General features: G+C 44.0%; 60 protein-coding genes, 9 tRNA genes and 1 other RNA gene. 38 read left to right on the top strand and 32 right to left on the bottom strand.

Going from position 1 to position 52,932, the window contains the following annotated elements; genetic code table 11:
* Positions 1 to 88: integrase core domain-containing protein (locus DN730_RS18240; RefSeq protein WP_147290581.1), on the top strand; the 88-nt coding region annotated here is incomplete at its 5' end.
* A 277-nt stretch (positions 89 to 365) separates the two neighbouring features.
* Here DN730_RS18240 and DN730_RS18235 read toward each other — a convergent pair.
* From DN730_RS18235 to DN730_RS18215, 6 genes are all read right to left on the bottom strand, one after another.
* Entirely contained in the window at positions 366 to 593 is a 228-nt protein-coding gene (locus DN730_RS18235; protein WP_115469560.1) for a major coat protein, read from the bottom strand.
* A gap of 106 nt (positions 594 to 699) precedes the next feature.
* Positions 700 to 798: a tail virion protein G7P-2 gene (locus DN730_RS19490; protein ID WP_425452789.1), complete on the bottom strand. Its 99-nt coding sequence runs from the start codon at positions 796 to 798 to the stop codon at positions 700 to 702.
* Between the two features lie 3 nt (positions 799 to 801).
* Entirely contained in the window at positions 802 to 1,086 is a 285-nt protein-coding gene (locus DN730_RS18230) for a single-stranded DNA-binding protein (protein ID WP_115469559.1), read from the bottom strand.
* A 40-nt stretch (positions 1,087 to 1,126) separates the two neighbouring features.
* Positions 1,127 to 3,013, bottom strand: a complete 1,887-nt coding sequence (locus DN730_RS18225; RefSeq protein ID WP_115469558.1) for a replication endonuclease — start codon at positions 3,011 to 3,013, stop codon at positions 1,127 to 1,129.
* Positions 3,014 to 3,114: 101 nt separating this feature from the next.
* Positions 3,115 to 3,303 (bottom strand): helix-turn-helix domain-containing protein, encoded by a 189-nt coding sequence (locus tag DN730_RS18220; protein ID WP_115469557.1) that lies wholly within the window; start codon positions 3,301 to 3,303, stop codon positions 3,115 to 3,117.
* Positions 3,278 to 3,538 carry a hypothetical protein gene (locus DN730_RS18215; protein ID WP_115469556.1) on the bottom strand — a complete coding sequence of 87 codons (261 nt, stop codon included), beginning with the start codon at positions 3,536 to 3,538 and terminating at the stop codon, positions 3,278 to 3,280. Before DN730_RS18215 ends, DN730_RS18220 begins: the two co-directional genes overlap by 26 nt.
* Before the next feature lie 215 nt (positions 3,539 to 3,753).
* Between DN730_RS18215 and DN730_RS18210 the strand changes: the two genes are divergently transcribed.
* Positions 3,754 to 4,794, top strand: coding sequence for a phage integrase (locus DN730_RS18210; RefSeq protein WP_245958012.1), 1,041 nt, complete (start codon positions 3,754 to 3,756; stop codon positions 4,792 to 4,794).
* Positions 4,795 to 5,112: 318 nt separating this feature from the next.
* Here the strand turns inward: DN730_RS18210 and DN730_RS18205 are convergent, their stop codons facing one another.
* The 4 genes from DN730_RS18205 to smpB all read right to left on the bottom strand — a co-directional run bounded on the left by DN730_RS18205 (position 5,113) and on the right by smpB (position 7,268).
* Positions 5,113 to 5,532 (bottom strand): hypothetical protein, encoded by a 420-nt coding sequence (locus tag DN730_RS18205; RefSeq protein ID WP_115469555.1) that lies wholly within the window; start codon positions 5,530 to 5,532, stop codon positions 5,113 to 5,115.
* A 10-nt stretch (positions 5,533 to 5,542) separates the two neighbouring features.
* Positions 5,543 to 6,142 carry a DUF6036 family nucleotidyltransferase gene (locus DN730_RS18200; protein ID WP_115469554.1) on the bottom strand — a complete coding sequence of 200 codons (600 nt, stop codon included), beginning with the start codon at positions 6,140 to 6,142 and terminating at the stop codon, positions 5,543 to 5,545.
* 219 nt (positions 6,143 to 6,361) lie between these two features.
* Positions 6,362 to 6,724, bottom strand: a transfer-messenger RNA (tmRNA) gene (gene ssrA, locus DN730_RS18195).
* 64 nt (positions 6,725 to 6,788) lie between these two features.
* Positions 6,789 to 7,268 carry an SsrA-binding protein SmpB gene (gene smpB, locus DN730_RS18190; protein WP_115469553.1) on the bottom strand — a complete coding sequence of 160 codons (480 nt, stop codon included), beginning with the start codon at positions 7,266 to 7,268 and terminating at the stop codon, positions 6,789 to 6,791.
* A gap of 160 nt (positions 7,269 to 7,428) precedes the next feature.
* Here smpB and DN730_RS18185 point away from each other — a divergent pair, with 160 nt between their 5' ends.
* The 3 genes from DN730_RS18185 to DN730_RS18175 are packed head-to-tail and all read left to right on the top strand — an operon-like array spanning position 7,429 to position 9,497.
* Entirely contained in the window at positions 7,429 to 8,784 is a 1,356-nt protein-coding gene (locus tag DN730_RS18185; protein WP_115469552.1) for a sodium-dependent transporter, read from the top strand.
* 1 nt (position 8,785) lies between these two features.
* The gene (locus tag DN730_RS18180; RefSeq protein ID WP_115469551.1) at positions 8,786 to 9,214 is read left to right on the top strand and encodes a type II toxin-antitoxin system RatA family toxin; all 429 of its coding nucleotides are present in this window, start codon (positions 8,786 to 8,788) and stop codon (positions 9,212 to 9,214) included.
* Complete coding sequence (locus DN730_RS18175) at positions 9,207 to 9,497, top strand: RnfH family protein (protein WP_115469550.1); 291 nt, start codon at positions 9,207 to 9,209, stop codon at positions 9,495 to 9,497. Before DN730_RS18180 ends, DN730_RS18175 begins: the two co-directional genes overlap by 8 nt.
* A gap of 4 nt (positions 9,498 to 9,501) precedes the next feature.
* Here the strand turns inward: DN730_RS18175 and DN730_RS18170 are convergent, their stop codons facing one another.
* Positions 9,502 to 9,822 carry an outer membrane protein assembly factor BamE gene (locus tag DN730_RS18170; RefSeq protein ID WP_115469549.1) on the bottom strand — a complete coding sequence of 107 codons (321 nt, stop codon included), beginning with the start codon at positions 9,820 to 9,822 and terminating at the stop codon, positions 9,502 to 9,504.
* Positions 9,823 to 9,891: 69 nt separating this feature from the next.
* Here DN730_RS18170 and fur point away from each other — a divergent pair, with 69 nt between their 5' ends.
* A complete protein-coding gene (gene fur / locus DN730_RS18165; protein ID WP_115469548.1) occupies positions 9,892 to 10,302 on the top strand; it encodes a ferric iron uptake transcriptional regulator in 411 nt (136 codons plus the stop codon).
* 11 nt (positions 10,303 to 10,313) lie between these two features.
* Here the strand turns inward: fur and recN are convergent, their stop codons facing one another.
* On the bottom strand, positions 10,314 to 11,984 hold the full coding sequence (gene recN / locus DN730_RS18160) for a DNA repair protein RecN (protein WP_115469547.1): 1,671 nt from the start codon (positions 11,982 to 11,984) through the stop codon (positions 10,314 to 10,316).
* A 273-nt stretch (positions 11,985 to 12,257) separates the two neighbouring features.
* On the opposite strand from recN, the gene grpE reads away from it, so the two are divergent.
* From grpE to dnaJ, 3 genes are all read left to right on the top strand, one after another.
* Positions 12,258 to 12,827: a nucleotide exchange factor GrpE gene (gene grpE / locus DN730_RS18155; RefSeq protein WP_115469546.1), complete on the top strand. Its 570-nt coding sequence runs from the start codon at positions 12,258 to 12,260 to the stop codon at positions 12,825 to 12,827.
* Between the two features lie 100 nt (positions 12,828 to 12,927).
* Entirely contained in the window at positions 12,928 to 14,844 is a 1,917-nt protein-coding gene (gene dnaK, locus DN730_RS18150) for a molecular chaperone DnaK (RefSeq protein ID WP_115469545.1), read from the top strand.
* Positions 14,845 to 14,959: 115 nt separating this feature from the next.
* A complete protein-coding gene (dnaJ, locus tag DN730_RS18145; protein ID WP_115469544.1) occupies positions 14,960 to 16,090 on the top strand; it encodes a molecular chaperone DnaJ in 1,131 nt (376 codons plus the stop codon).
* 38 nt (positions 16,091 to 16,128) lie between these two features.
* Here the strand turns inward: dnaJ and DN730_RS18140 are convergent, their stop codons facing one another.
* Positions 16,129 to 16,740, bottom strand: coding sequence for a uridine kinase family protein (locus DN730_RS18140; protein WP_115469543.1), 612 nt, complete (start codon positions 16,738 to 16,740; stop codon positions 16,129 to 16,131).
* Between the two features lie 120 nt (positions 16,741 to 16,860).
* Between DN730_RS18140 and DN730_RS18135 the strand changes: the two genes are divergently transcribed.
* The 3 genes from DN730_RS18135 to DN730_RS18125 all read left to right on the top strand — a co-directional run bounded on the left by DN730_RS18135 (position 16,861) and on the right by DN730_RS18125 (position 19,417).
* Entirely contained in the window at positions 16,861 to 17,436 is a 576-nt protein-coding gene (locus tag DN730_RS18135) for a VOC family protein (RefSeq protein WP_115469542.1), read from the top strand.
* A 10-nt stretch (positions 17,437 to 17,446) separates the two neighbouring features.
* Complete coding sequence (locus DN730_RS18130; protein ID WP_342768199.1) at positions 17,447 to 17,782, top strand: DUF3392 domain-containing protein; 336 nt, start codon at positions 17,447 to 17,449, stop codon at positions 17,780 to 17,782.
* Between the two features lie 264 nt (positions 17,783 to 18,046).
* Entirely contained in the window at positions 18,047 to 19,417 is a 1,371-nt protein-coding gene (locus DN730_RS18125; RefSeq protein ID WP_115469541.1) for a glyceraldehyde-3-phosphate dehydrogenase, read from the top strand.
* 75 nt (positions 19,418 to 19,492) lie between these two features.
* Here DN730_RS18125 and DN730_RS18120 read toward each other — a convergent pair whose 3' ends face one another.
* A complete protein-coding gene (locus tag DN730_RS18120; protein WP_115469540.1) occupies positions 19,493 to 20,263 on the bottom strand; it encodes a TSUP family transporter in 771 nt (256 codons plus the stop codon).
* 187 nt (positions 20,264 to 20,450) lie between these two features.
* Between DN730_RS18120 and DN730_RS18115 the strand changes: the two genes are divergently transcribed.
* A complete protein-coding gene (locus DN730_RS18115) occupies positions 20,451 to 20,735 on the top strand; it encodes a hypothetical protein (RefSeq protein WP_115469539.1) in 285 nt (94 codons plus the stop codon).
* Positions 20,736 to 20,804: 69 nt separating this feature from the next.
* Here the strand turns inward: DN730_RS18115 and DN730_RS18110 are convergent, their stop codons facing one another.
* From DN730_RS18110 to DN730_RS18100, 3 genes are all read right to left on the bottom strand, one after another.
* Positions 20,805 to 21,326, bottom strand: coding sequence for a DUF501 domain-containing protein (locus DN730_RS18110; protein WP_115469538.1), 522 nt, complete (start codon positions 21,324 to 21,326; stop codon positions 20,805 to 20,807).
* Between the two features lie 6 nt (positions 21,327 to 21,332).
* The gene (locus DN730_RS18105; protein ID WP_115469537.1) at positions 21,333 to 21,743 is read right to left on the bottom strand and encodes a PilZ domain-containing protein; all 411 of its coding nucleotides are present in this window, start codon (positions 21,741 to 21,743) and stop codon (positions 21,333 to 21,335) included.
* Between the two features lie 260 nt (positions 21,744 to 22,003).
* Positions 22,004 to 23,416, bottom strand: coding sequence for an aminotransferase-like domain-containing protein (locus DN730_RS18100; protein ID WP_115469536.1), 1,413 nt, complete (start codon positions 23,414 to 23,416; stop codon positions 22,004 to 22,006).
* A 154-nt stretch (positions 23,417 to 23,570) separates the two neighbouring features.
* Here DN730_RS18100 and DN730_RS18095 point away from each other — a divergent pair, with 154 nt between their 5' ends.
* From DN730_RS18095 to ppnN, 3 genes are all read left to right on the top strand, one after another.
* Positions 23,571 to 25,547, top strand: coding sequence for a methyl-accepting chemotaxis protein (locus tag DN730_RS18095; protein ID WP_115469535.1), 1,977 nt, complete (start codon positions 23,571 to 23,573; stop codon positions 25,545 to 25,547).
* A gap of 76 nt (positions 25,548 to 25,623) precedes the next feature.
* A complete protein-coding gene (locus DN730_RS18090) occupies positions 25,624 to 26,103 on the top strand; it encodes a peroxiredoxin (protein WP_115469534.1) in 480 nt (159 codons plus the stop codon).
* Positions 26,104 to 26,234: 131 nt separating this feature from the next.
* Positions 26,235 to 27,608, top strand: coding sequence for a nucleotide 5'-monophosphate nucleosidase PpnN (ppnN, locus tag DN730_RS18085; RefSeq protein WP_211313903.1), 1,374 nt, complete (start codon positions 26,235 to 26,237; stop codon positions 27,606 to 27,608).
* A 66-nt stretch (positions 27,609 to 27,674) separates the two neighbouring features.
* On the opposite strand, the gene DN730_RS18080 is transcribed toward ppnN, so the two are convergent.
* From DN730_RS18080 to DN730_RS18065, 4 genes are all read right to left on the bottom strand, one after another.
* Entirely contained in the window at positions 27,675 to 28,760 is a 1,086-nt protein-coding gene (locus DN730_RS18080) for a zinc-binding metallopeptidase family protein (protein WP_115469533.1), read from the bottom strand.
* 56 nt (positions 28,761 to 28,816) lie between these two features.
* The gene (gene nudC, locus DN730_RS18075; RefSeq protein ID WP_115469532.1) at positions 28,817 to 29,620 is read right to left on the bottom strand and encodes an NAD(+) diphosphatase; all 804 of its coding nucleotides are present in this window, start codon (positions 29,618 to 29,620) and stop codon (positions 28,817 to 28,819) included.
* Between the two features lie 76 nt (positions 29,621 to 29,696).
* Positions 29,697 to 30,725, bottom strand: a complete 1,029-nt coding sequence (tdh, locus tag DN730_RS18070; RefSeq protein ID WP_115469531.1) for an L-threonine 3-dehydrogenase — start codon at positions 30,723 to 30,725, stop codon at positions 29,697 to 29,699.
* Positions 30,722 to 31,933 carry a glycine C-acetyltransferase gene (locus tag DN730_RS18065; RefSeq protein ID WP_115469530.1) on the bottom strand — a complete coding sequence of 404 codons (1,212 nt, stop codon included), beginning with the start codon at positions 31,931 to 31,933 and terminating at the stop codon, positions 30,722 to 30,724. The genes tdh and DN730_RS18065 overlap by 4 nt, the downstream gene beginning before the upstream one ends.
* Positions 31,934 to 32,090: 157 nt before the next feature.
* Between DN730_RS18065 and DN730_RS18060 the strand changes: the two genes are divergently transcribed.
* The 9 genes from DN730_RS18060 to DN730_RS18020 all read left to right on the top strand — a co-directional run bounded on the left by DN730_RS18060 (position 32,091) and on the right by DN730_RS18020 (position 33,990).
* A complete protein-coding gene (locus DN730_RS18060; RefSeq protein ID WP_115469529.1) occupies positions 32,091 to 33,152 on the top strand; it encodes a polysaccharide deacetylase family protein in 1,062 nt (353 codons plus the stop codon).
* Between the two features lie 62 nt (positions 33,153 to 33,214).
* Positions 33,215 to 33,305: transfer RNA gene (locus DN730_RS18055), tRNA-Ser, on the top strand.
* Positions 33,306 to 33,346: 41 nt separating this feature from the next.
* Positions 33,347 to 33,422 (top strand) — tRNA-Asn (locus DN730_RS18050).
* A gap of 1 nt (position 33,423) precedes the next feature.
* Positions 33,424 to 33,500, top strand: a tRNA-Pro gene (locus DN730_RS18045).
* Positions 33,501 to 33,522: 22 nt separating this feature from the next.
* Positions 33,523 to 33,598 (top strand) — tRNA-His (locus DN730_RS18040).
* 13 nt (positions 33,599 to 33,611) lie between these two features.
* Positions 33,612 to 33,687 (top strand) — tRNA-Lys (locus DN730_RS18035).
* Positions 33,688 to 33,730: 43 nt separating this feature from the next.
* Positions 33,731 to 33,806, top strand: a tRNA-Asn gene (locus tag DN730_RS18030).
* 1 nt (position 33,807) lies between these two features.
* A tRNA-Pro gene (locus DN730_RS18025) sits at positions 33,808 to 33,884 on the top strand.
* Between the two features lie 30 nt (positions 33,885 to 33,914).
* Positions 33,915 to 33,990, top strand: a tRNA-Lys gene (locus tag DN730_RS18020).
* A 270-nt stretch (positions 33,991 to 34,260) separates the two neighbouring features.
* On the opposite strand, the gene DN730_RS18015 is transcribed toward DN730_RS18020, so the two are convergent.
* The 7 genes from DN730_RS18015 to DN730_RS17985 form a co-directional block, all read right to left on the bottom strand.
* Positions 34,261 to 34,344 (bottom strand) — tRNA-Tyr (locus DN730_RS18015).
* Positions 34,345 to 34,395: 51 nt separating this feature from the next.
* The gene (locus DN730_RS18010) at positions 34,396 to 35,349 is read right to left on the bottom strand and encodes a ProQ/FINO family protein (RefSeq protein ID WP_115469528.1); all 954 of its coding nucleotides are present in this window, start codon (positions 35,347 to 35,349) and stop codon (positions 34,396 to 34,398) included.
* A gap of 180 nt (positions 35,350 to 35,529) precedes the next feature.
* Positions 35,530 to 36,000: a hypothetical protein gene (locus DN730_RS18005; protein ID WP_115469527.1), complete on the bottom strand. Its 471-nt coding sequence runs from the start codon at positions 35,998 to 36,000 to the stop codon at positions 35,530 to 35,532.
* 5 nt (positions 36,001 to 36,005) lie between these two features.
* The gene (locus DN730_RS18000) at positions 36,006 to 36,227 is read right to left on the bottom strand and encodes a cell division protein ZapB (protein WP_115469526.1); all 222 of its coding nucleotides are present in this window, start codon (positions 36,225 to 36,227) and stop codon (positions 36,006 to 36,008) included.
* 53 nt (positions 36,228 to 36,280) lie between these two features.
* Entirely contained in the window at positions 36,281 to 37,477 is a 1,197-nt protein-coding gene (locus DN730_RS17995; RefSeq protein ID WP_115469525.1) for a flagellar assembly protein FlgT, read from the bottom strand.
* A complete protein-coding gene (locus DN730_RS17990) occupies positions 37,477 to 38,094 on the bottom strand; it encodes an LPP20 family lipoprotein (protein ID WP_115469524.1) in 618 nt (205 codons plus the stop codon). Before DN730_RS17990 ends, DN730_RS17995 begins: the two co-directional genes overlap by 1 nt.
* 64 nt (positions 38,095 to 38,158) lie before the next feature.
* The gene (locus tag DN730_RS17985) at positions 38,159 to 38,338 is read right to left on the bottom strand and encodes a hypothetical protein (RefSeq protein ID WP_115469523.1); all 180 of its coding nucleotides are present in this window, start codon (positions 38,336 to 38,338) and stop codon (positions 38,159 to 38,161) included.
* 206 nt (positions 38,339 to 38,544) lie between these two features.
* On the opposite strand from DN730_RS17985, the gene DN730_RS17980 reads away from it, so the two are divergent.
* From DN730_RS17980 to DN730_RS17945, 8 genes are all read left to right on the top strand, one after another.
* Positions 38,545 to 39,528, top strand: a complete 984-nt coding sequence (locus tag DN730_RS17980) for a hypothetical protein (protein WP_115469522.1) — start codon at positions 38,545 to 38,547, stop codon at positions 39,526 to 39,528.
* A 79-nt stretch (positions 39,529 to 39,607) separates the two neighbouring features.
* Positions 39,608 to 40,273, top strand: a complete 666-nt coding sequence (locus DN730_RS17975; protein ID WP_115469521.1) for an alpha/beta hydrolase — start codon at positions 39,608 to 39,610, stop codon at positions 40,271 to 40,273.
* A gap of 11 nt (positions 40,274 to 40,284) precedes the next feature.
* On the top strand, positions 40,285 to 41,115 hold the full coding sequence (locus DN730_RS17970) for an inositol monophosphatase family protein (RefSeq protein WP_115469520.1): 831 nt from the start codon (positions 40,285 to 40,287) through the stop codon (positions 41,113 to 41,115).
* Between the two features lie 113 nt (positions 41,116 to 41,228).
* On the top strand, positions 41,229 to 41,690 hold the full coding sequence (locus DN730_RS17965) for a DUF2489 domain-containing protein (protein WP_115469519.1): 462 nt from the start codon (positions 41,229 to 41,231) through the stop codon (positions 41,688 to 41,690).
* Positions 41,690 to 42,061, top strand: coding sequence for a hypothetical protein (locus DN730_RS17960; protein ID WP_115469518.1), 372 nt, complete (start codon positions 41,690 to 41,692; stop codon positions 42,059 to 42,061). Before DN730_RS17965 ends, DN730_RS17960 begins: the two co-directional genes overlap by 1 nt.
* Positions 42,062 to 42,082: 21 nt before the next feature.
* Positions 42,083 to 42,910 (top strand): mechanosensitive ion channel family protein, encoded by an 828-nt coding sequence (locus tag DN730_RS17955; protein ID WP_115469517.1) that lies wholly within the window; start codon positions 42,083 to 42,085, stop codon positions 42,908 to 42,910.
* A gap of 91 nt (positions 42,911 to 43,001) precedes the next feature.
* Complete coding sequence (locus tag DN730_RS17950; RefSeq protein WP_115469516.1) at positions 43,002 to 43,199, top strand: transcription elongation factor GreB; 198 nt, start codon at positions 43,002 to 43,004, stop codon at positions 43,197 to 43,199.
* An 83-nt stretch (positions 43,200 to 43,282) separates the two neighbouring features.
* Positions 43,283 to 44,476: a hypothetical protein gene (locus DN730_RS17945; protein WP_115469515.1), complete on the top strand. Its 1,194-nt coding sequence runs from the start codon at positions 43,283 to 43,285 to the stop codon at positions 44,474 to 44,476.
* On the opposite strand, the gene gmtX is transcribed toward DN730_RS17945, so the two are convergent.
* From gmtX to DN730_RS17930, 3 genes are read right to left on the bottom strand one after another with little or no spacing between them, the layout of a single operon-like run.
* Complete coding sequence (gene gmtX / locus DN730_RS17940) at positions 44,473 to 45,075, bottom strand: gamma-mobile-trio protein GmtX (protein ID WP_115469514.1); 603 nt, start codon at positions 45,073 to 45,075, stop codon at positions 44,473 to 44,475. The two genes, DN730_RS17945 and gmtX, sit on opposite strands and share 4 nt — an antisense overlap.
* 9 nt (positions 45,076 to 45,084) lie before the next feature.
* Complete coding sequence (gmtZ, locus tag DN730_RS17935) at positions 45,085 to 47,802, bottom strand: gamma-mobile-trio integrase GmtZ (protein WP_115469513.1); 2,718 nt, start codon at positions 47,800 to 47,802, stop codon at positions 45,085 to 45,087.
* 15 nt (positions 47,803 to 47,817) lie between these two features.
* Positions 47,818 to 48,129, bottom strand: coding sequence for a helix-turn-helix domain-containing protein (locus DN730_RS17930; protein ID WP_115469512.1), 312 nt, complete (start codon positions 48,127 to 48,129; stop codon positions 47,818 to 47,820).
* Between the two features lie 97 nt (positions 48,130 to 48,226).
* Between DN730_RS17930 and DN730_RS17925 the strand changes: the two genes are divergently transcribed.
* From DN730_RS17925 to DN730_RS17905, 5 genes are all read left to right on the top strand, one after another.
* Complete coding sequence (locus DN730_RS17925) at positions 48,227 to 48,742, top strand: hypothetical protein (protein ID WP_147290595.1); 516 nt, start codon at positions 48,227 to 48,229, stop codon at positions 48,740 to 48,742.
* Positions 48,743 to 48,762: 20 nt separating this feature from the next.
* Positions 48,763 to 50,136, top strand: a complete 1,374-nt coding sequence (locus tag DN730_RS17920; RefSeq protein WP_158541237.1) for a DEAD/DEAH box helicase — start codon at positions 48,763 to 48,765, stop codon at positions 50,134 to 50,136.
* Between the two features lie 36 nt (positions 50,137 to 50,172).
* On the top strand, positions 50,173 to 50,646 hold the full coding sequence (gene greB, locus DN730_RS17915; protein ID WP_115469509.1) for a transcription elongation factor GreB: 474 nt from the start codon (positions 50,173 to 50,175) through the stop codon (positions 50,644 to 50,646).
* Between the two features lie 186 nt (positions 50,647 to 50,832).
* Positions 50,833 to 52,356, top strand: coding sequence for a type I restriction-modification system subunit M (locus tag DN730_RS17910; protein ID WP_115469508.1), 1,524 nt, complete (start codon positions 50,833 to 50,835; stop codon positions 52,354 to 52,356).
* The gene (locus DN730_RS17905; RefSeq protein WP_115469507.1) at positions 52,346 to 52,810 is read left to right on the top strand and encodes a restriction endonuclease subunit S; all 465 of its coding nucleotides are present in this window, start codon (positions 52,346 to 52,348) and stop codon (positions 52,808 to 52,810) included. The genes DN730_RS17910 and DN730_RS17905 overlap by 11 nt, the downstream gene beginning before the upstream one ends.
* A gap of 34 nt (positions 52,811 to 52,844) precedes the next feature.
* Here the strand turns inward: DN730_RS17905 and DN730_RS17900 are convergent.
* Positions 52,845 to 52,932, bottom strand: an 88-nt coding sequence (locus DN730_RS17900) for an integrase core domain-containing protein (RefSeq protein ID WP_147290581.1), incomplete at its 5' end; no start/stop codon positions are given.

Raw genomic sequence — 52,932 nt, 5'->3', positions numbered from 1 at the left:
AGACTATGCAACAGAATGGCTGTGGTTTTACAATCATGAAAGGCCACATACTGCCAACGGAGGTAAGCCACCTCTAATGGCTGCATAACCTCTACTTTTAAGCTGTATTAAAAAGGGGAGGATTACCGAGCCAATCACATTATTACAGAATTGAGTAGCAACAGAGTCAGGGGAGTTTCCAATTATTTGACTCTTTCCTTCCCAATAATGACCATCAGCTAAAGCAAATAATGGAAATAAGAGCGAGATTGGAAATAGCAGTTTGAGCGACATCTTAATAGTAGTCATATCTTTGCCGATAAAGAGAGTAAAAAATAAGGGAAGGCAATAGCCTTCCCTAGACTTTAATGACGCAAGTAATTGAACTAGGTTGCCTTATTCGAAAACTTCTTAAATAGCTTAATGCCGATACCTGCAACTGTAATTGTTGCTACAACAGGCCAAGCCCAAGCGATCATATCTGTTGCAAAGGTGTTAACTGAGTCAACAGCCGCCTGCGCATCAGCAGGTAATGCCGCGCGAGCAGTCGTAACAGATGTGAGCAACACGGCAGTGGTTGCTGTTACTTTTGTTGCTAAATTATTCATTTTCATGATGTTGATACCTCAACTAGTTTTTTGAAATATAAGATGATTGAACCAAACGCCCAACCTAGGACGTAGGCAGTGATGAGGGACGAAATGACAAATTCAGTGTCTGTCATCGTTGTCCCCCTTTAATTGCACCCAAACCAAATGAAATTAGTAATGAAGCGCAAAAACCGAGTAGCCATAAACTGTCATACTGTTGAGAGTCCATAGCTTAAGAACCTGTTTTACCCAGAGAGATGTTTTTAGCAGTAGGGATTAAAGGTAGGTCGAATGGATTAAGTTCCAAGTTCTTAAAGCGACCCACACGAAAAGCAGATAGATCAAGCTCGTACTCACCAACAGGCTTCGCATCTGTCGGAGCCTGTAAAGGAATTTCTATTTGCTGAGGATATGCACCGCCTAGATGTGCGTATGCTTCTTGGTAATACCGCAGACCGCTCTTTGTATTGCGGCTTTGCGGTAAGTTATGACCTTCAATGATTGAGATTTTCAACATTTGTTTCTCCTAAACATCGGTTGTGATTCAGTGCGTAGAGTTATTGATACAAGTCCAAGGCAACAGACTTCGTCTGTTGCAAAGCGCTCTTTGCCGCGCGGGCATGACCCCACCCCTCAGAAAACGAGTTTTCATCGAAGTGCGGTCCTATATGTTGGTCATCATGTTTTGGGCGTGTATTTTGGAAATGAATTTCATCGAGAATATCAACAACACCATCCATGATTTTCTGACTGGCTTCAGTTAAGCGAGGAGTAACTTTGATATCCCAGAAATGGATTCGAGATAAAATCGTGATGCCAGCATGAATAACACCAATAACGGTGTCTTTAGCTTCATCACCATATTTAGAAGTGCTTACTGTCTCGATTTCACCTGTATCGCGGTTTAGCCTTTGACGAGCCCCGTAAGCTAGTTTTGTTTCCATGTCTTTACGTGAGATAAATGGGCCACCCATAAGATTGACAAATTCAGCCCAGTCACCGTCTCTAGCTGCCTGACGGATAGCTTCTAATTGTGGGTCTTGTTGTTTATCTAAGCGTCGAAATTCTCTGTAAGCTTGCACACTATATACCCCTATTATTTGGAACTGACGGATACCACAGTCTCTTGCCCACGCTTCGATACTTTGGGCGCTTTCTATTGAGTTGGTGCCATGCCACTCATTTTCATGCCCTGTATTTTGTGTGTTGTTTAAACCAATGCCTGTGGTGGATTTTGATATGTATTTAACGAGGTAGCCCATGGCTGATTCGCCCTGAAGCACTTTGAAATCAATTCGGTTCTTTAATGCACCTTTCTCATTCGCAAACTGTTTTAAGGCGTATTCGCGGAAAATATCTTTGGCTAGATCAATATGCTTTGGATGAAGGTAAAGCGCTAAATGCCAATGCGGTGTTCCATCATGGTGAGGCTCTACGGTTCTCATTCCGAATTTATGAATGTTGTTTCGAGCAAGTTTTGCGGTAATAAGCTCATATTGATGGGCTAAATATTGATTAACTTGCTTGGGTGTTGAGCCATCAAAGTTAGGGTTAGGAACCGCTTTAATTGGTTGCTTTTTGTTGCCATGGTGTTTGTAAAGGAGTTGCATACGATGCATACAACTAGGGGCTGTTAGAGTAACAAACAGACACTGATAGCCGATTTGTTCCGCTAAGGACGCATAGCCTTTACCAATGGTTACAAGCTCAACAAATCGGATGTAGGGATTTGATGGATTCTTTGCCGATATTTCAGCCAAAGAAAAAGTTTCTCCCAACTCATTTTCAAGCATAGTACGGGACAAGATATCTTCAGTTTTTGCTTTGCGATTCTTGTGTCGTTTTATACTGACTCTTGAAGAGTATGGAGAGAAAAACTTATGGGTTTGTTGTAGTTCGCGCGTAAGTGCTTGGATATCAGAACGGCATAAAGCGCTTAGCTTACGTTTCCATAGACTCGAATCTTTAAAACGGTTTAGAAGAGCAGGAATGTTATCTACTCGGGCAACTAAGCTTGAGAAATCTAAGTTGTATTGAGATCCAAGCTCCAAGCAAAGTGCGAGGGCCTTATATGGGCCGTTTACATTAATGTAAGTGGTACTGATTCGAGCTAACTTATTAGACAAATCAAAAATATCATCGTCTGAAGACGTGATGTTGAAACCGTTAGACTCGAGGCGCTTTTCAAGTTCCAGCAAGCGGCGGTTAGCGTGAACGTAGGAAGAGGTTTTAGCAACGTAGTCATATTCGGCTCTGAAGGCACCAGCAAGGTCTCGGGCTTTGACGAAAATAGATTCTCGGAATGACTCACATTGAGCTGTACCAAGATTGTTTAAGTCTGAGTTTTCCTTGATCTTATTATCGGATGATTCAAATAATGGTGCTTGCGCGCAAAGTGTAGCAATATTTGAACATTGCAATACACTCTCAGAATGATCTAACATTACCGAGTTCCCTAATTTCCTATGGTGAACAAATCGGATAGCGGTATTGCCGTACTACTATCCAACAGAAGCCATACTCAGTTGCCGCTGGTATGGCTTTTTTATTGCTGCTGGCTTAATGCCTCTTTTTCGATTAACGCAACGTTAACCATTCTTCGTCTACCTATTTTCATCGTTGGAAGCTTGCCTCTACTGATCAAGGCTCTGATCGTATCAATCGTTAAACCTGAAACATCCGAGAACTTCTCAATCGTAACAATTGGACTATGTAGCTGATTGTTTGGTGTCATGTTCTGATTCCGCTAATGCGATTGTAATTTGATCAAAGGCATTCTCTAGGTTTTGAACAGCCTTCATAACATTTTCATCACCGTGCATGAATTCACCCATTTGTCCCCATAGTAGAGACACAACAAAAATGGACTCTGCATAGTCGATACGTCCTCGACGTACGGCTTTTTTCAAAAAGCCTAAAGCAAGTCGATACTCAGATCGATCTTCAGGGGCTATCAAAATTTCATTCATAACTTAATCCAGTTCATTTTTCATCTCTCCTTTTTATTCTTAATCATCGAACTTTCATTAGTCAATAGCTTATTGTATAAAATTCACGTTAGCGTCATTTGCTGTATTTTTACCCGCAAATATTGCGGACTTCTAAGGAGATGGTGTTTTTTAGTGTTTTTTGGTGTTTGTGCTTTTTGAGTATGGAAATCAGTGGTGTTTATTAGTGTTTTTTGATGTTTTTTGGTGTTTCTAAGGGCTTAAATTTAAAGATGACGATAAAGAAAGACGGCAACTCTTGGCTGGTAGATGTGTATCCGTGGGGAAGAAAGGGGCGGAGGATTAGAAAAAAATTTAATTCTAAGGGTGAGGCTACTCGTTTTGAAAGGCATATTTTAGGAACTGCATCAGGTGAGCAACCTTGGAATGAGTCTCCACCAGACAACAGGGAGCTGTCAGAGCTGATCAATATTTGGTTTTTAATGGCTGGTCAGTACCTGAAGGATGGTGAGAGGCGCAAGGTGAAAATGCTGGCAATTGCGGATAGGCTGGGCAACCCGATTGCTAGAATTATGACTGAAAGAGAGTTTGCTTTGATGAGGGCGAAGCGAACCGCTGAAGGCATTTCGGCAAAGACGCTTAACAATGAGTTGGCGTATATCAAAGCGATGTTTAATGTGCTCAAAAAGCAAAAGGAGATTACTTTTGATAACCCGCTTAATGATCTAGATCCGTTGAAGATTGGAGAGCGTGAGCTTTCATATCTAACTCATGAGCAAATAGACATTTTGCTTGATGCTTTCAAAAGCAGTGAAAATGAACACGTTGAGCTGATAACGCTCATTTGCCTTAGTACTGGGGCAAGATGGGGGGAAGCGGAAGGACTTACACGTAGTCGAGTTCATAACAACAAAGTAACTTTTACGGATACGAAAAGCGGTAAGAATAGGTCTATACCTATCTCTGATTGGCTTTTTGAACGACTCATAAAGCATTCAAATAAGACGAAATCACCTGAGCTGTTTACTTTTTCTCTTAGTGCATTTCGCAGGGCTCTAGCAAGAAGCGGGATCGAACTGCCGAAAGGGCAGGCGGCTCATGTTCTAAGGCATACATTCGCGAGTCACTTTGTTATGAATGGCGGTAATATACTCACGTTACAACGGATTCTTGGACACAGTGATATACGTATGACAATGCGCTATTCACATTTAGCTCCAGATCATTTGAAAGATGCTGTCTTTTTGAATCCTCTCAATGATAGGAAAATAAGTTAGATATCAGTAGGCTGGGGGCTCTATACATATCTTCATGAATAAGCTAATACTTAATTATATCTAATCAAGCCCAGTTGGGTTGCAAGGCAGACCTCTCAAACTGCATTGCGCATGAAACCGCTCTTAGTAGTGGTTTTTTGTGCCTAAGAAAACTAATTAAATTTACACCCACACTAAAGTAGTATCCAAAAGCTTAAACCTTAAAGATATTTTGGAGAGAATTTCAATTTAGAGAACGTGATGAATTAGATAAGGTAAAATAAAAGCCGCTCACGACTCTGGTGGCGGCTTTCGTGGTTTAAGCAGGGTTAGACAGTACTATAGTGCAGATGCTGTGTGGTCGTAGTGACGAGTCTGATAAGGAAGTAGTTCCTGTACTAAGCTATTTAAACTTGTGTCTAGACCCCATTTACGAGCTAGTCTATCTCGCGTACGTTTTGCCATCACTTGCTGTACTGAAGCGTGCGTTGTTCGAACTTGATCGGCTGTAGCGCTATTTTCTAGCAGTTCAATTGCTTTTGATAACTCTTCCTTTTTATCAAGAGGAACGCAGTTAAAGCGGCGCAAGTTGTCAAGAACATAACCGGCTTCACGATATGAGCGAGGTGAAAGATTTTCCAGCGAAGGTACAAAGCCTTCATGCCATACGGCAAGAGCAACATCTTTTAAGTCATCAAAGCACTTACCGTCTAAAGAAGAGGTTACGAGTTTTTCAAAAGATTGCTGATGGCGACACATTTCATGAATCCTAAATTTGTTCATTTTCTAAGCAACTTATAGCACTTTCAATATGTGATTTCAAGGTATCTGCAGTTGCACTGTAATCTAAAGCTTCATATGCGACAGCTTTAAATTCATCAATAGAAAAGCGTTTGGCTTTATACATACTTACAATGTCATCGTAGTCCTGTTGCCCGTATCTGGCAAGCTTCGAGACAGCAACGTCTACAGCGCTAAGTAAGTAAACATCAACAACATTGTTGCTTTGAAGAAGTATGGCGTTTTCTTGATAGTCAGGGTGTAAGCTTGGAAAGCTTGTATTAAAATTTTTATCTAAGACTAGCATTGTCTCGCCAAGATTCGGATCATTGTAGGGTATTGGAGGAAGCTCTAATAGTACTTGATTCGTATTGATAAGTTTACTCGCTTCAAGCTCTGCGTCCACATCGTTGCTGCCTCTTGCATTCGTATAAATATGAACAGCGCAGCCTCCAAGTACATAAGCCTTAATTGAGTGTGGAGTGAGTTCAGGAACCTGTTCTAGAGCTATCTCTGCTACTTCATTAAATAGTTCAAGCAATGCTTGAGCTAAAGGGGTATCGGTATGGATATTTAAGTTATTTGTCATAGCTTTGGTCAATCACCTTAAAGTATTAGCATATATTAACCTTAGTTATCTGGTTTATATAATTAAAGGTGAATTCATAAAGGGAAATGCAGATATCGTACTAGATGCTGGATAAGAGAAAGCCGCTACAGGGTAGCGGCTTTTTTATTCTAGGTAGACATTTTGTGGTCATGTCTACCTTGTTTGACTTAAAAACTTCTTTTAAATCAAGCGCTTGATTGGTGGAGATGGGGGGAGTCGAACCCCCGTCCGCCAGTCCTCTGCCATCGGCTCTACATGTTTAGTCACTTCTATTTTTTGACCAGTTACCGCCCGAAGGACAGGGTATAACCGGCGAGCCTGATTAGTCTTAGATCCTTATCCCCAGGCAGGGCATCGGATAGCATCTCGTAATTTATGATACTGCGGAATCCTGGGCTACAAGCAACCTAGGGGCAGCACACTAGCAGGTTATTAAGCTGCTAGAGCGTAGTTTTCGTCGTTTGCGACTATATAATTGATACATGTGGATTTACGAGATCACGTATCACTCTCGACATGCACCTCAGGTTTTGTAACCGGCGTCGAAACCATGTCATCCCCGAAGTTGTGGCCATTCTAACGAAACAATCTCCGTTATGCCAGCGGCCAAGCTGGTTTGCACTGTTTATATGCGATGTTTCATTAGGCGTTCTTTATCGCGGGCCCAATCGCGCTCTTTAGCGGTATCGCGTTTGTCGTGGTCTTTCTTACCTGTCACGAGGGCGACTTCGCATTTGATTTTGTTGCCTTTCCAGTACAGCGCCATGGCTGCACAGGTCTTGCCTTTTTGTTCGGTGATTTGAATGATGCGATCAATTTCTCGACGATGCATCAATAGCTTACGCTGGCGTAGCGGCTCGCACACAACGTGGGTAGAGGCGCTAAGTAGCGGCGTAATACGAGCTCCGATCAAATAGGCTTCGTTTTGGTGGATGATCACGTAGCTATCGACAAGCTGGGCTTTGCCTTCACGAAGACTTTTCACTTCCCAACCTGCAAGCTGGAGACCTGCTTCAAACTTTTGGTCAATGAAGTATTCATGGCGAGCGCGTTTGTTGAGTGCAATCGTGCCTGAACTGGGTGATTTTTTCTTTGCTTTACTCATAGTCAAAAATTATACGGTCGATAGTCGGAAAAACCTATGCTTTTCTTGAGGTATGGGCCCTAATGTAAGAAAATTTAGCGCTTTATGTGTTAGCGGTGCAGTCAGTGAAGGCTGCAGTCTTTTCAAATCATTTGCCACGTTATTGATAGAGCTTAAATGTATGCCCGAGAGTCGCTGTTTACAAGGTATCTGGTCAAGTCCTTGGATATTTATTTTTGCTGCTGCAGGGTCTGCGGTAGGTTTAGGTAATATCTGGAAGTTTCCGTATATTTTGGGAGAAAACGGCGCAGCGTTTCTCCTTATTTATTGCATATGTCTACTGGTCGTTGGGTTACCGATGATGGTGGCAGAAGTGGCGTTAGGTCGTACGGTGCGTTCGAACCCCGTCGATACGGTGAACGATCTATCTGAGCGCCACCTTATTCACAGAGGATGGGTAGCCGTGCCATTCATTGCGGGGACTACGGGGCTTCTGATTCTGACATTTTACAGTGTCATTGCAGGGTGGACGTTGGCGTATGCGCAGCGTGCTGCGACAGGTGCGATGAGTCATATTGATATGGCTCAGTCGCAAGCGCTGTTTGACGACTTTTTAAACTCTCCTGTCGAAATGATTCTTTGGCACACGTTGTTCATTGGCCTGGTCGTTTTATCAGTGGGGCAAGCGGTCACGCGAGGTTTGTCTAAACTGGTACGCATTCTATTACCTGCCTTGGTGGTGACGTTGATTGGGTTGGCCATGTACTCACTGTGGATTGGTGATGCCGGCCAATCATTACGTTTTATGGTGCGTTGGGACTGGAGTGAGTTGAACTTTGGTGTGGCCTTGTCTGCAATTGGGCATGCATTGTTCAGTTTAGGTATTGGTTTGGGGGCGATGTTTTCTTATGGCGCTTACATGAGTAAGCGCATGTCGATTGCAAAGGCGTGTAGCATCGTTGTTGGGCTAGATGTGTTGGTGTCGATTTTGGCCGCATTGGCTATTTTCCCTCTGACGTTTAAGTTTGGGTTAGATGTCGCATCGGGGCCTGGGCTGCCTTTTATTTCATTGCCTCTAATTTTTAGTTTGTTACCTGGTGGGCAGCTACTTGGTTTGGCGTTTTTCGCGCTGCTGGTTGTGGCCGCTTTAACGTCCGCCATTGCAATGATGGAGTTGTTTGTTGCGTGGTTACATGAGCGCTTTTATATCGGCCGGTTGAAAGCCGCATTTTTGTTAGGCGTCGGTGTTTGGGCTGTCGGAATTTTGGTGGTACTGTCGTTTGCTGATTGGGACGCAAAGTTAGTGTTCGGCTATAACCTGTTTGAGTTGATCGATAAACTTACGTCTTTGGTTTTGCTCCCCGTTGCAGCCATCAGTTTGTCTATTTTGGTGGCTTGGGTGGTGCCAGAGAAGATGTTGATAAATGAAATGATAGTTAAGAACGCTAAGCATTTTCGTTGGTGGTACACTACGCTAAAATACGTAAGCATTCCTGTAGCGATCTTTATAACGCTGGCAGGATGGATAGGAGTTTAGTTTGAGTCATATTAAAAGGTTTGCTCATGTAAATTACAGTCAGCGTCAAATGTATGACTTGGTGAACGATTTCGAGCAATACCCTCATTTTTTACCAGGCTGTCTGAGTGCGCGTACGCTGTCTCAAAATGACAAAGAGATTGTAGCCACTTTGGAGGTTGGAAAAGGCCCTGTTCGCCAATCGTTCACGACCCGTAATATTTTGACTGAACCAAGTAAAGTTGAAATGAGTTTGGTGGAAGGGCCGTTCAAGCGTTTACATGGCGTTTGGACGTTTGAAGCCTTGTCCGAGACGACTTGTAGGATCGAGCTGAGCATTGATTTCGAGTTAAAAGGCGTATTGAAATATGCGTTTGGTGGGGTATTCGGTCAAGTCGCCAATGCAATGGTTGAATCCTTTAGCGAAAGAGCGAAGGTTGTATATGAATAAGATCCGGGTAGAGGTGGCCTATGCGCTACCTGACAAACAGAAAATTGTCGCGCTAGATGTAGAAGAGGGGTGTACTGTAATGGACGCTGTTCGTCGATCTAATATCGATGCATTTTTCCCTGATTTAGATTTATCGTCGCCTAAATTGGGTATCTTCGGTAAAGCGGTGCGTAAACCTGAGGAGCAGGTGCTACGAGCGGGTGAGCGTGTTGAAATATATCGTGAGTTGAAGATTGACCCGAAACAGGCTCGGGCCAATCGCGCGGCAAAAACAGCTAAATAGACGATTACTCTTTGTTTTCAATGGACTGCAGTGTGCCATTGTCAAAGGTCAGTGCAAGGTGTTTAACTTCGCTGAGTTTACTGTTCTCTTTAGTGTACAAACTGTAGAAAAGGTAGTGCCATTCGTCAGGGTTGAAAGTATCTAATACCATTGGCGCCCCCAATACGTAAGTGACTTGTGATTCGGTCATGCCCGTTTGGAGTTGGTCTACTTGCTCTGTTGTAATGACGTTGCCTTGCTCAACCGCTGGTTTGTATGGCGACGGAAGTAGGCTGCAGGCGCTGAGAGTAAAAAGTGCTGACAGCAGGAGAATCGTTTTCTTCATTGGTTACATCCTATGTTGGTTATGCCAATGATAAAGTAATTATTAACAAGATCGAATAGAGAATGACTCATGAGCAGTGAAAATCAAGAACTAAAGAAAGCAGGACTGAAAGTCACACTTCCACGTGTGAAAATCTTACAGATCCTTGAAAATGCTGGCGATCATCACATGAGTGCGGATGATGTCTATCGTACGTTGTTGGATCAAGGTGAAGATGTAGGTCTTGCGACGGTCTATCGCGTACTGACTCAGTTTGAAAGTGCGGGTTTGGTTGCTCGTCACCATTTCGAAGCTGGGACAGCAGTATTTGAATTAGCAAAAGGTGATCATCATGACCACATGATTTGCCTTGAAACGGGCAAAGTTGTGGAGTTTGTTGATCCAATCATCGAGCGCCGTCAGCATGAAATTGCGGAAGAGCACGGCTACGAGATTGAAGACCACAACTTAATCTTATATGTTCGCCCAAAGAAGGGCTAACGCGCTTCAGACTATTGAAGCTGGACATTACCGAGCATCTCTTGTGCATGAGCCAGAGTTTGTTCGGTAAGTTCCAATCCCCCAAGTAATCGCGCAATTTCTTGTGTGCGATATTGCTCCAGCAAAGGCTCCACTCTTGAACTCGTCGAGTTACCTTCCACGCTTTTACTGACTCGCAGGTGCTGATGTCCTTGTGCTGCGACTTGCGCTAAATGAGTTACACAGAAGACTTGACCGCGCCCTCCAACAGATCGAAGCATGCGCCCAACGACTTCTGCAATACCACCGCTGATACCTACGTCCACTTCATCAAATACCAGTGTCGGGATGGTGGATGTGTTTGCCGTAACGACTTGAATGGCTAGGCTGATGCGTGACAATTCGCCGCCGGAGGCTACTTTACGCAAAGGCTGTGCAGGCTGTCCTGGGTTGGAGGCAATCATGTACTCGATTTCTTCGAAGCCGTTCGACGAGATTTGTTCTAGTGGCTCACAATGGATAAGAAAGCGGGCATGTGGCATACCAAGGCCATGTATTTGTTCTTCGACGTGTCGGGCAAGCTCTTCCTTGGCTTGCATTCGCTTCTCAGTAAGTAGAGTGGCGCTAGTGGTAAGTTGTTGATAAGCGTTTTCTTCCTTTAATTTGAGGGTTTCTAAACTCTCTTCACCACCAGAAAGTTGCTCTAACTCTGCTTCGACTTCTTCGCGTAAACGCATCAAACCTTCAGGCAGGAGTTTATGTTTGCGAGCTGTATCGTAGATCGCTTCTAATCGGCTTTCTATTTCTTGTAGGCGTTCTGGATCTTGTTCCAGAGTGTCTTGATAATGAGTGAGACTTGAGGAGGCTTCTTCTGCTTGAATAAGTGCTTGGTTCATCATCTCAAGTGCATCTTCAAGCTCTTTGGTGCTAGGGTCTATACTACTTGCTTGCTGGATGGCCTGATGTAATAGAGAGCAAACGTTGCCCTCGTCACTTTCGCGTAATATTGCGCTGGCGTTATAAGCTTTGTATTGAGCGTCCGCAATATTAGATAAAAACGCTTGCTCTTGTTCGAGTGACTCAATTTCGCCGTCTTTTAAATCCAATTGCGACAGCTCTTCAGCCTGATAAGACAGCAACTGAACTCGCGATTCAATTTCAGCGGACCGATTTTGTTTGGCATGTAGCTCTTCTCGGAGCTTTTTCCACGCGCTGTATTCTTCATGTACTTGACTAGCCAGTTCAGTAAGTTGACCGTATTCGTCAAGTTGTTGGCGCTGGGCGCTGCGCTTGAGTAGTGATTGATGCTCGTGCTGTCCATGTATGTCAACCAAGAAGCTGCCGACTTCCTTTAAATCAGTGAGCGTGCAAGGGCGACCGTTAAGATACGCTTTTGAGCGCCCTTCTTTGGTAATGACTCTACGCAGAATGCAGGAATGTTCGTTTTCTAAGTCACGCTCTTCGAGCCAAGCTTGGACATGTGGATAAGTGCTGATGTCAAACGTCGCGCTGATATCTGCCTTCTTTTCGCCGTGGCGTACCACGCCTGCATCGGTGCGGCCACCAAGACACAGTGATAATGCATCTACCATGATGGATTTACCGGCACCTGTTTCGCCCGAGATGGCGGTCATGCCTTTTTTCAGTTCAAGGTCTAGCGTGTCTACAATGGCAAAGTTTTTGATAGCGATACTGGTTAGCATGGCATGCTCCTGATACGGCAAAATAGATATGGTTATTTATACAGTAGTTGGTTGTTTTTTGACAAGTGTAAATGATAGGGCGTGTTTAATTATTTAACGTATCTAATCCAAATCTTGTCTGAGTAAACGGCGGCTAGCGGGATGTAATTAGTGGAATTCTTAAATTTGTCGATGAATCACACATTTTCTGTGTGAGTAGGTGTTGAAAGGTTCAAAGCTGTCCCCATATAGCCCACACAGACAGTGATTACTTCCTGTTATTTGGAGAAAAAAATGAGTGATCAGCCGAACAAAGCTAACCAAGAAGTCGAGCAGGATGAACTGCTAAACGAAGCGGAAGCCGCTACGGCCGAAGAAGGTCTAGAGGAAGTTCAAGAGGCAGAAGCTTCTGATGAACTAACCAAAGCGCTTGAAGATGTTGCGATGTATCGTGAAGCGGCATTAAGAGCACAAGCAGACGCGCAAAATGTTCGCCGTCGTGCTGAGCTTGATGTGGAGAAAGCGCACAAGTTTGCATTAGAGAAGTTCGCTAAGTCGGTTATTACCGTAGCGGACAATCTAGAACGGGCATTGTCTTCTACAGAAGAAGGTTCTGAAACCGATCCAATGCGAGAAGGTGTGGAGCTTACTTATAAAGATTTAATGGAAACGTTAGCACGATTTGAAGTCGTGGCAGTGGATCCAGCAGGCGAACCGTTTAACCCTGAATTACATCAGGCGATGACGATGGTGCCTAACCCAAACATGGAACCCAACACTGTAATGGATGTGGTTCAGAAGGGTTATACATTGAATGGCCGCTTGTTGCGCCCAGCGATGGTAGTGGTTTCAAGTGCCGCTTAAAAAACTGTCATTTTTTTGACAGTCGGACCTTGAAATAAAAATCACTGTACCCAAATACAGAATTATCGAAACGAACAACGAATTTTACTGGAGATAAACCATGGGCAAAATCATTGGTATTGACTTAGGTACAACCAACTCTTGTGTTGCTGTCCTAGACGGTGACAAATCTCGCGTAATTGAAAACGCTGAGGGCGATCGCACTACCCCATCTATCGTGGCATTTACCGAAGATGGCGAAATATTGGTCGGTCAATCTGCGAAGCGTCAAGCGGTTACCAACCCAACAAACACACTATTTGCTGTTAAGCGTTTGATTGGTCGTCGCTTCCAAGATGATGTCGTTCAAAAAGACATCTCTATGGTGCCTTACAAGATCATCAGTGCGGATAACGGCGATGCTTGGGTAGAAGTAAAAGGCGACAAAAAAGCGCCACCACAAATTTCAGCTGAAGTTCTTAAAAAAATGAAGAAAACAGCAGAAGACTACCTAGGTGAAAAAGTAACAGAGGCCGTTATCACTGTGCCTGCTTACTTTAATGACTCTCAGCGTCAAGCAACAAAAGATGCGGGTAAAATTGCTGGCCTTGAGGTGAAGCGTATCATCAACGAGCCGACTGCGGCAGCGTTGGCATACGGTCTAGATAAATCATCTGGTGATTCTACGGTTGCAGTGTATGACCTTGGTGGTGGTACATTCGATATCTCGATCATCGAAATTGCTGATGTCGATGGTGAGAAGCAATTCGAAGTATTGTCTACTAACGGTGATACGTTCCTTGGTGGTGAAGACTTTGATATGCGTGTCATTGAATTCTTAGCTGCTGAGTTTAAGAAAGACACAGGCATTGACCTGCACAACGATCCTTTAGCGCTACAGCGTCTAAAAGAAGCGGGTGAAAAAGCAAAAGTAGAGCTATCTTCTTCTAGCCAAACAGAAGTTAACTTGCCGTACATCACAGCCGATGCGTCAGGTCCTAAACACCTTAACGTTAAGCTGACTCGCTCTAAGCTTGAGTCGTTGGTTGAAGAGCTAGTAACGAAATCAATTGATCCGTGTCGCCAAGCGTTGAAAGATGCTGAGCTATCTGCATCGGACATCGACGAAGTTATCTTGGTTGGTGGTCAAACTCGTATGCCACTTGTTCAAGCGAAAGTAACAGAGTTCTTCGGCAAGGCTCCACGTAAAGATGTTAACCCTGATGAAGCGGTAGCGATTGGTGCTTCTATACAAGGTGCAGTACTAGCAGGTGATGTGAAAGACGTACTTCTACTGGACGTAACACCTCTATCTCTAGGTATCGAAACAATGGGCGGTGTAATGACTCCGCTTATCGAGAAGAACACGACTATCCCAACTAAGAAGTCACAAGTATTCTCTACTGCTGAAGACAACCAGAACGCTGTAACGATCCACGCTCTACAAGGTGAACGTAAGCAAGCGGCTCAGAATAAGTCTCTAGGTCGTTTTGACTTAGCTGACATTCCGCCAGCGCCACGTGGTGTACCACAGATCGAAGTTAGCTTTGATATCGATGCTAACGGTATCTTGAGCATTTCTGCGAAAGATAAAGCGACGGGTAAAGAGCAATCTATCGTAATTAAAGCCTCTTCTGGTCTAAGTGATGAAGAAGTGGAAAAAATGGTGCAGGATGCGGAAGCGAATGCTGAAGAAGACCGTAAGTTCGAAGAGCTTGTGCAAGCTCGCAACACTGCGGACGGTATGATTCACGCAACACGCAAAACGTTGACAGATGCTGGCGACAAAGCGACTGCGGAAGAGAAAGACGCGATTGAAAAAGCGATCACAGATCTTGAAGCAGCGTTAGAGTCTAACGATAAAGATCAGATCGAAGAGAAAACCAATGCGTTGACTCAAGCGTCTGGTTCACTGGCTCAGAAGCTATATGAGCAAGCGGATGCAGGTGCTGCTGACGGTGCAGAACAAGCATCTAGTGGTAAGCAAGACGATGCAGTGGATGCTGAGTTTGAAGAAGTTAAAGACGATAAAAAGTAAGCCCTGTGCTTAATTGATCGTCGTCCCGAAGGGACCATGCAAAACACGGGACGCCACCGTGTTTTGCTGTATTCGGAGAGAATGAATTCACTCTACAGATTCAGGAAAACCTGCAATGAGTAAACGTGACTATTACGAAGTTCTGGGCGTAAGCCGAGATGCGGATAAGAAAGAGATTAAAAAAGCTTACCGCTCAAAAGCTAACAAGTATCACCCAGATAAAAATCCAGACGACGCCGAGGCGTTGGATAAATTTAAAGAGCTTGCCGAAGCTTATGAAGTGCTTTCTTCTGAAGATAAGCGTGCCGCATATGACCGCTTTGGTCACGAGGGTGTAAGTGGTCAACCTGGTGCTGGCGGATTTGGCGGCGGTGCGGGCGGTTTCAGTGACATCTTTGGGGATGTCTTTGGCGATATATTTGGCGGCGGAGGTGGTGGCGGTCAAAGCCGTACACGTCGCGGCTCTGATTTGCGTTACACGCTTGAGTTGGACCTAGAGCAAGCCGTCTGGGGGTGTGAAGAGAAAATTCGCATTCCAACGCTGGTGGAATGTGAAAAGTGTGATGGCTCAGGTGCTAAACCTGGCTCGCAGCCCAAAACATGTGGTACCTGTGGCGGTGCCGGACAGGTACGTATGTCTCAGGGTTTTTTCTCTGTTCAGCAAACGTGTCCAGAGTGTCATGGTGCAGGTCAAACGATTTCTGACCCATGTAATTCTTGTCATGGTCAAGGTCGCAAACAAGAATACAAGACTCTCAATGTGAAGATTCCTGCGGGTGTCGACACAGGTGATCGTATTCGTTTGTCCGGTGAAGGTGAGGCGGGCGCACATGGTGGTCCTGCTGGTGACTTATTTGTACAGGTCTCCGTTAAGCAGCACGCCATTTTCGAGCGTGACGGTGCTAATCTCTATTGTGAAGTGCCAATTAGCTTTACGACCGCTGCATTAGGCGGTGAAATAGATGTTCCGACCTTGGATGGTCGCGTACGATTAAAAGTCACACCTGAGTGTCAGTCTGGAAAGTTATTCCGTTTGAGAAACAAAGGTGTGAAGCCTGTTCGTGGTGGGCCTGTAGGTGATTTGATTTGCCGCGTGCAAGTGGAAACACCTGTGAACTTGACCGATCGTCAGAAAGAATTGTTGCAGGAATTATCTGACAGCATGGGCGAAGACTCGGCGCATTCACCAAAGCAAAAAAGCTGGTTTGATGGTGTGAAAAAGTTTTTCGAAGACATCAAAAAATAAGTTAAACTAGCGTGACTTAATGATAATAAAAAAGGAGCCTAATAGGCTCCTTTTTCCGTTAGTAATGAGTCGATATACTGTCGTAACAGGTTGGCTGCATTGGTGAAGCTGTTGTTATTCGGGATAATAAAGTCTGCTTTGTTGCGGATTTCTATAGTCTTAAGCGACGCTTGACGGACGTGGCGCATGTAGCGACTAGTGACTTCATTAACATTGCGTCCACGTTCTGCGATATCACGTTTTAATCGTCGAACAATCGCAATGTCCATGTCAGTATCAACATACAATAAGTAGTCGACGGCGTCTCGTATGCCTGGATCCTGAAACATCATGTGGCCTTCGACTAAAACTACTTTACAAGGATCAAGGTTACGATAGCCTACACGCTTGTGTTGAGAGTGGTCATAAATAGGGATTTCGTTTGGTTGTTCTTGGTTTTTGCAATTGTGGATCGCTAAAGAGATGCTTTCGAGGTCTAATGAGTTGAGATCATCAAAATTGTAGACATCGGGGTCGATGCTGCCGCAGCCTTTGTAGAAACTATCTTGGCAAATAATTGTCAATCGATTATGTAGTCCTTCTGCAAGCAAAGAGCATAAACGGCTTTTGCCGCTACCAGAAATACCAGTTACGCCGATTACGAGCGCCATGGGATACCTCAAGTGAGTAATGGGTTGAGATTGTAAGCGTAGCTTTGGTTTGTAAGTTTATCAGAATTCTCTAAAAGTCGCTTACTGACTTTTTGGTTAACATAAATAGGGATGAGACTCATGTCTTTCTATCTAAAAGCATTAAAAGTGACTTTTTTTACTGGGTGCTTAATGACAATGCAAGGGTATGCACAAACAGTAGAAAGTGAAGAGTTAGCGCCGCCTCCGCCAACATATTCCACGGGCGCAGAATTATTTGGTATTGCTTTTAATGACTTGGCGAAGTCTAAGTTCGAAGAGCATTTGAAAGAGCGTGGTTTAGAGCCATATCCGTCGTATAAAGAAGGTGTCGCGAGTTATAGCTTGGGAAGCACTGGAATATTAGGGATTAAAGAGTTAACGGTCCGTTATAATCGTTTTAATTTTGTTGAAAAGGCGACCATGTCAGGAGTGGTGGAGAGTGTAGAGCTACGTTCTAGTTTAGGCGACCTGCTTGTCAAAAAATATGGAGCGCCTGATATCGGTTTTGTTCGAGATGGGTTTGGGCGTGCGCGCTGGTCATTTCGCGATGGTACAGAAATCGAGCTTCACAATACAACATTTGATGTCTCTGTTATTTATGTTGATCGGTCACCCAAGCGAACTTCCACATCTGGTCGTATCGATGTAGAAGAGCTACTGCGCCGGACAAAATAACAATAATGGTATGATGAGTCTTTTTATTGAGCTAAATTCGAGTGTGTCCTCGAGCCTTACTCCCTATCTTCGTGATATCTCGTTGGCCCTAGTGGCGACTTTTTTGGTGATTTTTGGTGACCATGTTAACGGGTCTTTAAAACGAGCTGTTTCGAATTGGATCTTCCCCGCACGTATTGGTGCTTTTGTATTGATGTGTACATTTGGTTATGGGTTATTAACCCTCTGGGGGCAACCTGTTATGTACTGGATACTCACCCATATCGATTTTCTTTATCGGCCTGCTTTTGTGCTTGGTTGCTTCTGTGTGCTTGGTTTTTTGGCTGAGCGGAAGCGCTATGTGTAAAAAAAATAAGAAATTTTCCATCATTTCTTGTTAAGAAATTACGTAAATTTATTAGATTAAAAAGGCTTAAAAAGCCTCTTTGATATGTATTGTTGTTATTTAATGACATGCTTATGTGAATTACGTTGTTTTCATTAAAATCATGCTTAAATGCCCGTTTTTGCTCATATTTTGTAGGCAAGCAACAATTTGTTTTTGCTCATTTGAATGGGTAAACTGCCGCCAAATCGTTATAAATAGTTTGTTTTTCTCGGGGGCAGATAAATGGCAAACACTTGGTTAGAAACTGTATCGAAAGTAGAGTCAATGATTCCTCTTTTGGGCAAGTTGGGTCGCGAGCAGTCAGTGAAAGTTCAGTTAGCTGGACAAACACTAATGTCTGACTCTGTCACAGGATTAGTGGCTCTTTTTGATCAACATCCTGACATTGACCTAGCACGTGTGTATCAAGTGTTAGAGCAACTTATCGCGAATCAAACTGCGAACACTGCAGTTGAGCTAGAAGATGTTTTTGCATCTGAAGATCTCGATGCTTTGGTTAGTTCAACACCTGCTGATAGCGCAACGCCAGTTGTTCTTTACGGCTTTGGACGTATTGGTCGTCTACTTGCGCGTCGTATGTGTACTTTAGGTCACACTACACCAGGCATGCATCTTGCTGCGATTGTCGTGCGTAAAGCAGGCGACAATGACTTAGCTAAGCGTGCAAGTTTGCTGAAGTTCGACTCTGTTCACGGTACTTATGAAGGTGTTGTAAAAGTTGATGCAGAAAACGAACAACTTATTATCAACGGCCAAGTTGTAAAAGTTATCTACGCTTCAGATCCAAGTGAAGTGGATTACGCAGCGCAAGGCATTTCAAACGCTTTGTTGGTAGACAATACTGGTCGCTGGCGTGATCATGACGGTTTAAGCGTCCACTTATCTCGTCCGGGTATTGAGCGTGTTGTATTGACGGCACCAGGTAAGCAAATGAAAAATATTGTTTATGGTGTTAATGACAGCGATATCAACTTTGAAGATAAAGTATTGTCTGCTGCGTCTTGTACAACAAACGCAATCACACCTATTCTTTCAGTTCTTGAAGAGAAATATGGCATTGAGTCAGGCCATGTTGAAACGGTCCACGCTTACACTAACGATCAAAACTTGATTGATAATGTTCATAAAGGTGATCGTCGTGGTCGTGCAGCAGCAATGAACATGGTAATGACTGAAACGGGTGCAGCGAAAGCCGTTTCAAAAGCAATTCCTTCGTTGGAAGGCAAGTTGAGTGGCAGTGCTATTCGCGTGCCAGTGATTAACGTTTCTATTGCTGTGTTGAGCTTGAATCTTAAGGCAGGTACTTCTGTTGAAGAGATAAACGCTGTATTGAAGAAAGCGTCAACAAGTGTTGCACTCGCTGGCCAAATTGGCTTCAGTGAAGAAGCTGATGCAGTAAGCTCTGATTTCATTGGCAGTGAGCAAGCAGGTATCCTTGATTCATTGTCGACAAAAGTACGTGGTAACCAAGCGACTCTTTACGTTTGGTACGACAACGAATACGGCTACAGCTGCCAAGTGGTTCGCTTAATGGAAAAGCTTGCGCAAATGGCGTTGGCAAATAGCGACACTGTGGAAAGCGCAGCCGCGTAATTGACCGGACACATAAGCATGTGTGTTAGTTCGGCGACCTTTGGTCGCCGTTTTTTTTGCTCAAGTAAAGCCCTGTCAGCCGGTAAAAATAAGCTTTGCGGACAGCGCAGTACACATAATAATGACAAGAGGCCGGATCAGCTTAGCGCCTTTGCTGATCACGAGTCGAGAGCCGATTTGAGCCCCGAGCCAGCTTCCAATCCCCATTAGAATTCCAACTCCCCATAGTACATGTCCCGTAAAGCTAAAGAGGATTAACGAGGATACATTGCTTGTGGCATTGAGCACTTTGGTGTGCGCAGTCGCGGCGACCACGGAAAATCCCATTAAACAGATGAATGCTGTGGAAAAAAATGCTCCGGTACCTGGGCCAATCAGGCCATCGTAAAAACCAATTGTGAAGCCTGCTAAGAACGAAAAATGTGTCATGCTAATGCGTACGAATTTCGCGATGGCTGGTTGAATAGTAGGGAGTACATAGAAAAACACCGCGACCGCTATCAATATTGTAGGTACTGCTTTTATAAGAATGTTGCTGTCTAGGTATGACACGAGCGTGGTGCCCGCCAAACTGCCTAAGGCTGTCATTGTGATAGGCAAATAGAGCGTGCTCAGGATAACCTGTTTTGTTTTAACAAAATGATAAGATGCCGACAGTGTACCAGCACAGCCTTGTAGTTTATTGGTGGCAAGTGCTTCAACTGGGGACACGCCGGAAGCGATTAAAACGGGCACAGTGATCAGACCGCCACCGCCAGCAAGAGCATCGATTAAGCCTGCAACAAATGCTGTGAGGAACAGAGCTATAAGCGTCCAGCTAGATAGGTCAGTGAATAGCCATTCCACGATAGTATCCTTGTGTCTTGAAAGGTAGATGACGACTATTATGCATTCTTTAAATGCATTGATGTGAAAAAGTATTGTATGGTAATACAAATAACATTACGTTTTGATACACGCGGTAGCTTGAGAGTCACTCGGATTATGGCTACTTTATGGATGAATGGTTTGTTTTATAAAAGGTAATACTCACATGGCAAAACAGCATGTAGAAGTGCAACAGGATGATTTCATGTCGTTTGGTGGAGAGCGCCCCAGCTACCTTGATATTGAGGATGAATTGATGGCCTTGGGCGGTCATGGTGTTTCTGGCAGTAACTTTAAAAAGGAAATGCTAAAGCTAGCGGGTTGGACAGGCGGAGCCTTGACCACTTATGCGCAGCGGCCTGCTGTGGCGTGCTCAGCATTCAATAAAATCCGTGAATTATTGCCTAAGGTATCGAGCGCTGAGGAGCTAAAAGCTGCCTTAAAAGGGTGATTATACGAAAGAGTTAACGCAAAAGGGCTAGCATGATACTAGCCCTTTTGCGTTAACAAGGGTAAAACTCTACTGGGTCTCGGCGTCAGCAATCTCGCGAATGCCATATTCTTCATCCAATATCTTACCGATCACATTATCACCAACCAAATGGTGACCATATTGCATGTGTAAACAGCGGACTTGGTCCCAATTTTTGATGCCGCCAATACCGAGCGTTTCAAATAAATGAGTGAAGCCTTTTTGCTCAATGATTTGTTTGTGATCATCGCTCATTGTGTCCCAGCGGCGAGAAATATAGTCTCGGTGTGAAGCGTGATAGGCATCACGTAGGGATGGATCGTCTTTGATTCGTTGCTCGAGCTCTTTGACGACGCCTTGGCTTTCGATTCGAGCGAGTGCTTTGTCTATCCGGCTACTTGACAGCCAATACAAGGTTGGGAACGGTTGGTCAAATACCCAAGTTTCCATTTCCAGTACTTGCGGTACACCCGTTGGTGAGTAATGTGCAACACTGCGAATTCCGCTTGGTGTGCGGCCTAATTGTTTTGTAATAATGTCTATGTCAGCTTGAGAGAGGGTGTTTGTCATGTAGGATTAGACTGTAAATGCAGGGAAGCTGGCGGCGAATTGTTGGATCCATTCAGCAGCCGCTTCATTATAGTTTAAGCGTCGGCCTTGAAACTTTGCTTGACGTCGATAATGCTCTATTTGTGAGAGTTGTTCGACCATGCGAACACAGTAGCAGTCTTCTTTGTTAGGAAACTCTATAGCAATGCGGTACTCATCGCGTTCGTTATCACACCAGACGATCCTTCCTGTCACACAAAAATGGGGATCGATTTCTTCAAGCGTAATCTTAACAGAGGTTCCTGCCTTAAAAGGGCTGGACGCTAAGTAGGTGATGCCTACGAAGCCGTTCCGATCTGTGCTAACAGTCGGAAAAGACTGATCCTCTATGATTTCGATATCTAGGGGTAAGTCTTTTGGATGTGCAACAAATTCCATCGCGACAAGCCAGTTGTGTTCAGTTAGTTAGTCTATCGGCCGAACAGCCAGAAGGTTTAAAAGAAGCGAATTGTACGCTTTTTACTCTGGCTGTACAGATGAAATTTAGGATAAATTCTATATCGAACATAACTTTTAGTTATCAAAAACTGTTCAACAGGTCAGTTCGTAATAAGGTGCTAAATGAGGCTGCCAAAGCAGCCCTCTCATCCGAGTTTTAATCGTATCTATCCTATTCAGACTAAAGTTGCATGCACAGATCAGTCCAACATTTCAAAGCAGAGACGCCCTAAGGTTTTTAGCGCGGATTCTGCGCGGTTATTCCAAGGAATTGCATAGTTTAAACGTATGTGATGTGAGTATTGAGCTGTTTGGCTGAGGGTCGAGCCAGGCAGTAAACCAATATTGTGTTCAAGTGCGCGCTTATAAAGATCTAACGCATTGATTTCTTTAGGAAGTGTAACCCATAAAATGAACCCACCAACAGGCGCTGAGCAATGAGTGTTAGCGGGGAAATGCTTAGTGATCGTAGTGCTGAAATAGACTAAGTTTTGACTGTAAGTTAAGCGAGTTTTGCGCAGGTGGCGATCATAGGCTCCATTTTCTAAAAAATTTGCGATCGCTACTTGGGTTAATGTTGGGGTGGCAAAAGATTGCGCGTAAGCCTGTTGTGTAATGGCCGCCTGCCTATTGCCGCCTATAATCCACCCTACCCGAAACCCAGGGGCGACACTTTTCGAAAAAGAGCCACAATAAATAACTTGGCTAGTTTGGTCCAAAGCTTTTAATGATGGTATGCGCGGAGATTGATAACAAAGTTCGCCGTAGACATCGTCTTCTATAATGGTCAGGTCAAACCGCTTTGCTAGCTCTAACAACGCGAGGCGTTCAGAGAGAGGTATTTGTGAGCCAGTCGGGTTTTGGTTCTCTGGTGAAACGATGCAGGCTTTAATGTTATTGCGAGAGCAGGCCGATTCCAGCGCATGAATCTTAATACCAGTGGATAGATCACATGGTATTTCGATGACATTGAGGTTTAGAGCTTTAGCCGCTTGTAGTATGCCATGGTAGGCAGGTGTTTCTATAGCGATGTAATCGTTCGGGTCTGTCACTGTTTGCAAAGCCAGCATCAGCGCATGTTGACATCCTAAAGTGATTAGAATGTCATTTGGTGAAAGTTGGCAACCTGTATCGAGCATTCGTATCGCAATTTGGCGGCGAAGAACTTCGGAGCCGGGGTTAAAAGCGTAGGCGGCGCAAATATCCGGCTCTAAGCGCATCAGCCGCCCAACTGATCGTTGCAGCTGACGTATCGGTAAAAATTGATTGGCAGGTATCGCTGCACCAAACTGGACCACATTTGGGTCTTGTGACAAATGAAGCACATTGGCGAGTAGTTGTTGTGTGCTCTCGTCGTTTGTTTCTTCTATTTTTGGGTCTATTTCTTGCAGGGCCTTCGGCACGTCATGGACGAAGTAGCCTTTTTGAGGCTGGGCTTTAATGGCGCCGCGATCCTCCAGCAAACGATAGGCTTGCAAAACGGTCGCCATGCTGACTTCCATTTGGGCGCTTGCTTTCCGAACAGAAGGAATTTTTTCGCCAGGCTTAAATAAACCTTCACGGATGTGAGCCTCGATTTGATCGGCAATTTTTTGATAAAGAGTTTGGTCCATTCGTGAGGCAAGCCTTCAAGGAAACTTAGGTCTAATTTACCAGAATGCGACGAGTAAGATAAGGTGATGTACATTCGACTTGATTGAATGACCGTTTAAAGGCAATGTTGTGAAAGATACAAACTTGGTGGCTAGAAACAATAAAAGGTGAAATATGTCTCTATCTGTGGTTCAGCGAGTCCTATTGGGGTTTATCGTATTGCTCGTGCTGTTATTTGTAGTGGCTGGTTCAGGCATTACTGGTTTAAATAGCGTTCAGCAACGTATTGTGACAGTCACCGGAGATGTGGCCGATATTTCGGATGGAAGTAATGCGTTAGGTGCTGCAATGTCTCAAACCAGTGGATCGGTTCTGCAGTATTTAATTGCCTCAAGTGATGCATCATTAGAAGAGGCGTCTATGCAGTACAGCGAAGCACAGGATGCATTTCGCGCACAGCTAGACCACCTAAAAGCACGTCTTTCAAGTTACCCTGATATTCTTGCTGTATTGAACGCCATTGAAAGTGAGGCCGGTATGTTTGTGGGGGTAGCCGATACCGCTATTGCCGAGCACTCACGCCAAGTGCAGTTAGAGCGTGCGTTACCCGATAAGAAATTGGATCTTAAAGACCAACTTAGTTTTGCTATTGAAGATTTGGAAGCCATCGAGCGATTTCCTGAGTCTAATGAGCAAGAGTTCGCTGCAGGCTTAGCGAAAACTCAAATGCAGAGTTTAAAGTTATTGGTCGGTGATTATTTTGACTCCAGTGATCTAGAGTCTTTGTCTGACATAGCTGGCGAGATTGAGCGCGCTTTTGCTCCGGTGGATAAAGTGCTAAGTAAACTGAATGATGAAAACTTAGTCGAAAATATTTCTGCTGTTAGATCGGCAACCACTGGGGAAGACGGCGTTATTTCAGACTACTATGAGTTGAACAAGATTAGATCCCAGTCAGAGCTAGCCGCGTCATCATTAGTTTCAAGTCTGACAACAGTTCAAGAGCATCAGCAAACGTTAAGTCAATTGGTCCAAGTATTACGAGAAGACGCGAAACAAAATGCATTGAACACGTCGTCTAATGCGAAATCTGTTTCGCTGATCGTTGTCGCTATCTCCGTTGTTATTGCAATACTGATTGCGATCTGGGTAAGCCGCAGTATCCGCAAGCCTTTGGCGAAAATTCTTGCAGTGCTTGATTTAATCGCTAACGGAGATTTAACCCAGCGGGTGACTGTCAGCAGTCAAGATGAATTTGGTCAACTGTCACGTTGGGTGAATATGCTGGTCAAGAAGTTAGGTGCAGTGGTTAGACAAATCGATGATGCCTCAGACGAGGTAGTGAAGTCTGCTAACGATGTCTACCATTCATCATCTAAGACTCAACACATCATGCAAGATCAAAACGATAAAACGACTGCCGTAGCTTCGGCAATGAATGAGATGTCTGCGACGGTTGCGGAAGTGGCGAAGAACGCGGAAGTGACGTTAAGTAAAGTAACGGATGTTGATAAGAGCGCTAGCCATTCTTTGGAACGCATGAATGTCAATATTGAGCAAGTCCAGAAACTAGTCACTCAGCTCGAATCTTCGTCAGAGATTGTTCAGCGAGTTAACCAATATTCTCAAAACATTGGCCAAATTCTTGAGGTCATCCAAGATATTGCGGAACAGACCAATTTGCTGGCACTGAATGCTGCCATAGAGGCGGCTCGAGCAGGTGAGCAAGGTCGCGGGTTTGCCGTGGTCGCAGATGAAGTTCGAACGTTAGCAAATCGCACTCATACATCGACCGAGGAGATTCAAACGGTTATTTCTAATCTGCAAAGTGGTGTGCAAGACACGGTTTCATCTATGGAGCAGAGCCGACAAAATGCGCGTGACAGTATGGAAGAGGCGCAAAGCGTTGGGGTAGTGTTGCAGGACTTGCGAAATTTCATGACTGAAATCCGCGATTTGAGTATTCAAATTGCTACGGCCGCAGAGCAGCAGTCGATCGTTGCTCAAGAGATCAACCAGAGTGTTCACGATATTTCAGCCAGCTCCGAAGGCGCGATGGATGAAGCCGTTGCAGGTCAAGAGAACTGTCAGAAAATGAATGAGTTAGCGGTAAATCAGCGGGAGCTCGTAGGTCAATTCAAAACATCTTGACGAGCCAAAGAATTTGGTCGCTGTCGCTTTGGTATTTGAGTTAGTATGACGATATCTGCAATGTTTGGAGAGAATCATGAGTTTGCAAATGGGTGATATGCTGCCATATGGTAGTTTTCAGGTAATGGGAAGTGAAGGGCCTGAAACAGTCGATGTGACAGAGTTCTTTGCTAACAAAAAGGTTTTAATGTTTGCCGTTCCAGGGGCGTTTACGCCGACGTGCAGTGCGAGTCATTTGCCTGGTTACGTTGTTCATTATGATGCCTTTAAAGAAAAGGGCGTCGATGAGGTGGTTTGTCTTTCGGTGAATGATGTGTTTGTGATGAACGCTTGGGGTAAAGCGCATAACGCAGATAAGCTCGTTATGGCCGCCGATGGTTTGGCTGAATTCACGAGTTCAATGGGTCTGGAGCTGGATATTTCTGCCGCTAAAATGGGTATTCGCAGTCGACGTTATGCGATGTTGGTTGAAAATGGCATCATCCAAGAATTGTGGCTCGAGGAGCCGGGTGAGTTCAAAGTTAGTTCAGCCGAATATGTGCTGGGTCAGCTGTAGCAAACTAAGCCGCTTACGCGGCTTTTTTTATGTCTAGTGCGCTGTTGAGTGTGTTGTTAATTTTCTTGCATTTTGTGGGAATCGGATCAATATACTTATAAGACAAGAACATAAAACAAAGGAGGGCGATCATGATGTCTAACGATCGCGTTGATGCGCTGGTATCACCCAAAGGCGCACTAGAGATGTTATCTCAAGACGAGATAGCACGTATGTCAGAAGATTCAGGTGAACTTCATGAGCTTTTTCGCCGCTGTGCGTTAGCGATACTTAATTGCGGTAGTGATTCAGATGACCCTACCGAAGTCATGGCTATTTTCAAAGATTTTGAAATTCGGATTATTCAGCAAGAGCGAGGTGTAAAACTGAAATTGACGAATGCGCCGGGCAGTGCATTTGTTGATGGGAAAATGATCAGTAGCGTTAGAGAAATGCTCTTTAGTGTTCTACGAGACATTATTTTTACTTATCATGAATACAATTTATCGCGTGGGCTAGGGGATGCTAGTTCAGATAAAATCACCAATGTTGTATTCGAGCTACTTCGTAATGCAGATGTGTTTCGTCGTATTCAAAGCCCAGATATGGTGGTGTGCTGGGGTGGTCATTCCATTGCCCGACATGAATATGATTACACCAAATTAGTTGGGCATGAATTAGGGTTACGTGAGCTTAATATTTGCACAGGTTGTGGACCTGGCGCGATGAAAGGCCCGATGAAAGGTGCGGCGATAGCGCATGCCAAACAGCGCATCACCAACGGTGTGTATTTAGGTTTAACAGAACCCGGAATCATCGCCGCTGAGTCACCGAACCCTATCGTTAATAAGCTCGTAATTATGCCTGATATTGAGAAGCGTCTAGAGGCATTCGTTCGAACTGGGCATGGAATTGTAGTCTTTCCAGGAGGTGCTGGAACGGCAGAGGAGATTCTCTACATTTTGGGTATTCTTTTGCATCCTAAGAATGAGGGTATTCCTTATCCTCTGGTATTTACAGGCCCTAAAGAAAGCGCCGCATATTTTGAACAAATACACGAGTTTATCGGAGCCGTATTGGGCGAAGCGGCGCAATCAAAGTATCAAATCATTATTGATGATGCAGTGAGCGTCGCACGAGTGATGAAAGCGGGTATGGAAGAAGTTCGCCAGTATCGTAAAGCTCATCAGGATGCGTTTTATTACAACTGGAAGCTACATATACCTCAAGAGTTCCAGAGTCCTTTTGAGCCCACCCATGAAAATATCAAAGGCCTAAATTTGCATTTTGGTCAAGATACTCATTTGTTGGCCTCTGATTTGCGCCGAGCATTCTCTGCGATTGTAGCGGGTAACGTTAAGCCACAAGGTGTTGCGAGTATTAAAGCGCAAGGTCCATTTGAAATTCATGGCGATAAGGCACTTATGAAGAAGCTTGATACACTGTTAGAGGCGTTTGTAAGTCAGCAGCGTATGAAATTGCCCGGTAGCGCCTATGTACCATGTTACAAGGTAATAACTGACTAATCCGCAATGGATAGCATGAAAAAGACCGCCTACAGAGTGCGGTCTTTTTGTTTGCAGTTCATGGCGTTATTGACCTAACGCCGTAGATGCTTTGCTGCGATAGTTTTGCAATAGGTGGTGTATAAAACGCAGTTTCTCTCTAACCGCTGGAACGATGACAAAAGGGTAGAGGTCTGGCTGACCCATGCTCCGGTTCAGGTTGTTGGCAGCGAATGTGAGCGGCAAATATTGATTTAGAATCTCATCGAAATTTGTGTGCAGATAAGGGTCTAAAGTGATTTTGGTAACCAATGATGGATGGCCGCCCTGTGGTGGTGCTATCTGAATGCCAAATTGGTAGGCGGTTTCCATTGTGTCCATAATGTGGAGGTAGTGTGCCCATGTTTCAGCCCAGTCTTCCCATGGATGAGAAGAGGCATAGCTACTAACAAATTGTTCTTGCCAATCGTTGTTCGGAGCGTTGTAGTGTTGCTGTAAAGCTTCGCCATAATCGGCACGCTCATCGCCAAACATGATGCGGTATTGTTGTGTTATTGAGTCGTCGGAACTAATTAACTGATCCCAATAGTAATGGCCTACTTCATGGCGGAAATGGCCGATCAGTGTGCGGTAAGATTCCTTCATGTCTTTGCGCATCTGCTCACGGTCGGCGCTGTCTGCCTCCGCTGCATTGATGGTTACCTGACCTTGGGCATGGCCAGTGGTTGGTTGCACACCTTCAGGTACGACGTTTTCTTCAGAGATGAAGTCAAAGGATAGGCCTTCTTCGGGGGAGTCTTTTTTGCTGATGACAGGCAGCCCTAGTTGAAGCAGCGAATAGACCAAGCGATGTTTGGCGTACTCTAATTCTTGCCACGCTTGTTTTTGCTCAATACCTTCCAGATTAGGAATATGACGATTTAAATCACAGGCTTCACACAGGTCACCTTCATTGGCGACCAGCCAGTTACAAACATTGTGTTGATGGTTTTCACAGTAATACCAAATAGCTTTAGAGGTATCGGCTAAGGCATTAAAGCCGCTTTCTAATGGTAAGAGGGCACTGATAGTCATTAAATCAGGCAGGAATCCAAGAGACGCCTGACAGCTCTCGCAGGAAGTATTTTCGAATAACAGTGTTTGTGAGCATTGCTGACAATTGAAAATTTTCATTGTATTTGGCTTACCTGTTAGGAGCCCAAAGGCTGCTCTTGATGGAATGAGATGATCTAAATGTTACTTTCCGCTAAGGCTTTAACGTGAGCCAAAATTAACTGGCCGGAAATGCTTGTAGCGTTTGGAGTATTTGGTAAGTCGTCATAGCGCCACCATCCCGCTTCAGCAATTTCATCGGGCGCTGGAGTGAGTTCTCCTGATTCGTACTCCGCAAAGAAACCCATCATGAGTTGATGTGGGAATGACCAAGGTTGGCTATCAATATAGCGTATATTTTTTACTCGGATTCCTACCTCTTCATATACTTCACGATGCACTGCTTGCTCGAGTGTTTCTCCCGCTTCCACAAACCCCGCAATATTACTAAATCTGCCCTCTGGAGCGGTAAGTGGTCGAGCAAGTAATAGTTGATCGTCTTTTCTTACTGAAACTATGATGCAAGGCGATATACGCGGGTAATGACGAATGTTGCAGTGGGCACAGATTTTCGCGTGCTCCTTTGCGTGCTTGGTCGTGAGGGGTTCGCCACATCGCCCGCAATATTGATGATCAGCATCCCAAGTCGCCAGTTGGTGGGCTCTACTCAGTAACCCGTAATAGTAGTCAGAGGTCTCGAACAGTAGCTCTCGAAGCCCTGACTCATCAAACCCTTTAGGTGCTTGGGAAAAACGACAAACGAAAATGTCTTGGTCTTCAAACGTCCCACAATAAACACTGCGCATATCTGACGAAGGATGAAAGTCGTAAAGTGATAAAAGAAATTCACCGTCCAGAGTTAGCACTTTTTGCTTGGCTAGCAAAATGTATTTGGCGTCGGCATGTGGTAGAGGGTGGGTAGCAGTGCCTATTTCAATCATGATTCTCAATCCAGCTAATGACCTTACTACGCTACTCTCTGGTTAGGTCATTAGCAACAGGATTGATGCCAGTAACTCACGTCATCCAATCTAGAATCACTTTTCCAGACTGGCCGGAAAGCATTCTGTCAAAGCCGTCTTGAAAGCGACTTACCGACATACGATGCGTAATGATGGGGCTGATATCGAGTCCCGATTGCAGCATTGCGATCATTTTATACCATGTTTCGTACATTTCTCTGCCATAAACACCCTTAATCGTCAGGCCTTTGAAGATGACTTGATTCCAGTCGATAGCGGTAGACTGTTCAGGAATGCCTAGCATGGCGATTTTGCCGCCATGGTTGAGATTATTGAGCATGTCGTGAAAAGCTTGGGCGTTGCCTGACATTTCTAATCCGACGTCGAAGCCCTCGGACATATTGAGCTCGGCCATAATGTCGCTCAGCGACTCTTTGCTGACATTCACAACGCGTGTGGCGCCTAGCTTTTGGGCCAGTGCAAGTCGATAGTCGTTTATGTCTGTAACTACTACGTTACGGGCACCAACGTGTTTCGCAATGGCGGCCGCCATGGCACCAATCGGTCCAGCGCCCGTGATGAGAACATCTTCTCCAACTAAATCAAAGGATAATGCGGTGTGCGTGGCGTTGCCAAATGGGTCCAGAATAGACGCAATATCATCGCTGATATTGTCTGGGATCTTAAAAGCGTTGCTTGCTGGTATGGCTAAGTATTCGGCGAAGGCGCCGGGTCGGTTGACACCGACTCCTTGAGTGGTGCGACAAAGGTGGCGTCGGCCTGCTCGACAATTGCGACAGTGCCCGCAAGTAATGTGGCCTTCGCCAGATACGCGATCGCCAATGCTAAAGCCTTGAACTTCCACACCGATGTCTGCAACGGTACCAACGAATTCGTGTCCTACATTCATTCCTAGTGGGATGGTTTGTTGTGCCCATTCGTCCCAGTTATATATATGGATGTCGGTACCACATATAGCGGTTTTGTGGATCTTTATGAGTACATCATTGTGTCCGCAATGAGGCCGCTTCGTTTGTGTTAACCAAATGCCTTGAGTTGGATGAAGTTTGCTGAGTGCCTTCATTTGTTTCTTTCCTCTATTATGCGCAATTGTTTGCCAACTTTAGCGAAGGCCGAAATGGCATGATCGAGCTCCTGTTTTGTTAAAGCTGCGGACATTTGGGTGCGGATGCGGGCTTTTCCCATTGGTACGACTGGGTAGGAGAACCCTGTAACCAAAACGCCTTCTTCTTGTAGGGCCTGCGCCATTTTCTGTGCTAGATTCGCGTCCCCTAACATGATGGGGATGATCGGATGCTCGCCAGGTATCAAGTCAAAGCCTAAACGCGTTAAGTGATGGCGAAAATAACAAGCGTTCTCTCGTAGTGCGTTCAGTGGTTGGTGATCTTCTTCAACAATGTCCAAGATCGCTAAACTCGTCGCAGCAATAATGGGGGAAAGTGAGTTGGAAAAAAGATATGGTCTAGAGCGCTGGCGTAGCCACTCGATAACTGGTTTCTTGCCGCTCGTGTAGCCACCTGATGCACCACCTAGTGCTTTGCCCAGAGTGCCAGTAATGATGTCGATACGGTCTAGCACATCGCAGTATTCGTGAGTGCCCTTCCCGTTTTCCCCTAATAAGCCGACAGCATGAGAATCGTCAACCATGACAAGGGCATTGTATTTTTCAGCTAAATCACAGATTGCATTTAAGTTCGCAATGGTGCCATCCATCGAAAACACACCATCTGTAACAATAAGTTTGTGGTTGACTGACACGGAATCGGCTTCTTTGAGTTTTAGCTCAAGCGAAGCCATATCGTTATTGTCATAACGATAACGTTTTGCCTTACAGAGTCTGATGCCATCAATTAGGCTTGCGTGATTGAGGCTATCACTAATGACCGCATCGTCCTCATTTAAAAGCGTTTCAAAAAGCCCGCCATTTGCATCAAAGCAGGATGAGTACAGAATGGTGTCTTCCATGCCGAGAAATTGGCTAAGACGTTTTTCGAGTGTCTGATGGATCGATTGAGTACCGCAAATAAAGCGCACCGATGCCATGCCATAGCCGAATTGCTCTAATGCAGCATGTGCTGCTTCTAGCACCTTGGGATGATTGGCCAGACCCAGGTAGTTGTTGGCGCACAAGTTAACGAGAGGAAGGTTGTTGGTTAATGTAATGGTACTGTCTTGTGGGCTGGTCAGAGCCCGTTCCTCCTTAAAGAGCCCTTGTGTGCGAAGAGCATTAAGTTGTTGGGTCAGTTGTGTGTAAAACGCTTGTTTATCCATGAGCTACTCCTTTTTGCTTCTTTCAGTGTAGTGCCTGATGATCTAAGTAGGGTAGATGCAGTCGTAGTACAGAATGACCATAACAGTTGCTTTATTGTTGGTGCTTGGCGTTGTCGCGTACAATAGTGATAAGTATTTTTAATATTAGGGAAAAAGCATGTCTTTAAAAAAAATAGCGCTAGTGGGAGCAGCGGTTCTCAGTACTTCTGTGGTAATGGCGCAAGATTACCTGCCGATCTTGCAGTACCACCATGTTAGCGCCTCTACGCCTCGGTCAACTTCACTGTCACCTGAAGAGTTTAGGGGGCATATGGAATATTTAGCTGAGGCTGGGTTTCAAGTGTTAGATCTCTCGCAAGCGTTAAAAGATATTCAAGAAGGTGTTGAGCTGCCAGAAAAAGCGGTTGCTATTACATTTGATGATGCGTATCGGAATATCTACCAGAATGGATTTCCGATCATGAAAGAGCATGGATTCCCGTTTACTGTTTTTATTAATACTCAACCTATTGTTCAGAAAAACCGTAACTTTCTGACTTGGGATCAGATGAAGGAAATGGAGCAGTCTGGAGGCGTATTTGCAAACCATACTTTTAGTCACCCTTACATGTTGCGTCTAGAAGAAGGGGAGAGTCATGAGCAATGGTTAGATCGTATGAGCAAAGAGCTTTCTGACGTTGAAGTGGCTTTGGAGAAGAATTTGGGTCACAGCCCTAAAATGCTGGCTTATCCATATGGAGAATCTAACACAGAGATTCGAGCTCTGATAAAAGAGAGGGGAATGATTGCCTTTGGTCAGCAATCTGGCGTGGTAAGTAAAGATTCTAACTTTGCTGACTTGCCGAGATTCCCTGCAGCAGGGAACTACGCAAAGCTTTCTACGCTGAAAACAAAGCTCAATGCGAAACCGATGCCTTTGGCAGATGTTGAAACCGGCGGAGATTTTGCTACTGATTTGCCTGTTCAGCTACAGATGACCTTTAAAGAGGGTAAGTATCGTCTGAAGGATTTAGCATGCTATGTCTCTGGGCAAGGTAAAGCAGCGTTGAACTGGGTAGATAGTCATACTGTTGAGGCATCTGCAGACAAAGCATTTGGTGTAGGTCGTGGCCGTATTAACTGTACTATGCCCGATATGTCGGGGCGTCACTATTATTGGTTTTCCAACGTTTGGATTCGCCCTGGTGCAGATCAAAATTATGTATCACAAAAAAATTAAAAAAAATTCAAAAAAGTGTTGCACTGAAATTTAGAATCCGTAATATACACCTCGCTCGCAACGGAGGGGTGGCAGAGCGGTTTAATGCACCGGTCTTGAAAACCGGCGAAGGTTAGTAGCCTTCCGAGAGTTCGAATCTCTCCTCCTCCGCCATCTTCCTTTTAGGAAGTTAGTTGTGAGTAAAAATTAGTTGTTCCCTGATAGCTCAGTTGGTAGAGCAAATGACTGTTAATCATTAGGTCACTGGTTCGAGTCCAGTTCAGGGAGCCATCGGAGTATAGCGCAGTCTGGTAGCGCGCCTGCTTTGGGAGCAGGATGTCGGGGGTTCGAATCCCTCTACTCCGACCACTAATTATATCTAATGGTGATGGTGGGCGTAGCTCAGTTGGTAGAGCTATGGATTGTGATTCCATCGGTCGTGGGTTCGAGCCCCATCGTCCACCCCATTACCGCATAGTTGGGTCGTTAGCTCAGTTGGTAGAGCAGTTGACTTTTAATCAATTGGTCACTGGTTCGAATCCAGTACGACCCACCAACTATGTTCTGAAACTTCATGTTTCTCCTATTTCTGATTCCATTCCCTGATAGCTCAGTTGGTAGAGCAAATGACTGTTAATCATTAGGTCACTGGTTCGAGTCCAGTTCAGGGAGCCATCGGAGTATAGCGCAGTCTGGTAGCGCGCCTGCTTTGGGAGCAGGATGTCGGGGGTTCGAATCCCTCTACTCCGACCATCAGAAATCTTGGTGTGACAACCAAAGAATGGGTCGTTAGCTCAGTTGGTAGAGCAGTTGACTTTTAATCAATTGGTCACTGGTTCGAATCCAGTACGACCCACCATTCTTCTTTTCTTCTCTCTTCTAGATATCTAAAATTTACTGCTTACTGCTTACTGCTTACTGCTTACTGCTTACTGCTTACTGCTTACTGCTTACTGCTTACTGCTTACTGCTTGTGTTCGTAAAAGCAGAGCGTGCTGAGTGAGAGTGACGGTTCTGTGGTGATAAGTTTATGTGTAGTGTAGGCGTGGTGGCTTGTACGAAATCTGGATGTTGATTGGGTAGTAAGTAAGGTCTTGATATTTGGCGGAAAAGCCGAAGAAAAGAGAAATGGTGGAGGGAGGTGGATTCGAACCACCGAAACTTTCGTGGCAGATTTACAATCTGCTCCCTTTGGCCACTCGGGAACCCCTCCACAGCAGCGCGGCATATAGTATAGGCCGCGCTGTACTTTGTAAATACTTTTTTAGTTTTTATTTAGCAATTGCGCCAATTTAGCCTGCATGCGCTCTGCTGGAGATAGGTTGTCAAATTGAGGGTCTGACTTTGGCTCAGCTTTTGGTTTTCTTTGAGGGTGACCTTTTTGGTCTTTGCCCTTGCCTTTATGTTGAGCGGCTTGGTTTGGGCGTTTGCCTTTTGGCATAGGCTTTTTCTGCTCGTTGGGCTTTTTGGCATTCGGTAGTGCTGGCTCGTTACTGACCGCAACACCCTCTAGATCGATACGAGGTTGTCCCGACAGGAGGCACTTTTTGTAACGATCGGATCGTGTATACGCTGCCATAGCGCGCTTCTGCTTACTCTCATTAAACTCTTCATCAAGTGTCATATCTTTGTCGATACCGACTTTGAGAGGTCGAGGGTTGTTCCAGTCGAACGCTTTAGGGTAACGCTCTTCGAGCATACGAATAAGTCGACGGTTGTTCTTTTGGTTTTTTTGGCGTCGCTTCTCTTCTGCACTGAGGGCTGGTTTCTCAGGAGTATTGCTAGTGGCAGGTGCAGCAGAAGTTTGCTCTACTTCTGTTGTTGTAGCCGTCTCTTGTTCATCAGCGTTAGGCGTAAGATTTTGTTCAGTAGTCATAGGAGATTCTTTCGTTTCTTCGTGGTCTGCGTTGGTCCCAGTGCCTTGTTCTTGATGAAGTAGGTCAAAACTGAGTTGGTTGTCTAAGTCAGTGTCAGCCGACTTATTTTGCGAAGGGTTCAGTAGATCAAGAGAGTCTTCAATGTAGAGCTGCAATTGATCTTCGGTTGAACGCTTAGTCATAGAGGATAGTAAATCCAATGTTGCATCGCTTGGGCGCGGCACGTCCAGGTGATTGTTTGGGGCGTTTTCATTTAAACGCTCAATTTCCTTCTTTGCATCAGCGAGCTGCGCGATCAGGTCATCGATTCTTTCTTCTAAAACTGTGATTAATCGATTCATAAAGATTAATTTCCAGATGATCTGTTGGGTAGAGGCACCTTTGGCGCTTCATCACGACCAACCATTTCATTGAGCTGCTTTGTTGATGGCAACACGATTTCAACAGAGCTTGAATCCCACCAGCGATATGCGCCAACTAGGGCGATGCTAATAGTAAAAATTAAAAACAACTTCATTATATTAGAACGTTAGTCCTACACCAATTGTCGCGTGTTTGTCGTAGGCGGTGTTGTTGCTGCTGTTAAGCACTTTCATGAAAACATCGAGGCGTGTGTTGTTCGTTACGCCAAAACGAATGCCTGCTTCAGGGTAAAACGCGGTGTTGTCTACTAAATAAGCGCCGACCCCGACGTAGCTCCAGATAGGGATGCTACCTCCCCAATAAAACATTGGTGTAGGTGTGTAAAGGCGTGTGCCAACGGTTAACGCGCTTTCAAAGCTATCACGTAGAATAAAAGAAAACCCACCATATAAAGATAGGCTTCGTGGGTAGGTGTATTCCACAAGTGCGTTGATCATGCTCGCAGTGTGGCTTGTTGCGGTTGATGGTTTGCTAAATACATAGTCGTAGCTAACCAAGCTAGAAAATTGTCCAGCGGCTGATGCGCTGGTAGCCCCTGCAAGTAATGCCGCTGAAACAAGTTTCTTCATTGTGTTTAATCCAATTGATTTAGCTTGTTGAGCATCTGGTTTAGGCTATTTTCCCAGTTGCTTTGTAATTCAGATTGTTGGTTAAGTTTACTGGAGATTTCTTCTTTCTCTTCAGTAAGCTCGTAATTTTGCATTTCTAATTCAGAGATACGTTGACGTAATGTTGAAATTTCTTCTACGGCAGCGTTAATACGTTGTTCTAGGTGGTGAAGTAATTCGTTGTTCATGTAACTGTAGTCCTAGCTAATGGGTGCATAGATAAGAGCCTGATTTTAAGGTTTTACCAGGCAATCACAACATCTTGTTGTTGTACATTGAGTACTCGCGCATCAACTGCGAGCTCGCCAATGGCAAAATTTGGCTGTACTTGAGTAATAGTAACATTGATGTTGGCATTATTAAGTTGTGTTTGCGCGTTTTGTAGCTGGTCAAATATCTCATAACGACGAAAAACTTGAAACTGGTCGCCTTTTTTTATTCCTGCTAAGGCTCCGGCTCCGATATGTATTTTATTGCCTTCGGTTCGGAAAATATTGGCTACAAACGGTTGGCAGCGAAGTTTGTCGCTAGTGTCGATGGCTATGCTTTTAAGGGCTTGTTGAACGACTTTACCGTAGTGAATTGTCCAAAATTTGGCGGTTCCGAAACCTACTTTGTCACTCGTATCCGTATCCCATTGGCCTACTTCGTTGTATTGCTGTTGAAATATAAGGGCTCCGCTGAAGCCGTCATATATGTATAGGTCTAATACGAACTTGCGTTGGTGGTCTTCTTTGTTTGCCCAGCTTAGGAGTTTGCTCAAAGGAGTCTTTTGGCTCGGGTGTTTGGGGTAAAGCTCGCTAATATCACGAATGACGCCACTGATGACATATTGCACCCCCAGATCCTCTCCGATGCGGGTGACATCTGTAAGTGCGCCATTATTCGTCATTGAGGTGGGAGCGTTGATGATGTCTGGGTAGACGGCAAGATTAGTAGCTGCTAAGGCGTATAAATAGCCTTGCGTATTGATTTCATCCGCTAAGCTTTTGGGTAGTTTTCGTGGAATTTGGTGGAGGGCCCCTAGGCTTGCTTGTTGTGGTGTTTGTAAGGCAAATGCGGTAATGCCTACCGATTTTCGGTATGGGTTGGTAGTGCCATTTTGGCACATACTTTCAGGTGAAATATCGGCTTGAATAACGACGCTGAGTAAATCGTCGTTGATTGATTCGGATAGAATCTTGGTGTTAGTTGCTCTTCCCGAACTTTGGATGGATGTATTAGACGACAGCGAACCATTGCTTATCGCGTCATGAGAACGAACCCGGGAGCTAGCTTGTAAGGTCGCTTGTTTGATGGCCTGCTGGGTAGCTCGGTAGCGAGCATCATCGATATCTTGGTTATAGATGATTGCTTCACCTTGAGCTTCTATTGTTTGAGCAATTGCTGAAGACGTTATGATGCTCAGCAAGAGCGTCGTGAAAAGCAGCTTAATCATTATTCCACACTATAAAAGGAAGAGCGTTTTGATGCAGGCGTGGTCACAGAAGAGCTCATATTATAATTAGAACGAAGTTGGCAAGTTGGGTTTGCACGAATGCTTTCAGGTGAGCTCACGCATTCACGAAAATTTTCTTGCAGTGCCATTTCTACAACTGTCTCGAAGGTGCCGTCTTCAAGTTCTCGTTGAGAAACGACCTTAGCTCCGACTAAATAGGCATCAACATAGGTGCGTAATTCGTCGTGTTGCATCATCATATTGCTCAATGAACTGGTACCGTCGATTTTTAGACCGTATACACGTTCAGAAAGGTTGCGATAAGCATCCAACTTTGAGCCTCGCAAAGACATCAATCTAGCCTGTGCCTTGGATAAGCTCTTGCTGGAAATGGGTGCAGAATAGCCTGTAGCGTTGATAATAATTGGGTCTTTTGGAACGACATCAATAATTTCAATGTCACGAGTGTCTTCTTCTTTTTCCATCGAATTGCTAATCATGCCATTCGTGCACGGAGCGATTGATGTGCATTGAGCATCCATGCGCGGAGCGCCGCTACAGGCGGTCAAAGCGATTGCAGCGCCGATCAATGCTATTAATTTGCCCATATGGCTCATTTGGAATCCTCCATAAAGTAATGTGCTATCGTAAATTGATTGGCAAATTACGATTAGCGCTAGCTCAGTGAACTCTGTAAATTACAACTTTCTTTGTAGGCTTGGGCGCAGGCTTTGCCATGGCTGTCTCTCCAGCGGGCGTTGCCATCATTTCTCTATCGTTCTGATAGTAATGGTTATAGGTGCAGCCTTGTAGACCAAATAGCGCCAAAGCTGACATCAGTAACAGTTTATTCGCGTGCATCGCAAAACCTCAACATTCATTTTCTCTTATAGTTTACGGTCAATACCACCCATTCTTGAAGTAAATTTAATTTCCGTTCAACTATTTTGCTGTCATTGGAGTCATCACAGCCTATATGACAATAACAAAAGTGTTTCAATTCTCTGCGCTGGTTAAAAAATAGACGGATACTATACTTAGCGTTGCGAGAGTGAAGGGGGTGTATTATGAATGCTTTAGAATTCAGTTATCTAAGTAAAACACATAATCAACCAGCCTCATTGGCAGATCGTTTGCATTTTGATGTCGAGCAAACCTTGAAGGGATTATACGCCGATGAGTCATTAGTTGAGCGAATCGATGATTTGTATTTGCCGTTTGCACGTTGGGTAAGTCAGTATTCTAGACCGAGGAGAGGGCCGTTAATCTTGGGGCTAGCGGGGCCACAGGGGTGTGGTAAAACAACATTTAGTTCTGTCGTCAGCCATGTGCTTCGTAAGGGCTTTGATTTAAACGCGATTGTTGTGAGTTTGGATGACTTGTACTTGGCTCAGTCTGATCGACTAAGTTATGCGAAGTCTTGCCATCCATTGTTTGCGACGCGAGGAGTGCCTGGTACGCATGATACGGCACTTGCGTTAAGTATCTTTGATCGATTAAAAAGTTTGCAGTCAGGTGAGGTGATGTATGTGCCTACCTTTGACAAATCCCTAGATGATCGAAAACCGGTACACCGTTGGCAGGAAGTATCAGGTCCAGTTGATGTAATATTTTTCGAAGGCTGGTGTGTCGGAGCGACCGAAATGAGTGATGAAGCGCTTCAAACACCCATAAACAGACTAGAGCAAGATAAGGATTCAAATGGCGAGTGGCGTCGAGAAGTGAATCGACATCTTGCCTCGGATTATAAAGCTTTATTTGATTTAATCGATGTGCAGATGTGGATGCAGCCACCTAGTTTTGACATCGTATATGATTGGCGTAATAAGCAAGAGCGAGTGTTAGAAGAGCATTTGCTGGACATACATGGTGGGATTCTTGATACGCTTGATATCAAAGTTATGTCTCCAGAGGCGCTGAAGGGGTTCATGCAGTATTACGAGCGTATTACCCGCCATATGATTTGCTATATGGTTCAGCGCGCTGATGTGCGCTTTACTCTGTTGCCCGATCAGTCTATTGCGTCAGTACGATTGCCTGAATCCCATTAAGCAACCCTTATTTCACATCAAACAAAATATGGTAGGCTGTCACACTTTGTGATGGCCTATTTTTTTGGAGAGATGTTACGTGTCTGAGTCTTTAGAGTATATAACGGTTGATACATCAGGTAGCCCTACCCACGCGGTCATTTGGTTGCACGGATTGGGTGCAGATTGTCATGACTTTGAGGCCATCGTGCCGGAACTTAAGCTTCAAGACAAAGCTATTCGTTTTGTGTTTCCGAATGCTCCTATGCGCCCCGTCACAATTAATGGCGGCATGCCGATGCGAGCATGGTACGACATTCTTGAAATGACGTTGGATCGTAAGGTTGATATGGCGAATGTGCAAGAGTCAGCTGACCAAATAGAGCTGATTATCGCCGAACTGGGTCAGCAGGGTATTTCCAGTGAAAATATAGTGCTAGCAGGGTTTTCTCAGGGGGGCGTTATTGCCTATCAAGTTGCTCTACTAGGTAAGTACCCTTTAGCAGGTGTGATGGCATTATCTACTTATTTGGCGGACGCTAGTTTAATCGGCGAGTCCGTAGGGCATCTTAATGAAGGTGCACCATTCCTGATTCAACACGGCACTCTTGATCCTGTTGTTGATCCGTCATTGGGGCAGCGCGCGAGTAACCTGCTGAGTGGTAATGGATTTGATGTTAAATATATGACCTATTCAATGCCACATTCTGTGTGTGCCGAGCAAATTCAAGATATTAGCAAGTGGCTACGTGAGCGCTGCGAGTAGGAGTTGTCGCCATGGTTGATCAATCTGCTCAAAAGTGGCTTGAAAGCGCTAAAAACTGGGCGTTTCAGGCAGGGGAAATCATACGAAACGGACGTTCGAACGGACAGTTTCAGCATGACTACAAGTTGGGTCACGAGCTGGTGACGTCTGTTGATCTGGCTGTGGATCGCTTTCTTTGCGAGCAGATTCAGACAGTATTTCCAGAGCACCTTATATTCTCCGAAGAATCTTCACCAGATTTAACCTTAGCATTGAATTCGGGCGTTCCCGTTTGGGTGATCGACCCGATAGATGGAACCGTTAATTTCGCGCAAGGTTTATTGCATGTGGCCGTTTCGATTGCGGTGTACTACCAAGGATATCGTATAGTAGGGGTGGTTCATGCGCCTTTCTTAGAAGAAACGTATCATGCTGTAAGAGGAGGTGGCGCGTGGTTAAACGACCAGCCTATCTCTGTCAGTAAGCGTAGCGAACTCCGTAATGCGGTGGTTGCAACGGGGTTTCCTTACCAGCGAGATAGTTTGCCAGAGCTAATTCAATGTGTTGCCGCGGTATTAGGGCAATGCCAAGATATTAGGCGTAATGGCTCGGCTGCACTCGATCTTTGTGCCGTCGCTTGTGGTCAGATGGATGCTTACTATGAAAGCGTTAAGCCTTGGGATATGGCGGCGGGAGCACTTATAGCAGAAGAAGCCGGTGCGGTAGTCGGGAGCTTTGGTGGACAAAGGGCACAATGGCCAACAGCTCTGAACGGAGACAACCTGCTCGTTTCTACTCCTAAACTCTTTACGCCTCTTGAAGCTTTGTTGGTAGAGGCGAAGGGACTTCCCTCGCAAACGTGAAAATACCCGTCACACTGCGTAATATCGAGTTGTGAAAGGTTGCTTTTGCTGATCCTAATGGCAACCCTGTGTAGAATGAAAACTCATTAATTGTAGTAATACTCGGGAGCGCTATGTCTATTAATGCTTTTTATATCATATTGGCTATTTGCGTTGTTGTAATAGTGGCCTCGGTTTACTTTATCGCGAAGCAGCTAAAACAAAACAAAGAGCGGGCAGCTCGAATAGCAGCTGGTGAAGCTCGCTTGAAAGAAGAGCGTGCAAAACGAGTGGATAGTATTCGGATCATAATGAAAGCCATTGAGGAAGATGAGAAACTCAACTGGACCGAAGCGTCAATTCGAGTCAAAAATCTGTTGGATCAATTGAGTATAGATTTATCTGAGCATGAAGATGTTCAGGCTATCTATGAGATGGAAGAGAGTACTCAGCATATTCCAACACATGAACAATGGAATACTCTGCCGCTGTCAGCGCGAAGAAAATACCAAGCCGAAATGGAAGCCTTAGAGAGAAAGCATCTCGAACGCTTGCGTCGTGCAAAAGTATATTTAGCGAATTATTCGTTTGAGTAATGGTTGTTCAGTTAGCGCTTGGCGCGTTTATAGGTTTTGTTCTTCTTATTTCATTGTTGGTGTTTTTTGTTAAGCATCAGCATCGTGCTCCGTATTATCAGTTAGACGCCAAGGGGTGCGTTGCTATATTGAACGACGCTGTGAATGGAGACTTGCTTGAGTACGAGTGGCATATTTTTATCGGTATGACGGTGCGTTACGACGCCGAAATTGAAGCTCTTCGGTGTGAGTGCGCTTGCATTGACGACGAGTTTGTCATTAATACTTTTTATAAAGATGGTAAGGCTTATGTTGTGTTTGCTAAAGAGGGCTTGTTGCGTCTTCAAACGCTCCTTGATGAGTGGCAGCACAAAGTGGATTATTTGGCTTAAATGGAAACAGGAAAGGTAATTATGAGTGAAATACAGAGTTTATTTGAACAGGGGAGTGAGTGGCTACCTTGGCTGACTGAGAAAAGCATCAGCATTGTAGCGGGCATACTGATCCTATTTGTTGGTAAATGGCTGGCTCGACGTATCGCAGATTGGTTAGAAAAACGTATGTTGGCGTCGAAAGTGGACAAGGCGGTTGCAGGTTTCTCCTCAAGTATTTTATACGCCTTAATGTTTGCTGCCGTTGTATTAATGGCATTGGGACAAATTGGTATTCAAACGACCTCCTTCATTGCGATTCTTGGTGCGGCAGGTTTAGCGGTTGGTCTTGCTCTACAGGGCTCGCTGTCGAACTTCGCATCTGGTGTGTTAATGATTCTGTTGCGCCCTTTTAAAGCGGGCGATTTTGTTGAAGTAGCGGGACAAATGGGAACAGTGGATCGCATTGAGCTGTTTCATACTTACATGAAAACCTTAGATAACCGCAGTGTTATCTTGCCGAATTCATCAGTAATGGATGACACAATCATCAATTACTCTGCGCAGTCTACACGTCGTTTGGATTTGACTATCGGTATAAGCTATGACGCCGATATTCGCCAAGCTCGGGATTTGATGAAAAATATTTTAGATAACGAAGAGCGTGTTCTGCCTGATCCAGCGTACATGATTTTTGTCTCAGAATTGGCTGATAGTTCGGTTAACTTTAGTGTTCGAATCTGGGTGAAATCAAGTGATTTGCTGCAGTTTAAGTCCGACTTTTTAGAGAAGGTTAAGTATACCTTTGATGAAAATGGTGTTGGTATCCCGTACCCACAAATGGATGTGCATTTATCCAAAGCAGACTAAATTATTTAAACTGCTAATGTGGCGTCGCGAGTGATCGCGGCGCCATTTTTTTGCATACGTTACGTTGAATTGATGGTCTTTGAGAGGTTTTATGAGTCGGTATCGCCCTCCAGGTGCACCCAAAGCTGCCTACATAACGAAAGCTGGTGCGGATAAATTGTTGGCGGAGTTGAAGTATCTTTGGAAAGAAAAGCGTCCAGCAGTAACCCAAACAGTGAGTGATGCAGCTAAGCTTGGTGATCGCTCTGAAAATGCCGAAACATTTAAAGAACCTCAACTAATGTACTAAAATCTAAAATATCCTTAAAAAACAATTGACTAAAAATAGTATAGATACTATTAATGGTATACTAATTTTGTTGAGGGTATCTAGTGCTTTTATTCTTATCTGAACTTTCTGATGAAGAGATCAATGTAGTTAGTGACTATTGGCAGATCGATGACGCTAACGGAGACTTCGCCTACCCGATTGGCAATGTCTCAAAAAAACATGGTTACACCCCCACAAGACTATCTAATCTTCTATCCAGTGCACCAAAAGTTGGGATCTACGAGTTAGACCGCTGCTGCCCTTCATGCAGTAATGCCATTACTTTTAGTAGCCGATCAGAACTAAAAAAATATATAAACCTTGCCCCTAAGTCTCTCTGCGAAGAGTGCATCTCAACAATTTTGAAAGTATGTGAGGAAGAGGCTAATAAAAAAATAGAGGCTCTTTTAAATGACCTTAGGGATAATGTTGATCTTCAGGAAGTCCCATATCATTTAAAGGTCTGTTTATATTTATTGTTGACCAAATTTAAGGAGGAAGGAGCAAAAGAATATGACTCTAAGAGGCCTGTCTTGTCGGGTAGTTCTTGGATAGAGGATAAGATCTATTCGGAGCTTTGCTCATCTCTTCTATTAATTAATTTGCATGAAATAAAGACTAAAAAATTAAAATTTTATGACGAATTTATTCCTAGAGATGTTGATTTGGATTTAGATTATTTGATTCTTAATGGGTATTTAAGTAAGCCAAAATATTGCGAGAGTAAATATAAAGATTTATTTTATCTGAAATCAAATTCGTTGGAATTGTTTTTATCTCAATTGTCAAATTTAGTTTATGATCGGAAGCTATCCATTGATGATATAAAAGAATTGAAGTTGTTTATTTCTGATATTCTTGTAAGAAGATTGCGATATATTATTGTGAGTTATCTTGAAAGACTTAATATTCCATATGATGACAATAAAAAGCTTAACTTTAAGATTGTTGATATGATAGAGAAATATTCACTTCATCGGTGTTGTTGGTTGGTTTTTAAAACGCTGAAAAGGCTTGAGGTCTTCCTTAAAGATAAAGATATTCCAAAATATAAACTAAAGCATATGTTCTTAAAAATACTGAATGCAATTGAGAAGGAAAAAACTCCTAAAGGAGAGTGTGATCCTGAAATTAAGTATGAATCTTATTTTGAGAAATTTATTTGTATGCGTTTGCTGGAAAAAGAGATATTAAATTTTAATTATCTTAGTTTAAAAGAAATAATGGCTGTGGTTGCTAATAAAACCACAGGCTAAAGATTCTTTAGGCATTTCTTCAAGGCCGTCGCGGTGCCTATCGGGAAGACGATCTTGTTATTTATGTCTTTAAAGGCCCCCATAGAGTCTATGCTGAGAGATAGCTTATTTAAAATCCGCTCACTCAGTAATGACTCTAGGGCCCTTCTTTCAAAGTCTTCTAATTTTTCTACATTACCATCATCTGATCTATGGTCTCGGATTTCAATTAAACTATTCGGCGGTATTATTTCGTTTAGTTCAGACTTTAACCGCTTGTTCTCATGGATTAGTTGTCGAACTAGTATTTTGGTTGTAGGATCGGTGATTTTTTCAACCCAATCCTCTTCAGTCCTGTTGAGTTTCTTAGGATTTTTGTTTTCAGCTTCTTTTTTGAAGTATGCTATTAACTGTTGATACTTCTCTCCTGACTTATTTCTAATTGATTGTGCTCTTGGTACGCCTTTATCTTGGCCTATTCTTGATATAGTTGAGTATGAGAAGTCTGTCTCTCCATTATTTAATTGAGTTAGGCAGACATGATAAATAGCATCTAGGCTCTGCTGAGCTCTTTTACTGCTGTTATTTTTTAACTGATCCAGAAAATATTTCGCGTTCAAAATTTTACCCTAATTTGAAATTTTTTTATTTGCTTCTTCTAATGATGACTTTATGGTTAATTGAATTTCTGAGGGTTCAATTTTTTCTGATTCACCAAGATCAATAAGCATTATGTTTCCCGTGACAAGTTCACTTACTCGTTTCCAGGTTCCAAGTCTTGCTTTAAGTAAGCTGCATAACTGGTTTCCCACATGAAACTGCTGATCTTCTGATAGCATAAATAAGCTTGGGGCAATGTTGTTTAAAGAGGCCATCCGATCAAGCAGTTGACTCCTAGGGTAGATAGCTCTTTTGGCATTCGATGAAGTGTAGATTGTAGCATTCTCACAAATTTCTTGAAGCTGCTCAAATTGGCTGGACTCCTCAATTTGGATGATTGCCTCTGCATCATCAGATTTAATTAACGTCGGAAATTCACTACTTTCGTTATCTAGGCTTGTTGTACTCAAGCACTTCTTCACAAGGGAGTATGATGACTGTAAATCACATAAGAACATGTCTAGTTTTTTTGCCGCACTTTCATATTCTGATTCTGTGTGCCTTAAACTCTGTTCAATTACATTCCTATTTGATGCAGGCGCTTTTTCACCCTTTGTATGAGCAATAAATTCGGCTTCGTCTAAGGTGTTTAGCTCATCTTCAATTTTCTCAATGTTTGTTTGGATACGATTGCAGATATCTGATTGCTCATTTGCCTCAAGCAATATTTCATTCGTTATTGAAAGTAAGCCTCCTATAAAGGCTGGCCCCGTTATAAAGTGTCGACATCGGAGGCAGTTTTGGTTGCCAAGGTAGCCTTGAGGTACAGGCGATCTTATTTGGCTGCTATTTATTTCCTCTCCACCGTCATGACATTGAGATGCAGCAAATGGACAAATGCCATAGTCTCTAAAAATGAAATTCCCAGCAGGAGTCGTGTTTGTCAATGATCTTAATAGGTCATCATTATTTGAGATCAGAGTGTTTTTTACAGACTCAATCTGATTTCTCTCAATGACTTTTTGAGTTTCGACCGCTTGAGATTGAAGAGCTATTTTTTCTGCTGCTTCGAGCTTCTTTCGGATTTCTGAGTTTGAGATCTTTACATAGTAAATCGACATGACTATGGAGCTGTGGCCGACTATTTTCATTACAACTTCGATTGGCAAGCCCTTTTCCATTATATATGCAGTGATTAAACTGACTCGCATCGAATGGGGAGTGTAAACAGACTTGTAATGACTTAAGTTTGACTTTATCGACTTAAACTCTGCAAGCTGTAAATCCTTTGGCTGAATATTGTATAAGGTCGCAGCAAGTCGCGTTGTTAATGCTGATGATGGATTTTTAGGCTCTTGGTCTGAGAACGCTCTAAATAAAAAACAATTCTTTCCTTTTGCTTTTAGCTGAGCTTCATTCAAGTTAGTTCTAGTCAGTGAAGACCAGTAGGTTGGCTCATGTATAGGGTTGTATTTCTGTTGCCATTTTCGTAACCGGACTAGCCAGTAGGCTAAATCATCAGGCATGTATGGAATAGAATATCCTTGTCCATTGTTACTAGTCTTATTTGTGGTAACAAACATCCCAATTTCATTATTACCATAGTCTTTGATAAAGGATTGATGCTTTGTTGTATTCGCAAGGGGGCCCGTATTTTCGAGCCATATGATATTTCCAGCTTTATCAACATCCGCTATCTTCGCGTCTCCTTCGCCAGAGTCATTGTAGGCAATCTGTCTACCACGCAGTGGCACTCTTAAGAGAGCGTATAGGTGGATCCAGTCAGTTGGGCACCAGATATGGTATTTTCCACCAATGATTTTAAAGACGCAGTCAGGGTCAAATTTGTCAATTACGCTTGAATCTACTTCGATCCAATCCGCATCAAATATTTGAAGGTGTTTAAGAGAACGAAAGTTTTTAGCATTGTTAGGAAGAAGCCACTCGCTAGCTTTTTTGACAAAATGATAAGGTAAGCAAGCTTTGTTGGACTCTGCACGATTAGGGTTGGTGACGCTTGCATCGGTTAAAAATAGTTTAAGCGGATTTCTTGCACCGGTAATTCTGAGTATCTCTCCAGTTTCTTCATCTTCGATTGTAAGGTGATTGTCTAAAACATAGTCTAAGAATTGGTTAGTACTTTTTAGGATGTTTCCTTTCGTGTTATCACTAAAAGCTTCTAGTTCCGCGTTGAGAGGTTTTAGAAACGGCTTTTCTAGCATCATGAAATGCTCAGGGCTTTCAGCAATATCATATTTTTCAATATAAAGACGAACGAAACGACATAGAGCTGTTACTTTACTCTGTCCACCACGGGCATTCTTCATGAACTCTTCAATATGCTCACGCCACTTTTGATAACCCTCTGTTATGTAGCGCGGTTGAAAAGGTTGCTCTTTTCCTAAAAAGATAAACCAGTCTTCCCATTGGTTTCCATATACAGTTTGGGGATCATAAGGTAATGTCGGATCACTGTACTCTCGAAGAAATTTTTTGTATTCGGCCTGGCTTTTAAGACCTATTGGCTGGATTAACTTTTTAAGTGACTGGTAATCGACAAATTCTGGAATATCAAAAAAGTCGCAGTAACTTATCCATTCTTCACGGTAAGTTCGCTCGAGGTTTGCAGGAAAACCAGGGTGCTTTTTATACTCTGCGCGATACTCAACGGAATTGCGTATTCCAAGTTTCTTACATTCTTTCTTGAGTTGTCTAAGTGTGTATGAGTGGTGTTGAACAGCGTGCATAGAAGAGTTTCCGGTCTAGTCTTTAACTTTTTCTAGTATGATTTTTAGAATGCTCTCTCGATCATCATTTGAAAGCCTGTTGAGTTGCTTAACAATTTCCGCCGAAGTTTCGTCATCACAGAAGAAGTAGCTCAAAGGCACATCTAACTCCTTAGCTATAGATCTGAGTATCTCAATGTCGGGAGCGTGTTTTCCCTTCTCATATTGATTCATGCGTGCACTGGCCACATTTTCATCCATGCCTGTGCGTATTCCGAGTTCACGCTGACTGAGGCCTTTACGTTTCCTTGCTTCTTTGAGCCGAATAGGTATGGGGTTAGGTTGCACTCTGTTCTCATTGTTCTCTGCCAATAGTGACTAAGATTTTCTTAGTTTCTCTTAAGTCTGTATACTAAGCAATCCTTAGTATTTTGAGATTCATGCTGTGACCTCCAAAATTCATGTGCATCCTACGATGCTCAATGTTATCCGATCCATTCTTCCTAAACGCCTTCATAGAGCAGATTTGATTGCAAAATCAATGTCATTTGAAGCATACGGCGATAAAGAGAAATCAGAAAAGTTTGTTGCTCGACAAGTCCATCGTCTTACGAAATTAGGCTTGCTTACATCGCATGGATCAAGAAACTCTCGATGGTATGAGCCCTCTGAAAGTCTTAAGAAACTAGTGTCGGATTTCTCTACAGAGGAGCCCTTAAATAGTAAGGCTGTATTGGATGAGTTAACTCTGGATGAAGCTAGGCTTGAGAATGAGGTTTCTCTGGCTTTATCAGAGCTAGAAGAGATGCGGGTGTTGTCTGTGCGATTCCCGATTTTATCTGCTGATGCCGAAGGAATGATCTCCAATGAACGCAGTCGAATTACTACATTGTATGGCAAGTTAAGCGCAGTCAGAAAGCTGAAGGCTTCCGCAGAAAGGTTAGAGGCAAAGCAATGTTGAGAAATTGGCAAAGAGATTGTGTGAATAGCGTCATTGATCATTTTGGCCATCACAAGCATTACTTTTGCTTAGCGACTCCAGGTGCAGGTAAAACGGTGATGGCTGCAACGGTGGCTAAAATACTTCTTGAAGCAGGGAGAATTGACTACATCGTGTGCTTGTCTCCCTCTCGAACAATATGTGAGTCAGTCAGCTCTACTTTCAAAAATCTGCTTGGAAGGCCTTTTTCAGGTCGTATTGGCTCAGTAGGAGTTTCCTTAACTTACCAGTCTTTACTAAATGGAGATCATTCAGTTTTAGCTGATTTGGTGAACAGTCGAGTTTTTGTTGTTCTCGATGAAATTCATCATTGTTCTGGCTCCGAATTTGTTCAGGGTAATGCGTGGGGAATTCAGTTATTGCGACAAGTATCGTCCTTAGCAACCTTTACCCTATCTCTTTCTGGTACGCCCTGGAGAACGGATGGGGATCCTATTACATTTGCCTCTTATGATGCTGAAGATTCAGGCCTTAGTTATCAATGGGAGTATGGTTTAAGCGATGCTGTAACAGACAAGGTTTGTCGCTTGCCAAAAGTAATCGCTTTAGATGCTACTAAGATTACCAAAAATGCTGATGGCTCTCACTTGTCCTACTCGTCTATTGCAGAGTTCTTAAAAGACAATGACAACAGTTATTTGGATCTTTTGTCCAATGAGTCGCTGACATTTGAGGTATTAAAGCGTGGTGTAAAACGTTTGAAGAGCCTGAGGGAAAGCTCCCCAGCTGCCGGTGGTTTGGTTGTAGCGGCTTCCTATTCTCATGCTCTATTTATTAAGCAAATGCTAGAGGACCATTTCTCTCAGGAAGTTGTTCTTGTGTCCTATAAAGATGACAACTCGATTAGGCAGATCGAAGAGTTTCGACAAGGAACAGAGCACTGGATAGTGAGCATCGCTATGGTAAGTGAAGGGGTTGATATCCCTAGATTACAGGTCTGTTGTCACTTGTCTGCAACGAAAACAGAACTTTACTTTCGACAGGTGCTGGGCCGCATCATTCGAGTGACGAAAGATCAAACAGACGAGTGTTTTTTCTACACTTTGGCAGAAGAGAATTTAATAAGCTATGCGCAGCGGTTAGAGCAAGAAGTCTCAGGATCTTACATCAAAGAGAATCTAACAGAAGAAAAAGTCGTTGCTCCACCAATTGTAGGAAGGCCAAGTAAACCAAAAGATCGCGATAATATCTCTGTAGTCTTTGGAGATGACTCTGAAATGGATAGAAAGGGCTTGTCATCGACTGATGAAGGTGTCGTTGGTTCGCCTTCTACTCTGGTATCATCGGTGCTATCAATCGATGGAATAAGAGAACGCGTGATTCAAGTGCTTATGAATTCGCAGCCTACTTTATGATATCTGCTTATTGTTGTATTCGTTAGGAATTCCCAAATGCGTAGAAAGTTAATTACCCGTGAAGGTCACCAGAAATTAAAGGATGAAGTTGACTATCTCTGGCGAAAAGAGCGCCCAGAGATTACGAAGATTGTCACTTGGGCTGCTGCCCTAGGTGATCGTTCTGAGAACGCAGATTATCAATACAACAAGAAAAAATTACGTGAAATTGACCGCCGTGTAAGGTTTCTACGAAAGCTTCTTGATGGTATTGAAATCGTAGATTATCACCCTCAGCAGGAGGGGAAAGTGTTCTTCGGAGCATGGGTTACGCTAGAAGATGACGACGAAAAAACGCTGGCTTTTCGAATTGTTGGTTCAGAAGAGATCTATGGTCGTGATGACTATATTTCCATTGATTCTCCCATGGCCCGAGCTTGCATAGGTAAAGAAGTAGATGACGAAATAATCGTTCGGACGCCAAGTGGAGAGAAGAACTGGTATGTGCTTGAGATCAAATACGAAAAATAGGTTATAGTCGACCTATACCGAAGCACGCACATGGAACAGTTCGCATGCCAAGCCCAAATTCCAAAGCGCATCACGACTCTATAATGTCGTTCAACACCCTTACTACTCCAGATATCTACCAATCCTCTTGGGTTGGTTTACTATTCTTTTTCAGCATTTTTGCTGACGTAATTTCAGAGCCTATTTATGAGCGATCAGATCAATCAAGACACGATTAACAAAGCCCTATGGAATGCCTGTGACACCTTCCGTGGCACCATCAGCGCAGATACCTATAAAGACTTTATCCTGACCATGTTGTTCTTAAAGTACATCTCAGATGTATGGCGGGATCACTACGATAACTACCAAGCGGAATACGGGGATGAGCCGGAGCTAATCGAGGAAATGATGAAGTCCGAGCGCTTTGTATTACCGAAACAAGCCAGCTTCTATACCCTTTGGGAACGCCGCCACGAGCCCGGCAACGGTGAGCGAATCGACCAAGCGCTACATGCTATCGAGGAAGCCAACGGCACCAAACTTAAAGACGCCGGTAAAAGCGTGTTCCAAGACATTACCTTCAACACGGACAAACTTGGTGACTCGAAGCAGAAAAATGACATCCTGCGTCATCTACTAGAAGACTTCGCCAAACCGGAATTAAGCCTAAAACCCAGCCGCGTCGGTACGCTGGACGTTATCGGTAACGCCTACGAATACCTGATCAAAAACTTCGCCGCCTCCGGTGGTCAGAAAGCCGGTGAATTCTATACTCCGCCAGAGGTATCTGACTTGATCGCCGAGCTACTTGATCCGCAACCGGGGGAAAGTATCTGTGACCCGGCCTGTGGTTCTGGCTCGCTACTAATGAAATGTGGTCGCAAAGTCGTCGCCAACCACGGTAGTAAGCAATATGCCCTGTACGGACAAGAGGCCATTGGCTCTACTTGGTCGTTGGCGAAAATGAATATGTTCCTGCACGGTGAAGACAACCACAAGATCGAATGGGGCGACACCATCCGTAACCCCAAACTGTTGGACAAAAACGGCGATCTCATGCTGTTTGATATTGTGACTGCCAACCCCCCATTTAGTTTGGATAAATGGGGGCACGATAGCGCAGAGAGCGATAAATTCAGCCGTTTCCGCCGAGGCATTCCCCCAAAGACCAAAGGCGACTATGCGTTTATCCTGCATATGATCGAAACCTTGAAGCCGGGCACCGGTAGAATGGGCGTGGTAGTGCCCCATGGCGTGTTGTTCCGAGGCTCCAGCGAAGGCAAGATTCGCCAACAACTGATCGAAGAAAACCTACTTGATGCAGTTATCGGCCTGCCAGAGAAACTGTTCTATGGCACCGGTATTCCGGCGGCTATTTTGATCTTTAACAAAGCCAAAACCGAAGATACCGTACTTTTTATCGACGCCAGCCGTGAGTTTAAATCGGGCAAAAACCAGAACCAGCTGAGCGAAGACAATATCAGTAAGATCGTCGAAACCTACCGAGCCAACACCAGTGTAGACAAATACGCCTACGTGGCCAGCCTCGACGAGATTAAAGAGAACGACTACAACCTCAATATCCCGCGCTATGTGGATACCTTTGAAGAAGAGGAAGAAATCGACCTGATGGCCGTGCGCGCCGAACGTGAACAACTGAAAGCGCAGATGGTAGAACTGGAAACTGAGATGGCTAAGTATCTTGAGGAGCTGGGTTATGGTGCCTGAGGAGTGGGAGGTTGTATCTATTGGTGATGTTGCAGAAGTCAAAGGAGGTAAAAGACTTCCCAAGGGTTACCAGTTAACGGATGAGAACACCGGATTTCCCTATATCCGTGTTACAGACATGTTTGACGGGGGAGTAGATACTGCAAGTATCAAGTTTGTTCCTAGAGATATTGCTGGGCACATCAAGAAATACAAAATAGGTTCAGATGATATATTTATCACTGTTGCTGGAACACTTGGTATTGTTGGTGAGGTTCCTCCATCCTTAGATGGAGCAAATCTAACCGAAAATGCTGATAAGCTCACTAATATTAAAATCAACAAGAAGTTTCTGATTGAGGTTCTACGGTCGCCAATTGTTCAATCTATCATCGATGCTGAAAAAACTGCAAATGCTCAACCAAAGTTGGCTTTGACGAGAATCAAAGGCTTTAGAATTCCAAAGCCCCGGTAATCCTCCCCTTTTTAATACAGCTTAAAAGTAGAGGTTATGCAGCCATTAGAGGTGGCTTACCTCCGTTGGCAGTATGTGGCCTTTCATGATTGTAAAACCACAGCCATTCTGTTGCATAGTCT

This window comes from Marinomonas piezotolerans (genome assembly GCF_003362755.1).
GTDB lineage: Bacteria > Pseudomonadota > Gammaproteobacteria > Pseudomonadales > Marinomonadaceae > Marinomonas > Marinomonas piezotolerans.
Note: the sequence above shows the minus strand (reverse complement) of the source record. Positions and strands in the feature narration are given on the sequence as shown.

Coding starts and splice junctions, on each gene's coding strand:
- DN730_RS18235 (WP_115469560.1), bottom strand. CDS start 593: ATGAAAATGAATAATTTAGCAACAAAAGTAACAGCAACCACTGCCGTG.
- DN730_RS19490 (WP_425452789.1), bottom strand. CDS start 798: ATGGACTCTCAACAGTATGACAGTTTATGGCTACTCGGTTTTTGCGCT.
- DN730_RS18230 (WP_115469559.1), bottom strand. CDS start 1,086: ATGTTGAAAATCTCAATCATTGAAGGTCATAACTTACCGCAAAGCCGC.
- DN730_RS18225 (WP_115469558.1), bottom strand. CDS start 3,013: ATGTTAGATCATTCTGAGAGTGTATTGCAATGTTCAAATATTGCTACA.
- DN730_RS18220 (WP_115469557.1), bottom strand. CDS start 3,303: ATGACACCAAACAATCAGCTACATAGTCCAATTGTTACGATTGAGAAG.
- DN730_RS18215 (WP_115469556.1), bottom strand. CDS start 3,538: ATGAATGAAATTTTGATAGCCCCTGAAGATCGATCTGAGTATCGACTT.
- DN730_RS18210 (WP_245958012.1), top strand. CDS start 3,754: ATGTTTTTTGGTGTTTCTAAGGGCTTAAATTTAAAGATGACGATAAAG.
- DN730_RS18205 (WP_115469555.1), bottom strand. CDS start 5,532: ATGTGTCGCCATCAGCAATCTTTTGAAAAACTCGTAACCTCTTCTTTA.
- DN730_RS18200 (WP_115469554.1), bottom strand. CDS start 6,142: ATGACAAATAACTTAAATATCCATACCGATACCCCTTTAGCTCAAGCA.
- smpB (WP_115469553.1), bottom strand. CDS start 7,268: ATGAGTAAAGCAAAGAAAAAATCACCCAGTTCAGGCACGATTGCACTC.
- DN730_RS18185 (WP_115469552.1), top strand. CDS start 7,429: ATGCCCGAGAGTCGCTGTTTACAAGGTATCTGGTCAAGTCCTTGGATA.
- DN730_RS18175 (WP_115469550.1), top strand. CDS start 9,207: ATGAATAAGATCCGGGTAGAGGTGGCCTATGCGCTACCTGACAAACAG.
- DN730_RS18170 (WP_115469549.1), bottom strand. CDS start 9,822: ATGAAGAAAACGATTCTCCTGCTGTCAGCACTTTTTACTCTCAGCGCC.
- fur (WP_115469548.1), top strand. CDS start 9,892: ATGAGCAGTGAAAATCAAGAACTAAAGAAAGCAGGACTGAAAGTCACA.
- recN (WP_115469547.1), bottom strand. CDS start 11,984: ATGCTAACCAGTATCGCTATCAAAAACTTTGCCATTGTAGACACGCTA.
- grpE (WP_115469546.1), top strand. CDS start 12,258: ATGAGTGATCAGCCGAACAAAGCTAACCAAGAAGTCGAGCAGGATGAA.
- dnaK (WP_115469545.1), top strand. CDS start 12,928: ATGGGCAAAATCATTGGTATTGACTTAGGTACAACCAACTCTTGTGTT.
- dnaJ (WP_115469544.1), top strand. CDS start 14,960: ATGAGTAAACGTGACTATTACGAAGTTCTGGGCGTAAGCCGAGATGCG.
- DN730_RS18140 (WP_115469543.1), bottom strand. CDS start 16,740: ATGGCGCTCGTAATCGGCGTAACTGGTATTTCTGGTAGCGGCAAAAGC.
- DN730_RS18135 (WP_115469542.1), top strand. CDS start 16,861: ATGTCTTTCTATCTAAAAGCATTAAAAGTGACTTTTTTTACTGGGTGC.
- DN730_RS18130 (WP_342768199.1), top strand. CDS start 17,447: ATGATGAGTCTTTTTATTGAGCTAAATTCGAGTGTGTCCTCGAGCCTT.
- DN730_RS18125 (WP_115469541.1), top strand. CDS start 18,047: ATGGCAAACACTTGGTTAGAAACTGTATCGAAAGTAGAGTCAATGATT.
- DN730_RS18115 (WP_115469539.1), top strand. CDS start 20,451: ATGGCAAAACAGCATGTAGAAGTGCAACAGGATGATTTCATGTCGTTT.
- DN730_RS18110 (WP_115469538.1), bottom strand. CDS start 21,326: ATGACAAACACCCTCTCTCAAGCTGACATAGACATTATTACAAAACAA.
- DN730_RS18105 (WP_115469537.1), bottom strand. CDS start 21,743: ATGGAATTTGTTGCACATCCAAAAGACTTACCCCTAGATATCGAAATC.
- DN730_RS18100 (WP_115469536.1), bottom strand. CDS start 23,416: ATGGACCAAACTCTTTATCAAAAAATTGCCGATCAAATCGAGGCTCAC.
- DN730_RS18095 (WP_115469535.1), top strand. CDS start 23,571: ATGTCTCTATCTGTGGTTCAGCGAGTCCTATTGGGGTTTATCGTATTG.
- DN730_RS18090 (WP_115469534.1), top strand. CDS start 25,624: ATGAGTTTGCAAATGGGTGATATGCTGCCATATGGTAGTTTTCAGGTA.
- ppnN (WP_211313903.1), top strand. CDS start 26,235: ATGATGTCTAACGATCGCGTTGATGCGCTGGTATCACCCAAAGGCGCA.
- DN730_RS18080 (WP_115469533.1), bottom strand. CDS start 28,760: ATGAAAATTTTCAATTGTCAGCAATGCTCACAAACACTGTTATTCGAA.
- nudC (WP_115469532.1), bottom strand. CDS start 29,620: ATGATTGAAATAGGCACTGCTACCCACCCTCTACCACATGCCGACGCC.
- tdh (WP_115469531.1), bottom strand. CDS start 30,725: ATGAAGGCACTCAGCAAACTTCATCCAACTCAAGGCATTTGGTTAACA.
- DN730_RS18065 (WP_115469530.1), bottom strand. CDS start 31,933: ATGGATAAACAAGCGTTTTACACACAACTGACCCAACAACTTAATGCT.
- DN730_RS18060 (WP_115469529.1), top strand. CDS start 32,091: ATGTCTTTAAAAAAAATAGCGCTAGTGGGAGCAGCGGTTCTCAGTACT.
- DN730_RS18010 (WP_115469528.1), bottom strand. CDS start 35,349: ATGAATCGATTAATCACAGTTTTAGAAGAAAGAATCGATGACCTGATC.
- DN730_RS18005 (WP_115469527.1), bottom strand. CDS start 36,000: ATGAAGAAACTTGTTTCAGCGGCATTACTTGCAGGGGCTACCAGCGCA.
- DN730_RS18000 (WP_115469526.1), bottom strand. CDS start 36,227: ATGAACAACGAATTACTTCACCACCTAGAACAACGTATTAACGCTGCC.
- DN730_RS17995 (WP_115469525.1), bottom strand. CDS start 37,477: ATGATTAAGCTGCTTTTCACGACGCTCTTGCTGAGCATCATAACGTCT.
- DN730_RS17990 (WP_115469524.1), bottom strand. CDS start 38,094: ATGAGCCATATGGGCAAATTAATAGCATTGATCGGCGCTGCAATCGCT.
- DN730_RS17985 (WP_115469523.1), bottom strand. CDS start 38,338: ATGCACGCGAATAAACTGTTACTGATGTCAGCTTTGGCGCTATTTGGT.
- DN730_RS17980 (WP_115469522.1), top strand. CDS start 38,545: ATGAATGCTTTAGAATTCAGTTATCTAAGTAAAACACATAATCAACCA.
- DN730_RS17970 (WP_115469520.1), top strand. CDS start 40,285: ATGGTTGATCAATCTGCTCAAAAGTGGCTTGAAAGCGCTAAAAACTGG.
- DN730_RS17965 (WP_115469519.1), top strand. CDS start 41,229: ATGTCTATTAATGCTTTTTATATCATATTGGCTATTTGCGTTGTTGTA.
- DN730_RS17960 (WP_115469518.1), top strand. CDS start 41,690: ATGGTTGTTCAGTTAGCGCTTGGCGCGTTTATAGGTTTTGTTCTTCTT.
- DN730_RS17955 (WP_115469517.1), top strand. CDS start 42,083: ATGAGTGAAATACAGAGTTTATTTGAACAGGGGAGTGAGTGGCTACCT.
- DN730_RS17950 (WP_115469516.1), top strand. CDS start 43,002: ATGAGTCGGTATCGCCCTCCAGGTGCACCCAAAGCTGCCTACATAACG.
- gmtZ (WP_115469513.1), bottom strand. CDS start 47,802: ATGCACGCTGTTCAACACCACTCATACACACTTAGACAACTCAAGAAA.
- greB (WP_115469509.1), top strand. CDS start 50,173: ATGCGTAGAAAGTTAATTACCCGTGAAGGTCACCAGAAATTAAAGGAT.
- DN730_RS17910 (WP_115469508.1), top strand. CDS start 50,833: ATGAGCGATCAGATCAATCAAGACACGATTAACAAAGCCCTATGGAAT.
- DN730_RS17905 (WP_115469507.1), top strand. CDS start 52,346: ATGGTGCCTGAGGAGTGGGAGGTTGTATCTATTGGTGATGTTGCAGAA.